Raw genomic sequence first — 42,318 nt, 5'->3', positions numbered from 1 at the left:
GGATCAAACTCTCCATAAAAATTATGATGTTTGATTAGCTCATAAATACTAAATAATGTTTGTAACTTATAGTTACGTTTTTTGGAATTAACGTTGACATATTGTCATTCAGTTTTCAATGTTCATTAATGTTCAATCTCTTTTATTCTACTTCATTTATTTCTTGAAGTCAATAACTTTTTGAACGATTACTTTATTTATTCTATATTGTTTTTATAGTTATTTCAATGGTAAGTTTTACACTTTTGAAATTCTTCTTTAAAAACAACTGCGTCGTTTTTGACGACTTTATCATATTATCAACTTTGGAATTTAAAGTCAATAACTTTTTTAAAACTTTTTGTGTTCACAACCCGCTTCTTTTTCAACGCGTTTATTGCTTAACACAAGAACTTATTTTACCAGCATTCCAAAACAAATCAACATAAAAACGTACAAAATAAAAGTAATTTTGTACGTTTAGCATATATTATACCTATTTATTTGTAGCAGCTATAACTTTTTGTGCAATCGAGCTATAAATTTTACCTAGACGATCATCTGATTGATATATTGACGGTGCAAAATCTTTTGGATTCCAAGATGGTTGCTCTAAAGGTAATTCCCCAAGTAATTGAGTATTAAGTTCATCAGCTAACTTAGTACCGCCACCTTTGCCAAAGACATATTCTTTATTACCCGTCTCTTTACTTTCAAAATAACTCATGTTTTCAATTACGCCAAGAATAGAATGATCCGTATGTTTTGCCATCGCACCTGCGCGAGCTGCAACAAATGCTGCTGTAGGATGAGGTGTCGTTACAATAATTTCCTTACTTGAAGGTAACATCGTATGAACATCTAAAGCTACATCTCCTGTTCCAGGTGGAAGATCGAGTATTAAATATTCAATGTCTCCCCATTTAACTTCTGTAAAGAAATTCGTCAACATTTTACCTAACATTGGCCCTCTCCATATAACTGGCGCATTTTCTTCCACAAAAAAGGCCATTGATATAACTTTAACGCCATGACGTTCAACTGGAATTACTTCCTTCCCTTTAATTCCAGGCTTTTCATCAATACCCATCATATCTGGTACACTAAATCCATATATATCGGCATCTACTAATCCGACTTTTTTCCCTTCACGAGCTAAGGCAACGGCTAAATTTACTGCAACAGTAGATTTACCGACACCACCTTTACCGGAGGCTATTGCAATAAATTCGACTGGATTATTTTGAGATAATAGGCCTTCTATCGTTTTAGGTTTATTTTCTTCTTTTGGTTTAAATTGATTTACTTTTTCTTCCGGCAATGTTTCAAATCGTATACCGACCGTTTTCGCACCGTTTTCTTTTAATGCATTAACAACAGCCATCTGTAAATCTAATTGCGGTGCACCACCTAATTGTGCCATTGCTAATTTAACACTCACATGTTCTTTTTCTTCCTTAATAGAAACTTCAACAATACCTTCTGTTTCTTTTAAAGGCACATCTATAATAGGATCTTTAATTTCTCCTACCAATTCTTTCACTTGATCTACCGTTAACAAAGCAAATCCCCCTTAATCATTTTAAGACATCTACATCATAGCAAATAACAATTTTTGCTTAGTCTATCACTAAAAGTATAAAACTTTTTATTAAATAAAAAAAGCAGTTAGCCTATTATTTTAAATAGACCAACTACTATAATTATTTTAAAATTTCCTTCTATTACTTTCTATTTCTTTAGGTTCTCTTATAAAAAGTGCTATCACATAAGCTGCCATAACAAGCACAGCTACAAAAGCAAATGAGATATCCACCCCTATAGCAATGGATTGCTGTTTAATTTCAGTTGCAGTTAAATGCGATGGCGATGTAGATAAAAATATTTTTGCACCAAAACTCATTAATGTAACCATTAAAGCTGTGCCTAGTGAACCAGCCATTACACGACCAAAGTTCATAATAGCCGTGCCATGTGAGATTTCTTCATTTCTCAAAGAATTAATTCCTGTAGTATTTATCGGCATCATGAGTAAAGAAACTGAAAACATTCTAATTGCATATACGACTATTAAATACGTATAAGATGTGTCTGTATGCAAGAAACACAACATAATTGTAGTAATTGTTAAAATTGTAAAACCAGTATAAATCAATGGTCTAGGACCATACTTATCATAAAATTTACCTGTAAAAACTGACATAATACCATTTATTATTGCACCAGGCATGATAACAAGTCCTGATAACAAGGCAGATAAAGATAAACTGTTTTGAACATATAGCGGTATAAGCAGCGCAGGTCCAACCATTGACATCATTATAATCATTGAACTAATCGTACATAATGCAAATGTTCTATTTTTAAAAACCCTTAAATTTAAAAGTGCATTAGTAATATTAAATTGTCTACGTATAAATAAATAGATAATAACCATACTTATTATCAACGCACCTATTACTATTGGACTTGTAAATCCTAAATCTCCTGCACTACTAAATGCGTATAGCATTAACCCGAATCCAATAGTTGAATACATTACTGAGCGCTTATCTAATTTCGTATATTTCACTTCATTGTAACTTGAGATTGAAACTAAGCCGAAAACAAAGGCAACTAAAGCAATTCCTACAATTATAATAAATGGTACTCGCCAACTCGCTTGATCAATAATTAATCCTGTAACTGTAGGGCCTATTGCTGGTGCAAATTGAATTACTAAACCTGCTAGTCCCATTGCAAAACCTCGATGTTCTTTACTGAACAATGTAAATAACGTAAATTGCATTAAGGGCATAAGTACGCCTGCACCCATCGCTTGAATTACACGTGCTAACATTAAAACTCCAAAATTCGGAGCTAAGGCTGCAACAATAGAACCTAATAAAAATGTCCCCATCGCCGCTAAGTATAAAGGTCTAGTTTTAATTCTATCCATTAGATATGCCGTCAAAGGTATCATGACGCCATTAACAAGCATAAACCCAGTAACTAGCCATTGCGATGTACTTTCATTAATATTTAATTCTCTCATTATACTAGGTAACGCTGTATTTAATAATGTTTGATTTAAAATAGCTACAAACGCACTAATCAACATAACAGCAACTATGAAGTTTCGTCTCCGGGTTGTTAATTCAACTTTAGCCATCATAATTCCTCCTTTTTAAAACAGATATACACTTGTCCCTTTAATACATATAGCCATTAACATAATGGGAGTAGTACTCAAATGATAAAGAAGCACTACATAATAAATCATTATTGGTTCTTACACATTAGGCACAGCTAATGTGTACTTAAAAAACTAACAATATAACATTGTAGGGCCTAATAATTTATTTTATTTCTCAGACTCATACAATGGTTATTTAACTTATTTACCACAAATTGAGCACTAAGACTCACTATTATCGATTCTTCTATTGAACAAAAAGAAGTTGGAACACATATGTGCCCTCAACTTCAGATATCTATTTTCTATTATTTAAATTTTTACTTTCAGGGTAAAATTGAAGCTTACAAACATATAAGAACCCTATAATAACCATGATGACCCAAAAATCGATATTGATATACACATAGTTCAGATGAATAATAAAATAAAATAACGTTGTTGCAACTGTGTAAGAAATCAAATGAAAAGTCGCGCCTCTAAAATATGCATTTTCAGGCAACATTTTTCTAAAATAATCCATTAAATGCTCGACTGCAAATATGATGAAGTACCCAAAGATTATATAACTGCCATAATATAATAGGTTATCGTACATACTTCTATTATATGTAAAGTCACCCAACCTAAAATAAATAAGTATTCTACTTAATCCATATAAACCAAACCCTAGAAATGTTAAAAAAATCGCACCAGAAAGTACAAAAATAAAGAGAACAACCATTGTAGTTAACAAGTTATAAAACTTATGTTTAAGATAATTCACAATCATTGGCCTCCTTATTAATAAAATATTGAACGATTTATCTAGTATCTAGGAAATTTATTATTTCTTACTTTAATTACACTACATCAATTTTAATCATAATTCTATTCTTTTGATTGAGATGACTGTTCTTTAAAAAATACGACCCATAAAACAATAAGCCCAATGCTAATTACAGCAACAGCACTTAACACATTATGTAAGTTTGGACCAAAGATTCCTGATTGTATCGCATAAAGATATCCCATTATTGTTGAACCTATTGATGCCCCAAGATTTTTAGTTAATCCATAAAATGACATCATTTTCTTCATTTGTAATGGGCTAGTTTCCTCTTGGACAATTACACTATCTTTCGTATAAATATATCCAAAACTTAATCCTGCCAAAATCAACACAAATGCTATAAGTACCGGCAATTTAATACCAAATGAAATGATAATACTACTTACTAGTAGCAATGTAAATGATAGTAAGTAAATAACTTTCCTTGATAGTTTTGCTTCAATTCGATGTAAATTAAAATTCAATGTAATCCAAGCTAAAGATAAAGGAAAAATAACCAATCCACTTTGCAATGGAGATAATCCTAGTTGTTCTTGAAGGTAGACTGGAATATATAAATTGAATCCCATTAAACAAATAGCTGTTAGAAGGTCAGTTATAAAAACTAAAGTAATCGAACGATTAAATTCAACCACAGGTAAAAATGGTGAAGAAACATGTTTTTCTACTTTAAATAAACACATTGCCACAACGATAGCTAAGATAAAACTCAAGAAATTTAAAAGTAACAGCTGTTGGTTTAATAAAGCAAACATAATCAATCCAATAAATACATAAAATAGCGTGAGCCCTTTAGTATCAAATTTTGATTTAGCAACTGTTTCTTCCTCTGGAAAATGAAATGTCCATATAACTAATATAATGGCAATGATCGCAATCGGTATATTTATGTAGAATAACCAATGCCATGTTGCAAATTCTAATATACCACCACCTAGAAGTGGCCCAATGATACTCGAAATACCCCAAACACTGCCAACTATGCCCATAATTTTATATCGTAACGGAATTTCAAATGCTAACTTTGGAACAATTTGCGATAATGACATCAATACACCTGATCCAAAACCTTGTATCACGCGTGATATAATTAGCATAGTAAAATTAGTACTTAAACCACACATAAAACTACCTATACTAAATAAAAGTAATCCTGCAATTGCCACATAAATAATTTTAAATCTCGAAAGTAATTCGCCCACTATAGGATTGGCAATTACTAATGCGATAAAATACGCTGTGAAAATTAATGAAATTAAATTTCCTGCATTTAAATCTTGTTTAATTGTAGGTAATGCAAGCGAAATAATAGATGATTCAATCGCTGACATAAACATAATTAATATTAAAGCTATAACAGTTATGATTGACTTTAATCGCATGAAATACCTCCTTCTATATATTTATTTATAAGATTTTATTTACAAATAATTGGTTTTCATATGTATAAACACTTTTGACTTTCAAATCTTAACGATAATTCTATTACAATACAATCCCCTATTAGAATGATTTATGTAATAAAAAAAGCGGAGTTTCCCCCAGCTTTTCTAAACGACTACATAAAATATAAGATTGCAATTAAATGCAATAGTGATGCTATTACAATAAAAATATGCCAAATCATATGAAAATATGGTCTATTCTTTTGTGCATAAAACCATGCACCAATTGTATAAGACACACCACCTAAGAAAATGAATAATATGAATATCCATGATGTGCGAATAAAAATAATTGGTAACAAGATAATACCTACCCAGCCCATCACTAAATAGACAATTAAGCTTAACTTTTGGTTAACTTTGACAGCTATGGATTTATATAAAATACCCCAAAGTGTCGTTCCCCATAATAAAATAAATACTGTCCAACCTATCCAACCACCTACAACTGTTAACAAAATAGGCGTATATGTACCAGAAATTGCTACGTAAATCATACTGTGGTCGATAATCCTTAAAATATATTTATGAGGTGTTTCATTTTGCATAGAATGATAAATAGTAGATGAAATAAACATCATAAAGATAGAAATAACATAAATAGACATACTCACAGACGCAAGCGTACCATGTGCAATATAACTGTGCACAGCCGCATAGGGTAACACTAATAATGTTAACAAAGCTGCAACACCATGAGATGCCGCATTACCAATTTCTTCTCCAAATGATAAAGGGATGATATCCTTAAATGTTTCTACGATTGTGTCATTACTTTTTTTAGTTGATTTGGACATCATAGTCACCGCCTATCATTAAATTAAACCCATTCTACGTAAATCTTCTGTTGCAGTTGCAACACTATCTTTACCTTCTTTATTTTTAAGAGGTGAAAATTCTTCTTCTCTAGGAACTTGTAACGTGACAAAACTAGTTCCATAAGTAAATATGTCAAAATAGAACAATTCGAATTTTAAAGTTGGTTGTTCAATAACCCCAAAGTTCTCATCTAATTGTTTCAAATTCTTAATAGCTAAATGATAAGGTAACTCACGATTTACAGCGTTTAAAATAAAACCAAGTTTAAATGCATGAATACCGATATTAGCATTGTTAAATTGATTTGCAACTTCTGGATCTAATTCTGAATACTCCAGTACTGTATCTTTACAATCGACATTAACTAAACGTCCAACACTTTCAACTGGTTTTGGTTGAATCGTTTTAGAAGTAATATCGTAATCATGTTCTACCGTAAATCCTGCAAATAGTGGATCCAACACTTTTACTAAAACATTGTCGATATTATTCAAGAAAATATACTTAACGCCATTATTAGACATTTCTTCTAAGTATCCTGCCTTGTCTAAAGATTTAAACACGCCACCATTACCATTCGGCGTTTCCATAATACGACCCTGTTGATTTAAAATTAACTTCCCTTCTTCACTAAGCGCCACAATATTATCTTGTTTAAAGAAATGGATTGCTTCTTGATCATATCCAAAATAACTATGTGCTTCGAAATAAGCTAAAGTTTCTTCATGATTGATATCACTTGTCATAATATACCATTGAATCGTATGTCCAGATTGATGATTCAATGTTTTTAATTGGTTAGCTTGAAGTTCAAATAAACTTACACCTTCAATTTCAAACGAACCTTTAGGGCCCTTGTAACCAAGTCTTGTTCCTTGACCACCTGCCATCAAAAGTACTGCAAATTGTCCTTCTTTAATAGCTTGAAGTCCTTGTTCCTCTAAACGCTTAATCTCATCATCACTCATTTGTGATTTAATATCATATTTCACTTCAGAAACTGCAGATACATCATCTATTGTTTTCTTATTGATGTATAAATCGTTATATAATTTGGCAATAAAATCTAAATCTAATGACGCTACCTTCTCTTCAAGTGCTTCTTTTTCATTGTTACTCATTATTTTTTCATATTCACACAAATGATCTTGTTTATATTTAGCTAATTGATTTTTATCTAGCATTTTATGCCTCCTGCTGAGTTTGTAACCTTTAATAATTTATTTTCTATAAAAACTTAGTATTCCAGTTGCTTATTATATCATTGATGAAAGGCTGAAATAAAACATAAACTGTTCCGACCATTAACGCTGTAGCTAAAGATAAGTCTACAAGTCCACCTGTTTTAAATTGAATCGGTGTCTTCACATTAAACGGTAACGGATAAAATAATTTCACGCCTCTTGGTGTTATCATATCTAGTATAACATGTGACACTAACCCAATTATAATTGCTGCCATATAATAATTAGGCGTCTGAATAATTTGCAATAAAAATGCTATGATTGCGATAAATAATATTGAATGCGTAAAGGTTCGATGTCCAAAGATCAATCTCACAAAAAAACTAATTACCTTAAACCTTCTGCCAATCTTACTTTGAGTGTGACATATATCGGGTAATAAGCTAGCTAGAGTTGCTAGAATGATAACCGTAACCGACGAAAAAATATCCGTTTGAAAATATTGTGTTGTTAGCGCTCCAACGAGCATGCCGCATGAAGCATGTGTTTTACCTGTCATATTTGTTCTCCTTTAATACTCACATTTTACCACATCCCTAACAAAAACACGAACATATTTTCGGGTTAAAATTCATTAGTATGACACAATTTAAAAAAGTATCACATAACTCTTGAAAACGATTACAAAATCGTTTATGATGTATTTACAAAATATTTAAAGGATGTGTTTGAATAATGGCAATGACAGTAAAGAAAGATAATAATGAAGTGCGTATTCAATGGAGAGTTGCTGATATCAAAATTCCTACAAGTGAAATTAAAAATATTACACAAGACCAAGATATTCATGCAGTTCCTAAATTAGACAGCAAAGATGTATCTAGAATCGGCTCAACGTTTGGTAAAACGAATCGCGTTATTATCGATACTGAAGACCACGAATACATTATTTATACTCAAAATGATCAAAAAGTTTACAATGAATTAACTAAATAAATTGTATAAAAAAATCATTCATGGTGAGGGCTTCATGAATGATTTTTTTAATTGATTCAACACCCAGCAAAAACAAATACAAAAGGACAACTGTTCTCATAATTTTAACAGTTGTCCTTTTTTCACATATATTTATAACAAAAGATGTGCCATCAAAGAAATAATTGGTAGTGTAATGATTGTTCTAATCAAGAAAATCATAAACAATTTGCCGATGCTTACAGGAATCTTCGAACCAAGTATGACGCCACCTACTTCAGACAAGTATATTAACTGCGATATACTAAGTGCCCCAATAACAAAACGAGTTATATCATTTTGTACACCTTCAATTAAAATAGAAGGTAAAAACATATCGGCAAAACCGATAATAATCGTTTGAGAAGCCTGTGCCGCTTCAGGTATTTGCATTAACTCTAAAAATGGAACAAAAGGTTTACCCAATATGACAAAAAAGGGCGTGTAGTTCGCAATAATGGTAGCAATAGTACCAATACTCATCACTACAGGCAAAATAACAAACCACATATCAATGACTGTTTTTAATCCTGACTTAAAAAAGTCAATAACGCCCGGTGCTTTAATACCAACTTCTGTTGCAGTATCAAAGCCATGTCTCAATGCCGTCTTTCCTTCTGGCAATGCCTCAGTACGCGCACTTTCAGGTACCTCCTTAGCATACTCATCAGGAATTTTATTTAAAGGCCAAATTCTTGGCATAATGACTGCTGCAACGAGGCAGGATACTATCACTGATAAATAGAAAGCAAAAAATTGATTTTGCATGTGCACTGTTTCAGCAACTACAATTGCAAAGGTGATAGAAACTACACTAAATGTCGTTGAAATAACTGTTGCCTCACGACGAGAATAATATCCTTCACCATATTGTCTACTTGTAATTAAGACCCCAACAGTTCCGTCTCCAATAAATGATGCTAAATTATCTACCGTCGAACGTCCTGGCAATGTAAATAAAGGTCTCATAACCGGTCTAAAAATAGGACCCAACATCTCTAACAAACCGTATTCCATCAATAGCGGTAAAAATAGAGCTGCAAATAAGAATACTGCCACTAATGTTGGCAATAAACTTGAGAACAATAATCCACCCGTTTCATCTGAGTAAATAACCTTTGAACCAATTCGTAAAAATGTCATCCATGCAAAAACAACTGCTAATATTCGTAAAATTAACCAACCAATTCTAACGTTAAAAGCATTGTTCATTAGCCCGTCAGGTTTCAATTTATCTTTTAAAATAGTTGAACAAATCAGAGTTATGATACCCGATAAAGTAATTATCGTCACAATTAAAAATGGCATTACGCCACCTAATACATCTTTAAGCACGCCTGCTAAAAATGCCACGGGCAACGTTGTTTGCTTCTGTCCATCTTGTTCGACTGGAATTGGTACTAAAAATAATAAGATACCAATTAAAGACATCGTAATAAACTTAAGTCTCCCAATAACTATCTCTTTCCTTGAAAAGCTATCCATAAAATCAATCCATTTCTCTATGTATTCGTTTTAAGTATATACAGAATTCTATTCAGTTAACAAACATATTCCTTATCATTCTATCTTTTAAAATGTTTATGTATGCAAAATAATGAATAATTACAGTTATTAAATATACGCTATTTCTTGTAATTTTTCAAGATGAATTCAAAAAAGGTTAAGTACAATTACTGATTTCGTACTTAACCTTTTTTAAACTCTAATCATATGTTAGTTATTTCATTCTTCGTAATAATATTAAGAAGTATGGTGCACCGATAATTGCAATGATAACCCCTACAGGAATATCCAGTGGCGGATGAATGCCACGGGCTAAACCATCTCCAAATGTTAACAATATAGCACCAATTAACCCCGACATAATAATAACGTGTAATGTTTTATTTCCTATTAATTGTCTCGCAATATGAGGTGCAATTAATCCTAAAAAGCTAATACCACCGACAACTGAAATTGCGGATCCTGCTAATATTACTGCTAAAATTAGCAATAGCATTTTAATAGTTTTAACTTTTAAACCGAGTGCGGTTGCAACAGCATCACCTAGATTCAATACATCTAATTGATAACTCAATAAAATGATGATTGGTATCGTTATTAAAAACCAAGGTAATATAGTATAAATATTCGACATATCATGTCCATATAGACTACCTGTCAACCAAACAAGCGCTTTGTTTGCTTCCAGTGGATTTCTGATTAATAAGAACTGCACAATCGCCGTACATATTGCGCCTATTGCTAAACCAATTAAGGCAAGCTTTGAACCTTTAACATCATATTTTGAAATTAAAAATGATAAAAATAAACTTACTGCAAAGGCACCTAAGAATGAACCTATAGGTAATACAAACAATGGTGCTGTTGGAAAGGTCATAATAATAATCACAGCAGCTAAACTGGCACCTTTAGAAATACCTATAACATCAGGTGAGGCTAACGGGTTTCTTATTACAGCTTGTATAATTGCACCTGAAATAGCCAAGCTACTGCCGATAATAATACCAAGTAATGTTCTAGGTATACGATACTCATTTAAAATAAAATCATCTTGTGTAAAGATTCCCTTAATAGCATCAATCGGATGAATCATGACAGACCCTACACATAAACTTATGAATATACTCACAATTAAAAGGATTGTGATTAAACTATAACGACGTATAATTTTCGTTGTCATCATATTCTTTTCACCCCTTTAATCGTTATAAATAAGAAGTAAAGTGCACCTACGAATGATGTAACAATCCCTACTGGTGATTCATAAGGATATGTAATTAAACGACTTAATACATCTGATAGTAGTAACAAATCTGCACCTATAATAAATGTTAATGGAATCATGACTAAATAATTCTTACTCACATAGCGTTTGACTATATGCGGTACGATTAAGCCAACAAATCCAATTGGTCCTGCCACTGACACCGACATACCTGTAAGAATAATGACTAATAGTCCAATGATAATTCTAACTTTATTTATATTTTGACCCAATCCCTTAGCAATGTCATCGCCTAGTTCCATTATCGTTAGTTGACGTCCAATAAAAATCGTTACAATTAAAGCACCAATAATCCATGGTAGAATGGTTAAAATCTCATCCCACTTCATACTGGATAATGAACCGACAAGCCAAAACATCACTTGTTCGTTTGAATTCTCATTCAAAATAATAATACCTTCGGTCATACTACTAAAAAACAAATGGATGGCCATACCAGCCAATGCTAATTTAATGGGTGTCATACCTTTCGTAGCACCTGAAAGCGTATAAACAGTTAAACCACCTATAAATGCACCTATCACACCTAAATATAATGCATAATACTCTAATGATGGAATGATAATCGTCACAAATACAATGAAAAACGATGCACCAGAACTGACACCAAAAATTTTAGGTGATGCTAGCGGATTGCGTGTCATTGCTTGCATTAACAAACCAGATACCGCTAATGCACCGCCAATAAATAATCCTGCAATCATCCTTGGCATACGTACATTATGCAATAAAAACGTTGCTTTCGTATCTGTATGACCAGTAACATAGTGAACGATATCGCTAAAATTAATTTTCGAAGAACCAATCGCCATATTTAAATATATACAAATAAAAAGAAAGCACAAACTCACTATATACGTGAGTGTTGTGCGTCTTTTTCTTTTATGATCTATGGCAGATTGGCTAATTATTTCTTTTATAGCCATTTACTTCCACCTTACTTTTGTTCTTTTTTTGATAATTCAACAAGTTCTTTAGCCATTTCTTCAGAAGAAATTAAGCCACGAGATCTTGCCCAAACGTCACGGTCAACAATATCCACGCGATTATTTTTAACTGCATTCAACTTTTTCCATGTTGCATCTTCTTGTAACTTCTTGAATTCAGCAGAATCTTTTTTAGCATGATCTGTCATAATGATCATACGCTCTGGATTTAAATCAGCTAAATGTTCAGTGTCTAATTGTAAGTAAGGTCCTTTCAAATATTTACTTAAACCTTTTGTTACATCGTCACTTAATGCATTTTTAAATCCTAGTTCGTTTAAAAATTGTCCAACATATGAATAGTTTGGATGTGCTAATAAACCAGCTTTAGCAACTACTGCTGGAAGCACTTTTTGATTTCTATCAAATTTAATTTCATCTTTATACTTATTGATTAATTTATCATGCTCAGCAAGACGTTTTTCGCCTTCTTTTTCTTTATTTAAAGCTTTAGCAATTGTTTTGAACGAATTAATATTTTGTTTGTAGTCTCCATCAAAACTCTTTAATGATAATGTTGGTGCAATTTTGTTTAATTCTTTATTAATACCTTTATGTCTACTGCTATCAGCGATAATTAAATCCGGTTTTAATTTACTAATTTCCTCTAAGTTTGGCTGTTTACGTGTACCTACAGAAGTATAATCCCCAATTTTTTCTCTAACTGGTTTAATGATACGTTTTTTCTTACCATCATCAGCAATACCAACTGGATTAACGTCTAATGCTGCTAATGCATCTGCAAATGAGTACTCTAATACAACGATACGTTTTGCATCTTTAGGTACTTTTACTGTACCATTTTCATCTTTTACCGAAATAGTATCTTTAGTTGATGATTCTTTTTTACTTGAATTATCCGTATTACCACAAGCTGCAACTAAAAGTAAGGCAACTATTAATCCCAATATACTAAAAGTTTTTAGACCTCTCATCGTTCCACTCCTTAATATGTATAACTTCATTTATTATTTTATTGATAACAATTATCATTGTCAAGTAGCGTTCAATCTTTTTTATATTACTAAAATGTATGACTATATATTTCCTCTAGTAATTATGACTACAATTAGCACATTTCCTTAGAAAAAATATTGATAATGTATCATTGCTATATCATCTTTGCATTAATACAATTGACACCATTTAGTATGACCGTTATCCCTGTAATTTAGCTGATATTATCTGTTGCAATTTTATGTGACGAACTGTTGCACTTAATTTGATAAATCAACAAATACAAAAAATCTAAGTTGAACAATTATGATACAACCGTGCAAACGATATGTAGTATAACTTGTCAACTTAGACTTATTGATAAATATATTAATATTGGTTTACCATAGCGGGAGATTTTACATCAAAATTTTGAAGTAGCGTATCAATCTTTGAATCATCAATATATACCTTATGTAAATTTTTCATATACATCGAATGAGAAAGTGCTTCATAATTTAATGAAAAAGATATATGATCTCCAACTTGATAGTGTCCTTGACCATTTAAATTAAGCATTAAATGATCACTCGAAGCGCCTAAAATATTGATATGCTGATCCATAGGTGAAATATTATCGACTTTTGTATCTAAATAACCAATATCTACAATAGCTTGTAAGAATGATTCATGCGTTTGTGTATTAACTCGAGGTTTAATTTCTAAAATCTCAGCCTCCAATGTAATCGCATCTTGATATAACATAGCTATCGCTTGATTTGTCGTTGTATCAACACCTCTAAACAACGTTTCACCTATTCGCAATTCATTTATTTTACCCAAATCATTATATAAAAGTTGTGGTAACATACTCGAATTACCACCTGAAATAATTTTCAATCGATATCCTATTTCTCTTTCAACAGCTGAGACGAATCGATTAATCATAAAGATATCATCATCACTTGGCGCATCAGATTTAAAACACATAAAATTGAATGCTAAACCTACAAAATGGATATTTTTCAAGTGAATAATCTCTTTAATATAATCTAAAACATCATAAGTCAGAACACCTTCACGGCCATCTTTCCAATCTACCATTAATAAAATCTTATGTTTTTTTCCTAAAACTTCTGCTACTTCATTTATTTGATGTATGGTAGATAATTCTGTTTGGATACTCATATCAACTTTTTCTATCATATCTGAAATCTCTTTTTTGGCAGGCGTACGCAATAACGTATATGTTAAATCCTGATCTGCAATACTAATTATGTTATCCAATCTGGATTCTGCAACATGATTGATACCTAACGCTTTTAAGCTTTCTACAATTGTACGGTCACCAGCTATGCACTTAATTACTGGTGTGAATTGCATATTTTTACTTTGAAAAACTGTTTGAAGTACTTTGGCGTTATATTTAATCTTCGATATATTTATGTTAACGTGTGCCATGTAGTACTACACCTCTTTTTTTATCGGATTATCTAACTCAATATTTAAATATTGCTTTACTTTATTTTCCATTCTCATATTTAACAACGCTTTGACAGTAATTGTTGGTCCAAACAAAATATCTTTTAACTCATTTGCATGTGGTAGTGTTGGGTTAATGGCATGCGCTACTACTTGCTGTACTATGTTAAATAATTCGGTTTCTTCAACACAATCATACTGATTAAAATGATGAATTAATTCTGCCATTTGATTTTGAATAACAGCATGTTGGAATTTTGCAATCACTGCATCTATAGAATCAGCTATTAAACTATCATTTGTAATTTTAATATCTGATACACGATGTTGTAATGTTTCTAAATCAATTCTAGAACCACCTAAATCTCTCACTAAAAATTGAATGTCAAAATGTGGCCCCAAGTTCACTACTGTATTTTGCATGTGTGCTTCTAAAGCAATTCCATAATTTTGAATAAAAGCAATTAAAGGCGGGATTAATGCTTGAGCGTATCGTTCAATAAATGTCGTAATACTTTCTTTAGTAATTCCTTGATTTAACCACTCTAAGTAACTATCCACGATAACTTTTTGATCTATTGGATTTTTATTAACTAGACTTGCACTAACTACTGTTGCACCTTTTCCATCAATTTCAGGCTTTTGTCTTATAATACAAGCAAGCTGACGTGCCCTATCTTTATCAACATTTGCATATTCACCGAACGGTTCCATAGCAACTTTAAATCCTGGATATTGATTCAACATGTTTTGTAAAGCATAACTTAACTTTGGTCCATCTACAGTAGTCACAGTTGAGACTGTTCTAACGGCACTTGTTGCTTGTGCATCGACGGGCAACTTAACATGGTATGGTTTATCAATTAAAGACATCGTCCTAAATGATAAAGTTGCTTTTGAAAGTATTGTAAACGGCGTTGGAATTAATATTTTTTTAGCAATCCATGCTTCAAAATATTTCCCTATCGTATGATCATATTGCCAAGGATGTACTAAAATCGCTCTATAGTCTTCACTTTTCAAACCTAAACTCTTTAAAAACACACGAATCTGATTGTAGTATTCGGGAATTATTTCATCAATAATAAATTGATCATTACCATCCATAGCTGTGCACACAACATGATCTTTTTCAATCATCATAATTTGCAAAGGGATTTCTTTTTCAAACTCAGGTGCATATGCTCGTACTTCTTCCATAGTTAAGGGCAATTTCGTTTTGGTTAAAGGGTGTGTTGGATGCCCCTCTGGTACCAAGCTCTCAGAATAAGTTAAATCATCTGTCTTATCACTATCTTTTACATGTTGTAACCATGAAAAAAAGTTAATATCTTGTGGTAATCTTGAAAATTTAAAACTTTGACTTATTAATGTTTGTCTGTGAGACATTTGCTTATATGTTTCAACTAAACTATCTCGACTGTGTATTAACTCTTCGCGTAGTCGCTCTGAAATAGGGATATCAAAGTCATGATTCAACACATCTAACAAACCTTCTAAAGTTATAATTAATGACGTTTCACATTTATTTAAATAAGCAATATCACCTGTAAACTCATAGCGTTCTAATGCACTTTTTCTAACAACTTCAATAGTCAACACATGCATATGATACTGAATTTCAATTAAAGATCCTTTTTGCGAAATAAATGTTTGCTCGGGGTAAATACGTTCTTTAATAATGGCCTTAATTACACGATATTGAATATTTCTATCTGCCTTTGCCCATTCAAGATATACCATGATTACTTTCCTCCAACTTTAACTTCAACTTTCTATTTATAAAATAGAATACCATTGTAATGCATATAGTACTTATTCCCATTATTGAAAAAGTTCTAACAATGCCAAACACATCTGCACATATACTCATTAATAGACTTCCCAATGGAATCATACCTCTATCCATCATAATAATACTCAGTACTTTACCACGTTCATAATCTTTAACATTATTTTGAAAATAAACGCGATTTGTCGTACGTGCCCATTGACTAAATAACCCAATCAATGTAATACAAATGAACATGATGACAATATTGTGAAATACCACACCTAACAAAGCAATGCCAAATAAAAATGAACTTAAATAATACATATTTACCATACCAATATATTTAAGTACTTTAGGTAAAACTAGCGTTGCAATAATACCACCAATGGCACACATCGTCATAGCGATACCAAATATTTCAGATTTCCCCGGAAATACTTTGTTTGTCAAAACTGGTAAAAGTGTCGTATATGAAAAACCTGTCGCCATAATCAATAATGATGTTATAAATATTTGTCGACCTTCCATATGTAATTTGAAGTAATCTATAATAACTTTTAACGGCATGAATCTTGTTGCATCTTCAGGTATTTTAGTTACTTTAAAATGTAATGGTAAGCATAATAAAACTGCGATAAAATAACAAATTGCCTGTGCAAGAAATGTTGTTGGCGCATGATAGACTGCTAATATGACACCAGCAATGGCAGGCCCTATTGAACGACAAATATTAATGATGAATGAATGAAATGATACAGCTTGTGTAGTAGATATTTTATCTGATAAATCTGGTAAGATTGCTTGTCTTAAAGGTGTTTCAACCGCACTTAAAATCCCTCTTAATGTCGCATATATAATAATGACGCTAATTGGAATTGCAGTGAAACTATACGTGAGCGCACATAAAATTGCAGTTACTAAAAATGATGATGAAATTGTAATTCTCAGCAATCGCCCTTTATCATACTTATCGGCAATTGCCCCTGCCCACACACTTAGTAATAATATTGGTACAAGTCTGCAAAAATTGACAATCCCCAGATAAACTGCGTTATGATAAGTGGTAAGCACAAACCAATTTAGCCCTATTTGTCCAATCCAATTACCTAGAAATAGTAGAAAAGAACTGCTAAAAAAATATTTTGTCATAAAACTTACACCCGCATTCTGTTGATAATAAGAATCATTATCATTAATATGGATTATACAAATCTATCTTGCTTTTGTAAAATATTTCATAGAGGTGAATTATGAACTTGAACTTAATTTTTAAAGAACAGACATTAAAATTTAACAAAGAAGAACAAGAAACATATTTATTTTTACAACAACATAATAGCGATTGGGCTAATGTTTTTAAAGAGATGATTTTACAAGGAAGAGATAAAGTCACTCAGAGATTGGTCACATCAATGCATCGCGAAAACTTAGTTAAAGCGCGCACTCAAAGTAAGAAAATATTGAGTCGTGATTTGATTATGTTAGATATCTCAACGACTCATATACTAGAAATCCAGTTCCCACAAGCTAAGCAAACATTATATGCTCCTATCACTGGAGAACACGCCTTTGATCGAATTGATGTTGAAGGCCCTTTCTACATTAAAGATGACATTACAAATACGATTACACGAGTACAACATCCAAATGAAATTCTTGAGTGTATTTTAATTGAAGCACCAGATTTAAAAAATGCTGCTAGTGATCAATTTCAGCAAGATTTAATAAACAGTGCAACTAATATGACATTTGCAATTAGCTATCAAGCACTGTCAATGCAACATGATTCTGCACCTTTATTTAATATTATCGAAAATAGCGAAGATAGTTACTTGCGTTCAGAGCAAGCCGTTATTGAAGGTCATCCGCTACATCCTGGGGCTAAATTACGTAAAGGTTTAAATGCATTACAAACATTCCTATATTCTTCAGAATTCAATCAACCTATTAAGTTGAAAATAGTACTGATTCACAGTAAATTAGGCCGGACTATGTCACTGTCTAAAGATTATGATACAACTGTTCATCAACTATTTCCGGACTTAATTAAACAATTAGAAAATGAATTTACGCCAAAGTTTAACTTTAATGATTATCACATTATGATTGTTCATCCATGGCAATTAGATGACGTATTACATTCTGATTATCAAGCAGAAGTAGATAAAGAATTAATCATTGAAGCAAAACATACGTTGGATTATTATGCTGGTTTATCTTTCAGAACATTAGTTCCTAAATACCCAGCTATGTCGCCACACATCAAATTGTCGACAAACGTTCATATTACAGGTGAAATTCGTACATTATCAGAACAAACGACGCACAATGGTCCACTAATGACACGTATTTTAAATGATATTTTGGAGAAAGATGTCATATTTAAGTCCTATGCATCAACAATTATTGATGAAGTTGCTGGTATTCATTTTTATAATGTGCAAGACGAAGCAGACTATCAAACTGAACGAAGTGAACAATTAGGTACATTATTTAGAAAAAACATATACCAAATGATTCCACAAGAAGTCACACCAATGATTCCTTCAAGCTTAGTTGCAACCTACCCATTTAACAATGAATCACCTATCGTGACATTGATTAAACGTTATCAATTAGCTGCATCATTGTCTGATTTTGAATCATCGGCGAAATCGTGGATTGAAACTTATAGTAAAGCATTGCTTGGTCTCGTAATCCCACTAGTTACTAAATATGGCATTGCATTAGAGGCTCACTTGCAAAATGCTATTGCAACATTTCGGAAAGATGGTCTATTGGACACGATGTATATTAGAGACTTTGAAGGTTTAAGAATTGATAAAGCACAACTAAATGAAATGGGATACAGTACATCTCATTTCCATGAAAAATCAAGAATTCTTACTGATTCAAAAACGTCTGTGTTTAACAAAGCCTTTTATTCTACCGTTCAAAACCATTTAGGCGAATTAATTCTTACAATCTCTAAAGCATCAAATGATTCAAACTTAGAAAGACATATGTGGTATATCGTTCGTGATGTACTAGATAACATTTTTGATCAACTTGTACTTTCGACACACAAATCTAATCAAGTAAATGAGAATCGCATAAATGAAATTAAAGATACCATGTTCGCGCCATTTATAGATTATAAGTGTGTTACAACAATGCGTCTTGAAGATGAGGCACATCATTATACTTATATTAAAGTTAATAACCCTTTGTATCGAGAAAATAATTAAGGTTATAGAATTTTATTAATCGTGAGCTCAAGGATTACATTAACTTATTAAATACAATCTATACAAATGAGAGAATAATACATTTTCCATATTCAAATTATTAAAAATCACAAAAAAGCTCGGCACTTAAATTGAGTGCCGAGCTTTTTTATCGAATAACTTATTGTAAACCTTGTCTTTCTTGGTTATTGTTTTCGTTATTTTTTTCGTGTTTTTGTTTCCACTCTTTTTGAGTCATTACATCGTCAACTTGCATGTTAACTTCAACTACATCTAAACCAGTAATATATTTAACTTGTTCTTTAACTAATTCAGTTACTTTACGGAAGATTTTTGGTGCTGATTCACCATATTCTAAGATTACTTTTAAGTCTACAGCAGCTTGTTTTTCACCAACTTCAACAGATACACCTTGAGTAACGTTGTTGCCACTTGAGAATGCATTAGTGAATGTATCAGTTAAGCCACCTTTCATATCTAAGATACCTTTAACTTCACGTGCAGCGATACCAGCAATTTTTTCAACAACTTCATCAGAGAATGTTAATTTGTTTTTGAATTGAGGCTCCTGATTTTGTTCTTGTTGTTTTTGACGCTCTTCTCTTTCTTTTTCGTTAACACCAGTTTGATTGTCGTATGCTTGTTTTGCTTTATTGTTATCTACAGTCATAATAGATTCTCCTTTTACTTGTTAATTTTTATATTTTTTTAATTAAATTCTAAATTGATGAATTAACTCCATCGATTTAAAAAATTCATAAAATCTTGCTTACGGTCTTTCATATACCCAATACCTACACCAATTAAACATAAAACGATGATAAGTACTGTTTTCCAAAAACCTAACGTTAAGAATAATATCGCGATTAATAGAAACGCTAGGAAACCAACGATTCTCCATTTAAATACTTTTAAAAAATTAATCACTTGTTGTGTAGAGTCTTGTCCGTTTTGGTTATGATTGTTAGCCATGATATACCTCCCTTACAACACTCGTGGACCAGAAGTTTTCTGATCTCTCACATTAACTTCTAACTTACGTACTGGCATTTCTGTGAAATATTCTACATTCTTTTTAATATCCGAACGAATTGCTTCAGTTAAAGATTGAACTTGAACATTATTTGGTACGAAAAAGTCAGTTTTAATGTCGATATAAGATTTATTTTTTTTGTTATATAGTTTCGCAACTACATTTGGTTGTCTTACTTGATCATATTTTGCAACCGTATCGAATGCCGTCTTTTCAACAGCTTTACGAGATACGTAAACATGACCATCATCGAAGTCTTTGTATAATCCAGGTTTTCGATGCGTAGGTTTGAAGATACTAAATACTAATATAAGACCTATTAATATCAATAGTGCAGCAAGTGAAATAAGTAATGGTTGGAACCATTCAAATTGAAGGAAGTAGTCTTGATATTCAGTTATACGTCCATCTTGGATATACATGAATAACAGGAACCCCACGATTACTACTATTAATAAGCCAAGGATAAAGTTTTTAAGTCGTTTCACCCCTAACGACACCTCCTTAGTTAAAGTTAATTTAAAAACATATTAAATATGTACCCATCAGTTTTTTTCTTAAACATAATAAATTAATAACTTTAAATTTATTTTTAATATATAAGATGAAGTACCATTTAGTGATATATTCCCTAGTTTTTGTAAATAAAACCTCATTATTAATTAATTTTCGTCAATATGTTTTGAAGAACGATATTCTAAAATATCTGGGTCACGATGTTTAATTAAAACCTTATTACTATTTCTCGGTTTCTCCTCACTCAAAGATTTTAAAAGCGACCATATCATCGCTATAATGACCACGGAAAATGGTAACGCAGCAATGATTAATAAATTTTGTATCGCTTGCGTACCACCTGTGTAGATCATGATAATTGCAAATAATGCCATAATGATACCCCAACTCACTTTGACAAATGACTTCGGATTAATATCACCTCTTGAACTCAACATACCTAAAACATAAGTTGCCGAATCCGCTGATGTAACAAAGAAAATCATAATAACAAGTAAAGTAATTAAGCTTAATACAAAACCTAGTGGGTAATGTTGTAGCGTTGCAAAAGTTGCTGTTTCTGTCGCTGCTTTAGCAATATCGGCAATATGATTATCTTGTAAGTAAATTGCTGACGCGCCGAATACCGCAAAGAATATAAAGCAAACTAATGCCGGGACAAAAAGTACACCTAGAATAAATTCTTTAATCGTACGTCCTTTTGACACACGTGCAATAAATATACCTACAAATGGTGCCCAAGATATCCACCATGCCCAGTAAAAGATTGTCCAATTTTGTAACCATTGGAATTTTTGACCGCCTGACGGAATGCGTAAACTCATACTAAAGAAATTTGCAATATAATTACCTAGACCATTCGTAAATGTATTTAAAATGTATAGCGTTGGCCCAACAATAAAAAGACCAATAAGTACTACAAAAGCAAGTAACATGTTGATATTACTCAACGTTTTGATACCTTTATCTATACCTGACCATGCTGACCAAGTAAATAATATGGTTGCAATGACAATCAAGATTACTTGCATCGTGAAATTACTCGGTACATTAAATAAAAAATGTAAACCTTCGTTTATTTGCAATGCACCGAAACCTAATGTTGCAGCAACGCCTGTTACTGTAGCTATGACTGCCAATACATCAATGGCACCACCTAAAGGTCCACGCATTGCCTTTTCACCTAATAAAGGCGTCAATGTAGCGCTGACTAAGCCAGGATATCCTTTATGAAAGCTAAAATATGCAAACACAAGCGCGACAATACCATAGACTGCCCATGCATGAATCCCCCAATGGAAAAATGAAAACTGCATTGCATCATTAATTGCAGATTGCGTGCCAGCTTTATGAATAGGCGTTAATTTGAAGGCATGACTGATTGGTTCTGCCGTTGTCCAGAACACAAGTCCTATTCCCATACCAGCACTAAATAACATAGCAAACCAAGACGGCAATGAGAATTCAGGATCTTCGCCTTCTTCACCTAATGTAATGTTTGCGTATCTCGAAAATAAAATATACACACAGACAAATAAAATAACTAAAACGAGCAATAAATAATACCAAGAAAAATGTAGCGCAATAAATGTAGTAATGTTTTGCGTGAGTTTTTCTAACTGTTTCGGAAATATTGCTCCAAAAGCAACAAATATCGTACATATCACTAAAGATACCCAAAACACTAGACTTACTGATTTATTTTTCATAAATACAAACCCTTTCTGTGTAATGGTAAGTTCATACCCATAACTGCAACATTTTAATCATTTATAATTTTATATAGACACAATTAATAATGCCTCATCTTTTAAAAATGATATATAAAACACACTCAAATTATTTATCATTGAGCAACAAAGTATTTTATTGTATTTAAGTAATGCCTTTCTAATGCATTATTGAATTGATACCTGCAAAGTTGCCATATTTCCATTTAGAATCAATAGTCGCTAGACACAAAAAATAAGTCGCCCTATACAGTATTTTCTGCATAAGGCGACTTTACTTACTAAACTATATATTAATTACTAATTTTCCAATCATTGATTGTTTTTCCAACAATTGATGTGCTTGATATAAGTTTTCAGGTGATAAACCTTCAAAAACTTGTGTCGTTGTTGGTTGGTAATGCCCTGATTCTATATTTTTCGTAATATCTTCTAAATACTCATGTTGTTTAATCATATCAGGCGTTCGATGAATTGGACGCGCAAACATAAATTCATGTGTAAATGTTATACTTTTTAATTTTAGTGCATTTAAATCTTGATCTTCATTAAAAGCTACGATAGTTGTAATATGCCCTAATGGTTTTATCAGTTCAATCATAGTATTGTAATACAAGTCTGTATTATAGGTGCAAAATATATAATCTACTAATGGAATTTCTTTTTCTTTAAATTGACGCACTAAATCCTCTTTATGATTCAATACGATATCTGCGCCCATCTTTTCACACCACTCTGTTGTTTCTTGTCGTGATGCTGTTGTAATGACAGTTAAACCATACCGTTTAGCAATTTGAGTGGCTATACTGCCTACACCACCGGCACCATTAATGATTAAGACAGACTTCCCTTCGTTTTCAGCAGGATTATGTGAAATTTTAAATGTATCAAAAAACGTTTCATATGCCGTAATACCAGTTAGCGGTAGACTAACCGCTTCATTAGCACTTATGTTGTGTGGTGCTTTTGCAACTATAGCTTCTGACACCAATTGATATGTCGCATTTGATCCTTGTCTATTTGGCGATCCAGCATAAAATACAACGTCACCCGGACTAAATAATGTAACGTCTGGTCCGATAGCTTCAACAGTACCAATAGCATCAAACCCAAGTACACGAGGTGCTTGAGTGACTTCCATTTGTCGTTGCTTTGTATCTACAGGATTTACACTAATGCTATTTACTTTGACTAAGATATCATCATTTTCTGGCGTTGGCTTTCTTTGTTCGTATACTTTAAATAAATTTCCTTCTTCCAATTTAAAGGGCTTTTCAAATCCTATCATTTTCATATCGTTTCACCTCATTTATGAACTTATTTCTTATTATACAAAATAGAAGCCATGTGTGCTTATATCGCAGCATCATGACTCCTTTTTCATTTGAATATATAAATAATTACAGACGACTTTCGTATTACATTTTAGACTTATTTCTACCATGTTACTGAACAAATTTGCTTTAGATAAAAAATTATTAAATTTTAGTCAATTAACAAAGTTAGTTTGTTAAAACGTATACTTTATTATTCCGTTACTTTAATAACTTGTTTACCAAAGTTATCGCCAGTAAATAAATTTTTAAATGCATGTGGCGCATTTTCAAAACCATCTTCAATGGTTACTTGTGACTGAATTTTACCTTCTTGAACCCATGTTGCAAGCTGTTCACTAGCTTCTTTAAAAGCATTAGCGAATTCACTTACCAAGAAGCCTCTCATCATTACTTGCTTCTTAATAAGCGTACCTTGAATACGTGGTCCGATATCTGCTTCAGGATGATTATATGACGAAATTGCGCCACATACTGGTACACGTGCAAAACGATTTAAATGCTTAAATACTTCATCGCCAACTGTTCCACCAACATTTTCAAAATAAACATCAATACCATCTGGTACTGCTTGTGCTAACGCTTCTGCAAAATCCTCTTTCTTATAATCAATACCAGCGTCAAAGCCCAGTGTCCCTGTTAAATAATTTACTTTTTTGTCGCCACCCGCAATACCTACTACACGGCAACCTTTAATCTTAGCAATTTGACCTACAACTGAACCTACAGCACCAGATGCAGCTGAAACCACAACAGTATCACCGGCTTTAGGTTGTCCAATATCAAGCAGACCATGATATGCTGTTTGTCCTGGCATTCCTAAAACACTTAAATATAAATCAAGTGGTACATCTGTCGTTGGAACTTTAGTAATTTGATCCGCTTGGACATGATTAATGATTCGCCAAGGCAACATACCTACAACGACATCTCCTTTTTTATAATCTGCGAGTGTCGAATCAATTACTTTTGCAACGACATGGCTAACAATCGGTTTACCAATTTCAAAAGGCTGTACATACGAATCTGCCTTAGTCATACGTCCTCTCATATATGGATCCACTGAAATATACAGCGTTTGTACAAGTACGCCATCGCTCTCAAGTTTAGGCGTGTCAGTCTCTTCAATTTTGAATGTATCCTCTTGAGGCATGCCTTCTGGTATTTTGTTAAAAAGAATTTGTTTATTTTGCATCATTAATCACCTTTCTTTATTTGAAACTTTTACTTATTTGTTACTTAAACGTTAAGTTTGAATTGTGTCTTCGTGATGTCTGTATGCAAATACATTCTTAGTTGTTATATTTTGACTTAAGCACTGATTCATTCATGTAACTTCAACCACATTATATTTGCTATAATCATAAATTTAAAATGTTACGACTTAGACATTTTATGGAAACTCTCAAACAATAGATAATTTTTGAAAAGCTCTAATATTACAAGCTTTTTTGCCCCCGAAAAACTAGCAGTTGCTTTATTTTTTCCATAAGAAGTCGATTAACTCATTAGCAACATTTTCATTCTCATGAAGCTGACTATGTTGTGCAGGCTCACCTTCATATTTAGATTCTCGATAACTTTTCGGACTATTTCCCAGTAAATATTTTAATGATTTCGAAGAACTATTAGACACTCTGCCGTCTGAATGTGTACCATCTTTCAAATCTCCATAAATATTTAGCACTTCGATACCTTTACCTTTATAAATATCTTTTAGCACGCGTAATTGCTGATAAGGTTGATTCATTCGACTTGGTTTACCATCTTTATCAACTGTAATTTCATTGACATCTTCATTCATATTTAAAACACCATTAAATGTCCCTGCAATATTCACTTGTTTGTTTAACTGTGGCAGTGACTTGTCGTTACCATATGTCATCATATATTGTGCAAATGTTAAGTTCCCCATTGAGTGACCGACAAAGTTGAATTTATCGAAATTGTATTCAGATTGTAACTTAGTCAGTACATTTTTAAACCACGCAGCATTCTTATCCAAATAGCCTTGTCTGTTATTTTCAAGTTCAATTTTCACAATAGGATTCACTGCATCTTTTCTTAGTTTCCCTTTAAATGTCACTGCACCATCCTTTGAAACGTAAGCAGTGATGATATCTTTAGTTACCCCTCTTTTTTCTGCTTGCTTCACCATAAACTTTTCAGAATTGGCACTACCACCAAATCCATGTAAGAACAATGTTGGAATTGGCTTTTTAACAAATTGCTGTTGTTGTATTTTAAATGTTTGTGCCTGTCGTTGACTAAACACCACCGTAATAATAGAGCCTATAATAATAGCGACCGCTAACAATGTCGTAATAATTACAAAAATTTTCTTCACACTTTTAACTCCCATTCATGTCTTTTATATAAGTATAAAGGATGTGATTAAAAATGTCCTTTAGTTGATTTTGAATACATCATTAACTTTTAAGATGACTTTGGAAAGTTGTCCGTTAACATTTGTTAATTGATTGCTTCTTTAGCTTTCAATGGTGTGTCACCCATTGATTAATATATAAATATGTATATGCATGTTTAATTTATCTCTTTTTATAAATAAAGACCTACCAGCACTCGACTGATAGGCCTTTTAATATCTATAATTATTTAATTTCTTTTGTTTCGGCTAACTCTTTGTACCAATAAGCACTTTTCTTAGGATAACGTTCTTGAGTCTCAAAATCGACATAGAATAAACCATATCGTTTTTCATAACCATTTGACCAAGAGAACACATCCATTAATGACCAAATAAAGTAACCTTTAACATTTGCACCATCTTTAATAGCATCTGCAATAACGTTCAAATGTTGTCTTACATAATCAATACGTGCATCATCATGAACTGTTTTTTCAGATTCAATAAATTCATCTTTATATCCTAAACCATTTTCAGTGATATAAATCTTGTGATAGTTAGGATAATCTTTAACAACACGCATGATTTGATCATATAAACCTTGAGGATAGATCATCCAGTCCCAGTCTGTGCGAGGTACGTCGACATCAAATTCACGTTGTCCGACACCTTTAAGTTGGTATTTAGAACCGCCTTTATCACCTGTCGCATTATGCGTGATTTCAGATTCTCCATCGTAACCTCTCATCCAGTCACTCATGTAGTAATTGATACCTAAGAAGTCGTTTAAATCTTTGGCTGCATCTAAAATGGCATAATCTTCATCTGTAATATTTAATTTACCGCCATTAACAGATAAGATATGTTGCACACCTTCCATCGTTTCACGAGAATACTTACCTAAATATGTTGCATCTAAGATGAATTTATTATGGATGATATCTTCTAATTCTGCTGCACGAACATCTTCAGGATTTGATGGATCGAACGGATATTTTGTTGGCAATGCGTGTACAACACCAATTTCTCCTTGATAGCCGCCATCCTTGAATAATTTCACTGCTCTTGCATGAGCAACCATCATATTATGATGAGATTGGAAAACTTTTTCAAAATCATATTTAATACCTGGAGGGAATTTACCTACTAAATATTGGCCATCACCAATTGGTCCAATTTCATTGAATGTAGTCCAATATTTTACTTCTGGGAATTCTTTAAAACAATATTCAGCATAATCTACAAAGTAGTCAATCGTTTTACGATTTAGAAAATCGCCATCTTTGTGTAACACTTCTGGTGTATCAAAATGATGCAATGTTACAAATGGTTCAACATGACGTTTATGACACTCTGCAAATAACTTATGGTAATACTCAACACCTTTAGGGTTAACTTCGCCATATCCATTTGGGAAGATACGTGACCATGCAATTGAAATACGGATACCATTAACACCGAATTTTTCACTTAATTCTAAATCCACTGGATATCTGTTATAAAAATCATTCGCTGGTTCTGCAGTGTACCAATAGTTTTCTTCCAAATACGTATCCCATGCTACACGACCTTTACCATCCGTATTTGTCGCACCTTCTGCTTGATATGCTGCTGTTGCTCCACCAAAAATAAAATCTTCAGGTAATGTTTTAGTCATATGAAAAACTCCTATTCTTAATTTTCAAATTGTTGTTGAACGAAATCAAGGGCTGCTTGGCCGTCTCGTGTCAATTTGATATATTCGGCACCTTGAGTCTTCGCTAATTTAATACCTAATCTATCTGTATCTTGCTTAATATCTTCATAGTTAGACGCAACTTGTGGCGCTAAAATGATTAATTGGTACTCTTTCATAATGTCCATATGTGCGCCATATCCGCCAGCTGCCGCTTTCACTGGCACATGATATTCTTCAGCTGCTTTATTAAGTGCATTGGCTAATAATCCACTTGTACCACCACCGGCACAAAGTACTAAGACATTTGTTTGTTCTGTGATATTTGAAGCTTTAGCTGCATCGTCTGATACACCACTTGCCGCTAAAATTGAATCAGCTTTTTTCGTATCAAAGTTTGCTGCAACTTTTTCTTTTAAATCTGAATTACTTTCTTTACGTCCTTCTTCTTCATCAAGAATTTCACTATCATAAACTTTTAGGAATGGGTAGTAAATAATAATATCTACAACAATCAAAGTAATAGCTAGAACGAATGACCATAAACCAAAACCTGTACCCATGATAATGCCCAATGGACCTGGTGTTGTCCAAGGTAAATTCACACTAAAACTATTCATTCCTAACACTTCAACGAAAAGTTTGAAAATCCATACGTTAACAATTGGTGCTAATACAAATGGAATAAAGAACACAGGATTCAATACTAGTGGTGCACCAAATAAAATTGGTTCGTTTACACCAAAGAATGTTGGTACAACTGATGCACGTCCAATCGCTTTGTTTCGTTTAGATTTCGTCATCCACATAAACATGAACGGGACGACCAATGTTGCACCCGTACCTCCAAAAGTAACGATAAACATTTGTGTACCTGATGTAATAATTTTATCTGCGTGTTCTCCAGCTTGAAGCAACTTGAAGTTCGCTTCGATATTCGCATATGTAATGGCTGCAATTGCTGGCTCTACTATTGATGGACCATGAATTCCTACAAACCAGAATAATGCAAAGGCACCAAAGATAATTGTGACACCAATCCATCCATCTGCTGCTGTAAATAATGGTTCGAATAATTTTAAAATACCTTCCGCTACATTTGATTTAAAGCTGTTGCGAATGACTAAATCTAATGCATAAAGAATGATGATTACCGCTGAAAATGGAATTAAGTCCTTAAATACTTGTGAAATATTCGGCGGTACTTCTTTCGGCATTTTAATTGTAATATTGCGCTTCACACAGAAGTTATAAACAATAACAGTTACAAATGCTGATAAAAATGCTGTTAATAAACCTTTAGTTCCCATAAATGCACTTAAGAATCCACCATCTTTGGCTGGATCAGAAGCTAAGAACAAGAATCCACACATCGCTGCTAGCATTGTAGAAATAAAGTTAATTTGATTTGTACTTTCTAGCTTACGGTTAAATGAATCTGTTAAAGATTTCGCTGTCGTTCCTGCTACTAAAAATGCTACAAGCCCCATCGTATAGTTATATGGTTTCATTAAAATGGCTTCCATGCCTTTATCCCATTTAAAACCAAATATATTTGGCACGTATGCAATTAATAGAAAGATACTTGAGAATAAGATGACAGGCATTGCAGAAATAAATCCATCACGGATGGCTCTTAAATATATGTTACGTGATAATTTCTCGAAAAATGGCTTCCCTTTTTCAATTTGTGCGATCAATTTTTGCATCATTGTCATCACCCTCTTTTATAAAATTCTAATAAATGCTTCATTAAATCTTTCAGTAAAATTGTTGTCATTAAATGATCTTGACCATGCATCATCGTTACACTGTATGCAATATCATCACCTTGCGCTTCTTTAGCCAACAGGCTTGTTTGTGCTCTATGCGCTTCCGCAATGCAATTGTTTCCTTCTTCAATCAGTGCATCTGCTTTTGCAAAATCTCCAGCTTGAGCTGCTGTTAATGCTTCTAAAAACTTAGAACGTGCATCCCCTGCAAATGCAACAATTTCAAAACCTAATAATTGGACTTCTTCTCTATTCATAGCATTAATCCCCTTTTAAACTTATTTTCTTTGTTTCCAAGATGTCGCAGTATCTTTTAATACTTTATTTAAGTCATCAATATTTTTGAAACCAGTTGTACGTAACCATTCACGAGCAGCATCTTCACCTTGTTCAATGTATACTTGAACAGCACCAGACCATGTAGCACGGCCACAAAGTACCCCGTTGAATTTAGCACCAGCTTCGTGAGCAAATTTTAAAGTTTCTTGGAATAATTCCGCAGAAACACCAGCACTTAAGTAAATGTATGGTAAATGAGTTGCTGCATCTTGATCTTTAAAGTGTTGTGCCGCTTCCTCTTTTGTATAAACCACTTCACCTTCAGCAAAGCCTTCTACATATTTCATGTTTACTGGTACTTCAACTTTCAATACATCAACGTTAAAGCGTGGTTCTGAGAATAATTTCATTGCTTCGTTAACCTTTCTAGGCTTAACTTTTGCGAATTCAACACTACCGTTATCAGGAATGTTGTCATCGTATGTTAATACTTCTAAAAAGAATGGAATATCTTCTGCAACACATTCTGAACCGATTCTTTCAATGTATGCTTTCTTTTGAATGTTAATTTCTTCAGCATCATCAACATCATAGTAAAGTAAGAATTTAACAGCATTTGCGCCTTGTTCTTTTAAACGTTTTGCAGACCACTCTACTAAACAGTCAGGTAAACGACCTTTAGCGTTTACGTCATATCCAGTTTTTTCATAAGCAAGTAATAATCCACAATCTTTGTTACGTGCATCTGAAGCTGGTAAACCATATTCTGGATCTAATAAAATTGAAGACGCATATTGTGTTAATTCTTCCGCAACCAATACTTTTAATTGTTCAATTTGAGCGACAGTTGGCTCTTCCGTTTGATGTTTAGCCATCATTCGTTTTAAAGCACCACGTTGGTCAAATGCTAATGCAGAAATGATACCTTCGTTATTACTTAATTGTTCAATTGATGCGATTTTTTGATTAGATTTTGACATTATTTACACCTCTAAAACTTCAATTTGATTGAATAATTCATCATAATTATTTAAATTGACATATCCTGTTTGTGCTTCTTGCGCATTCAGCATGCCTAAAGTATTAGCTTTTTTTAGTAAATCGTGGTCGTTTTCATGATTGAGAATTGCTGAAGTAATTCCAGCAACTGTAGAATCACCTGAACCAACCGGATTTAATACGCTTATTGTCGGAATATTCACTCTATAGAATGTATGATTGTGCTTAGCGAATGCACCTTGTGCACCTAAAGACACAATAATCCACTCAATTCCTTCGAATAAGGGTTGTGACACTGCCTGTTTCAAACTTTCTAAACTTTCATCAAGTGGCTGGTTAAGCAATTGATATAGTTCAGAAATGTTTGGTTTAATGACTGTTGGTTTGTATGGATTTTCCAAAACTGTTTGCAAAGTTGCACCCGAGCAGTCCAATATCACAGGCACACCTTTGTTTTGGCATCGTTCAATAATTTGTGCATAATAATCTTGATTTAATCCTTTAGGTAAGCTACCTGAAATAGCAACTGCTTCAACTTTTTCTAATAATTGTTCAAAATGTTTAATAAATCCTGCAGCCTCTTGATTATCAATCTCCGGTCCCTGCTCTAAAATTTCTGTTTGTTGCCCTTCATGTAAAATTGCAATGCAGTTTCGTGTTTCACCCTTAATGTTATAAAATGCATGCTTGATGTCGGCATGATCTAATTTTTTAGCAATAAATTGACCTAATTCACCGCCAATAAAACCACTCGCAAGGACTGGCTCGCCTACTTGCGCAAGTACTCTTGTTACATTTAAACCTTTACCACCAGCTGTTTTACTTACTTCTTGAACACGATTAACATCATCTAATTTCAATGCTGTTAATGGATATGAAATATCAACGGATGGATTTAATGTTAAAGTTAAAATCATATGTGTCGTCCCTTAATCGTGGTATTCGCCTCTGTCCCATTTTTCTAAGAATTCATCAAAGAAATGTGGATCAGCTTGATCTGCATTGCTTGTTTCTAAATGTTTAATTTTAGCGATTAATTTTTTGTTCTCTTCAGTTGGTTTATATTCAGCATTAATAAATGCATCGATAATATCGCACATTAATAACTCACCAATAATACGTCCACCAAAGCCAATAACGTTCGCATTTAATTCTTCTTTAGCATATAACGCTGATGTCATATCACGTACTAGTGCAGAACGAACGCCAGGTACTTTATTTACAGCATTGTTAATACCAACACCTGTTCCACAAATACAAACACCTAAGTCTGCATTACCGCTAACAACTTGTTCGCCAACTTTTTTACCAAAAATTGGATAATGTGTTCTTGTGAAATCGTATGTTCCTACGTCAATGACTTCATGTCCTTTTGATTTTAAAAATTCAGATACACGCATTTTTGTATCTGTAACAATATGGTCGCATCCTAATGCAATCTTCATAGTAATTTTTCCTCCTTAGCACATTTTATTAAGCATATCTACGCGGATTTGGTGTCTACCACCATCGTATTTACCTTCAACAAAACCTTTAACGACATTTTTCGCTAATGTGTCTCCAACAATTTCAGATCCCATAGTGATCATTCTTGAATTGTTATGGCCTCTAGTCATATATCCAGAGCGTTCATCTGATAATTCAGCAGCAATCATGCCTTTGATTTTTGTAGCAACCATAAAGCTACCTGCACCAAATGCATCGATAACAATACCTAAGTTACCTTCTTGACTTTGAACATCTTTTGCTACAGCCAAAGTTGCATCAACAAAGTCAACTTCCTGCCCTTCTGTTACGTCAACAACGTCATATTTATTGTCTAATAAGTATGATTTGATGACTTCTTTTAATCGTTTGCCAGCTTCATCTGAACCAATAATAATCGCCATAATAAGACTCCTTTTTACTTTAATTTTGAAATACCTTTCTTAAAATATGACATGTTTATTTGTAGGTTATGAAAATCTTGAGAAAAGGCTTTCAATTTGATTACGTTTAAATTATAAACATAAACAAACAATAAATCAACATAATATGTTTATAATCTGTTTGTTTATGACGTATTTTCAAACAATAAGTGAACATTCATATTGTGGTGTTGTTTTAATTAGGTATTCGTCTGAAATTGTAGTAAAACTTTGTCGAGGTTCCCGTTGACATAAATTTGCAAAAAAATAACCCATAAATGAATGGAAATTCACATTCACTTATGAGCATATAGACACATATTTTAACAATGCAGTTATATTTTTAATTTAGTCGACTACTTCAATATATGTTTTAATCGTTTCTACCTTTTCTTCATCTTCATAATCCATGACCACTGCAGTCAATTCGTTTAACTGACAAAATGATGTAAAATCTTCTTTGCCAACTTTCGTATGATCGATTAACAAGTATTTTTCAATTGAATTACTTAGTGCCAATTGTTGCGTATAGGCTTCATCTAATGTAGATGTCATCACAGCACCTTTATTTACTGCGTTACTACTAAAGAACATCTTGCTAAATCTTAGTTTTTCCAACATGGCATTCGCCATTTCACCTACAAACGCTTCTGTAATATGGCGCATTTCACCACCAATTAAATAGACACGAAAATGTGCTGTTTGTTTTTCCAACAAAATTTTATACACTGGCAAACAATTCGTAATAATTGTGAGCGTATGATGATTGACTTCTTCCGCTAATAGTTCCACTGTTGTTCCCGATCCGAAAAACAAAGTATCCCCATCTTCAATTAATGATGCAGCTTTTTTAGCTATAAATCGTTTTTCTGCAATTTGACGGGTATGTTTTTCTTTATGCGATATTTCTTTATACTGAAATGTTGAATTACTGCGTGCACCACCATGAATCTTCGTTAAAATCCCTTTATTTTCCAACTCAATTAAATCTCTTCGAACTGTCATATCAGACACATTTAAACCTTCGACGATTTCATTCGTTCTTATCGTGCCCTTTTTATTCACTAGTTTAGCAATTTCGTCCAAACGTTCATGTTTATTCAATGTAAAATTGCCTCCTTTATTTAGGCGATGGGTCATTATCCTTTATGTTTAGACATCAATTTTAATATACATGCTTATTCTATAATAAAAATTGCGTAAAAACTAATATAATTTAACTGTTCGATTATATGTATAATTCATTTTTAAAAAGAACTGTTTAAACTGCGCTTTTGATAATCGTAAAATGAATATACTATAATAAAAGCAAAAGACGTTATAAATCATTCATTATTTTGATGGGGTGTTTATTTTGAGAAATGATTTAGAGACATTAAAACATATTATAGATAGTTCGAATCGTATTACATTTTTCACAGGTGCTGGTGTATCTGTCGCAAGTGGCGTTCCAGATTTCCGTTCAATGGGTGGCTTATTTGATGAAATTTCAAAAGATGGACTTTCGCCAGAATACTTGTTAAGCCGTGATTATTTAGAAGATGATCCTGAAGGTTTTATCAATTTCTGCCATAAGCGTTTACTATTTGTCGATACGAAGCCTAATATCGTTCATGATTGGATTGCAAAATTAGAACGTAATCAACAATCTTTAGGTGTCATCACGCAAAATATCGATGGTTTGCACTCAGACGCTGGAAGTCAACATGTTGATGAATTACATGGCACGTTAAATCGTTTTTATTGTAATGCATGTCATAAATCTTATACGAAGTCAGATGTTATTGATAGAACTTTGAAACATTGTGATAATTGTGGTGGTGCCATTCGACCGGACATCGTATTATACGGTGAAATGTTAGATCAACCTACCATCATAAGGGCATTAAATAAAATTGAACATGCTGACACCCTTGTTGTACTAGGTTCATCACTCGTTGTACAACCTGCCGCAGGATTAATATCAAATTTTAAAGGCGACAATTTAATTATTATCAATAAAGATCGAACACCTTATGATAGCGACGCTACTTTGGTCATACATGACGACATGGTTTCCGTTGTAAAATCATTAATGACAGAGTAATCAGTACGTAAAAAGCATTTCCCGATTAACAGGGAAATGCTTTTTATTTTGGAGTTGCGTTTTTGGAATTCGAAGTTTGGTTTTTGGAATTCGACATTTGGAATTCCAAATTAAAATGAGTGGAAAATTTTAATTATTGCGTGTTTAATGACTTGGTTTTGTAGCGATTTTTATTTGAATAGGATGTTACTTTATAACATTTTCAATCGCTAAAGGCCCATTCGTAAAAAATTAACTGTAAATCTTATGCTTACAACTCATTTTATTGTTTATTTTTATTGCGATTTTTCTTACTAAAGATATTTGTTTCATCAATAGATTTTTTATTACTAAAATAGACTGTAAAAATAATCGCCATTCCTGCAAATATTGGTACTTTATGATATCCAAATGGTACAAAGTACATTGCCGTGAGCATTACGATGCCTATAATTAAAGTAATAATGGCAAAATGTTTATATTTCATGTTATTATCCCCTATACAATTTATTCTACATTCATTATATACTTCATTTTATAAAATTATCAATACTATAATTATTATCTTAGGTAAGTTATTGCATAATATAAAAATATATAATAACTTATTTGCTTGCTCCTTTCACTTTTTAAGAGTAAAAAATAACCTGAAACAAAGACTTAAACATCCAAGTTTCAGGTTAGTGTAATGTAAATTATTTACTTTGTTATATTATGATTAAACATCTAATTCTCTGCTTGTAAGTGCTTTAATCATCTCTGGATCAGCATGTGAGAAAAATTGGCTATTACTTTCTTCTAATGTCGCAATTTGTTGTTTATCTTCTTCTGTAAGTTCAAAATCAAATATATCTAAGTTTTGAGCCATACGTTCTGGATTCACTGATTTTGCGAGTACAACGATGTCACGTTCTACTAACCAGCGTAAAATAACTTGTGCAATTGATTTGTTATATTTATCTGCAATGGCCTGCAACAATTGATTTTGGAATAATTGATTTTTACCTTCTGCAAATGGTGCCCAAGCTTCTACCACAACATTTTCTTGTTGAAGTGCTGCAACTTGTTCTTCTTGTTGATGGAATGGATTAATTTCTATTTGGTTCACTTGTGGTTGAATTTGATTGTGAATACCTAAATCTACAATTCGATCAACGCCGAAGTTAGATACACCGATTGCTTTAATTTTACCATTTTCTTTTAACTCTTCTAATGCACGCCATGAGCCATATACATCATTATAAGGTTGGTGAATAAGCACTAGATCAAGATAGTCCAAATTTAATCGTTGTAATGATCGTTCGATTGATTTGATAGTATCTTCATAGTTAACATTTTCAATCCATACTTTAGTCGTAATGAATAGTTCACTTCTATCAATACCTGAAGCTTCAATACCTTGACCTACTTCAGTTTCATTTAAATAACTTTGTGCTGTATCAATATGTCTATAACCCGCTTTAATTGCTTCTTTAACCGCTTCTGCTGTTTGTTCTTGAGGAATTTGAAATACTCCGAAACCTAATACTGGTATCTTTACATCTTTAGTTATTTCAATATGATTCATAAAATGAACCTCCTTTATCTTGTAAGTCCACTATAAACCATGGAGCAAACTCTATAGCAAGCCATAGGTTTACTTTCTCTCCCAAAGACGTTCAACATTGGCATCATGATTATCACTAGCATTGATTTTAGCAATATGATTATCATAATTATCAATTTTATATTGTAGTAAATCTCTCGCATCATGAATTGTCTTTAAGTTTTCATTTAATTCTTCGAGTTGCTTATTTAAAATTTGCTTTTGCTGTGCTTGAATATTTTCATTTTTAGGAAGCTGCGCTAACCTACAAAATTCGATAAGCGATTCAATACTGACGCCTGCATTTCGCAAATTTTTCACTAAATAAATCCAATTTAAATCACTATCATTATATATTCTATATCCATTTTCATCTCGATTAACAGGTGGAATCACACCAACCTTTTCATAATATCTTAAAGTGTCTTGAGATATATTCATGAGCGCTACGACTTCTTTAGTTTTCATTGCGACTATCCTTTCAGTTATGTTTGGTCGTCTAAAGTAATGTTGCTTTATATATTGCCACCTTTGTTTGAATACTTCTTATTTTATTACTCAAATTTAAATTTGTCTCTTTTTTAACATTTTACTTTTCATCGTTTTTAATTACTTTAAAAATTGTATAACTTAAATATTTAAAATGATATAATTACTAAGATTGATAATATTTAATTTTTTAAAAATTATTTTCGTTGCAATTTTTGGGTGATGCGGAAAATTTGGGTGATCGATTGTTTATATGCATCAACATTCTTTGTGGATTGTTTGACAGTAGACAGTCATTTGTATACGTTAACGAATTTTGAAAAATTGAATCATTATTTAATCATAATATTCATTGCGCACGCGCAACACAAAAAGGAGACATGTCAATGACATATAGAATAAAGAAATGGCAAAATTTATCCACCATTACGTTATTAATGGCTGGTGTGATTACTTTGAATGGTGGTGAATTCAGAAGTATTGATAAATATCAAATCGCTGTGGCTGATACGAATGTTCAAACGCCAAATTATGAAAAGTTGAGGAACACATGGCTGGACGTTAACTATGGTTATGATAAGTATGATGAGAAGAATGACGCAATGAAGAAGAAGTTTGAGGCTACGGAGAATGAGGCAAAGAAATTACTTAGTGAGATGAAAACTGAAAGTGATAGGAAATACTTGTGGGAAAACTCAAAAGATTTAGATACAAAGTCTGCGGATATGACTCGTACCTATCGTAATATTGAGAAAATCGCAGAAGCGATGAGGCATAAAGATACTAAATTAAAAACAGATGAAAACAAGAAGAAAGTGAAAGATGCACTTGAGTGGCTGCATAAAAATGCATATGGAAAAGAACCAGATAAAAAAGTTGCTGATCTAAAAACTAATTTCTCAAAATCAGCACCTCAAAAGAATACCAACTTAAATTGGTGGGATTATGAAATTGGAACACCTAAATCATTAACAAATACGCTTATATTGCTGAATGATCAATTTTCAAATGAAGAGAAGAAAAAATTCACTGCCCCTATTAAAACTTTCGCCCCAGATAGTGACAAAATATTATCTTCTGTAGGAAAAGCTGAACCTGCTAAAGGCGGAAATTTAGTAGACATTTCTAAGGTGAAACTTTTAGAAAGTATTATCGAAGAAGATAAAGATATGACGAAAAATTCAATAGATTCATTTAATAAAGTCTTCACTTACGTTCAAAGTAATGCAACTGGTAAAGAACGTAATGGATTCTATAAAGACGGTTCTTATATTGATCATCAAGACGTCCCATACACTGGTGCTTATGGCGTTGTACTCTTAGAGGGGATTTCTCAAATGATGCCGATGATAAAAGAAACACCTTTTAAAGATAGTAATCAAAATGATACAACATTAAAGTCGTGGATTGATGAAGGATTTATGCCACTCATTTATAAAGGTGAAATGATGGATTTATCACGTGGTAGAGCCATTAGCCGTGAAAATGAAACGAGTCACTCAGCATCTGCAACTGTAATGAAATCATTGTTGAGATTAAGTGATGCCATGGATGAGTCAACAAAAGCTAAATATAAAAAGATTGTCAAATCTTCAGTAGAGTCAGATTCAAGTTATAAACAAAATGATTATTTAAATTCATATTCAGACATAGATAAAATGAAGTCTTTAATGGATGATAGCACTATTTCTACTAACGGTTTAACACAGCAACTTAAAATATATAATGACATGGATCGTGTCACCTATCATAACAAAGACTTAGACTTTGCATTTGGTTTGAGTATGACGTCGAAAAACGTCGCACGTTACGAAAGTATCAATAATGAAAATCTAAAAGGTTGGCATACTGGTGCAGGAATGTCTTATTTATACAATAGCGATGTCAAACACTATCGTGATAACTTCTGGACGACAGCCGATATGAAACGATTAGCAGGTACTACAACTTTAGAAAATGAAGTATTAAAAGATACGGATGATAAAAAGTCTAGTAAAACTTTTGTAGGCGGAACAAAATTCGATGACCAACATGCTAGTATCGGAATGGATTTTGAAAATCAGGACAAAACTTTAACTGCCAAAAAATCATATTTCATATTAAACGATAAAATTGTCTTCTTAGGAACTGGCATTAAAAGTACTGATTCATCAAAGAATCCAGTGACAACGATTGAAAATCGCAAAGCGAATGGGTATACGTTATATACAGACGATAAACAAACAACCGCTTCCGATAATCAGGGAACCAATTCCGTCTTTTTAGAGTCAACCAATAAACCTAAAAACAATATAGGCTATCATTTTTTAAACAAATCTAAAATCTCCATAAAAAAAGAAACTCATACTGGAAATTGGAAAGAAATAAATAAAAGCCAAAAGGATACACGAAAAACTGATGAGTATTATGAAGTAACTCAAAAGCATTCTAATTCTGACAATAAATATGGATATGTGTTGTATCCAGGCTTATCTAAAGATGACTTTAAGACAAAAAAAGATGAAGTAACTGTCGTTAAGCAAGAAGATGACTTCCACGTTGTGAAAGATAATGAATCGGTTTGGGCTGGGGTTAATTATAGTGATAGCACTCAAACTTTTATCATTAACAACACTAAAGTCGAAGTTAAAGCAAAAGGTATGTTTATACTTAAAAAGAAAGATGATAAAACTTACGAATGTAGCTTCTATAATCCCGAATCTACAAATTCCGCTTCAGATATTGAATCTAAAATTTCAATGACCGGTTACTCTATTACAAACAAAAATACATCAACTTATAATGAATCCGGCGTACACTTTGAATTAACTAAATAAGCAAGAAAATCTCGACACTATACCATTTTTATAGTGTCGAGATTTTATAAGTATCGCCATCATTCATCTTGTAATCCGCAGACCACATCCCCTTTGATAAGTTCTAGATTATTTAAAAATCGAATTTTCAAAGACGTACATGCTTCAATATTCTTATCATTCATTACTTGAAAATGTATATGAGGTTCAGTAGAATTGCCAGAATTCCCAACCTTCCCAAGGAAGTCACCATATTTAACATTTTGCCCCTCATTCACAATGATTGAATATTGTTGTAAATGAGCTATTAAGCTATACTCATTTTCTGCGTGCTTAATTACAATATAATTTCCTAAAAACTGTGATTCATTCGTACTTCCAATACTGTTGTCTTGAACCCCATTCACTACTTTTTCAACTGTACCATTTGCTGGCGCAATGATATCTTTTCCAAAACAAAAATAATCAGTATTTACTTTTCCTTGATTCTTATATGTTTTATGATTTTCTTTAATAACTAAATCAATAGCATACCTTTGATGTGGGTATAAATAGTGATAATTATATAATTCATTATCTCCACCCCAAAAAACCTCATAGCAATCTGTTGTCGGCACTGCGTATTTTAAAGTCGTTTCATTCTTAATAGCATCATAATTGATTAACGGACGCATAACAAATCCGATAATACTATTATCTTTCCAAGTCACTGCCACTCCAAATTGATTTGCTTTATCTATCCATATTTGCTCCATAGTATCATCATTTTGAGTACACACTTTTAACTCATGTACATCAGACTGCCTTGTATAAGATTTGAAAAGTTTCCTAAACTGCCAATAACTAAACTCTCGCTTCAAATTTTGATCAAAAATCTTATATATTTTCCTGCTCTTACTTTTATTTAAATAATCCCCAAAGTTTGTTTTATTCATATATACTTAACCTCTTATGTTTATTTTGGTATCAATTCTATACTAATAATATGTTCATAATTTTGATTAGGACATTTTACATATAAAATAGGAGTTTCTCTCACTTATAATTCATTATCCAATTATATTTTAATATATACTTGATGCAATTCAATATTATTCTCATGATTTTTACTGTAATGATTTATTATTTATAAGATTTAAAAAAATCCCTCCCTGACAAATAGTGGGGGATTTCATGCATTACTATTAAATAAACATCGATTGAAGTAAGCCTTTTTTCTGTTGTTGAAGTATTTCTATTTTTTGTTTTTCTAATTCAATTTGTCGGTCAAATCTATCTAAGAATTTTGCTATTTTTTGCTGTTCTAATTTATTGGGCAAAACTAAAGGTAATTTTGCATATTCTTCACTATTAATACCCGGTTGACCAGATCTTACAGACATGACCTTCACCCATTTGTTAAATTTTGATGTTAGTGTAAATTGGTAAATGAACAAAGGACTATTTTGTTCGTTTATTTTAAATTTTATTAAAAATCCAGCGAAATAGTAATTATAAATATCCTTTTCTTCTTTGTGAATATAACTTTTGCCCGTACTAGCACCAGTTCGTGCAAAAAGAATATCATTTCTTTTCAGCTTGTACTTATTATTAAGTTCATCAGGTGTAGTTAAGTTTTGATAATTTAATTTCCTTGATTTTTCATCAATATCAGTAATTCTTATATATATATTTTTCGAATCAAACCTTGTTGCAGATGCACCTATACCATACATAGATTGTTCTGTAATATCCCCTAACTTCTTCTCTTTCCAATCTGGATAATCTTCACCATTCTCATCTTTGAATCGCAATTCTTGCGAGAAGATTTTCTGCATATAGCCTTTTTTCTGTTGTTGAAGTAATTCAAGTTTTTGTTCTTCTAATTCAATTTGTCGGTCAAGTTTGCTGAAGAATTTACCTATTTTTTGCTGTTCTCTAAGCAGCGGATAAGAAGAACTAATACTATAAAAATCACTATGGTTTAAATCTGGTATCGTCGAAGATCCTGCTAAAGATAATATTTTATTTTGTATCTTAGATGAATTTAAAACCTCTACTAAAAACAATCTATCATACAGATTTTTATCAAATTTAATTTTAAAAAAATTATTATGAAACGCTCCAAATACATTAGTTACTACTTTT

The 42,318-nt window shown here is 32.4% G+C and carries 39 protein-coding genes and 3 pseudogenes; 7 read left to right on the top strand and 35 right to left on the bottom strand.

The window, feature by feature from the left end; all coding sequences use genetic code 11:
* Positions 1-202: 202 nt before the first annotated feature.
* The 8 genes and pseudogenes from IDG64_RS10155 to IDG64_RS10120 all read right to left on the bottom strand — a co-directional run bounded on the left by IDG64_RS10155 (position 203) and on the right by IDG64_RS10120 (position 7,993).
* Positions 203-387 (bottom strand): annotated as a pseudogene (locus tag IDG64_RS10155) (hypothetical protein).
* Between the two features lie 88 nt (positions 388-475).
* Positions 476-1,540, bottom strand: a complete 1,065-nt coding sequence (locus IDG64_RS10150; RefSeq protein WP_000958531.1) for an Mrp/NBP35 family ATP-binding protein — start codon at positions 1,538-1,540, stop codon at positions 476-478.
* Positions 1,541-1,687: 147 nt separating this feature from the next.
* Complete coding sequence (gene lmrS, locus IDG64_RS10145; RefSeq protein WP_001141006.1) at positions 1,688-3,130, bottom strand: multidrug efflux MFS transporter LmrS; 1,443 nt, start codon at positions 3,128-3,130, stop codon at positions 1,688-1,690.
* Between the two features lie 322 nt (positions 3,131-3,452).
* Positions 3,453-3,926, bottom strand: a complete 474-nt coding sequence (gene sepA, locus IDG64_RS10140) for a multidrug efflux transporter SepA (RefSeq protein ID WP_001793373.1) — start codon at positions 3,924-3,926, stop codon at positions 3,453-3,455.
* 98 nt (positions 3,927-4,024) lie between these two features.
* Complete coding sequence (gene sdrM, locus IDG64_RS10135) at positions 4,025-5,368, bottom strand: multidrug efflux MFS transporter SdrM (RefSeq protein WP_001237503.1); 1,344 nt, start codon at positions 5,366-5,368, stop codon at positions 4,025-4,027.
* A gap of 176 nt (positions 5,369-5,544) precedes the next feature.
* On the bottom strand, positions 5,545-6,228 hold the full coding sequence (trhA, locus tag IDG64_RS10130; protein WP_000047255.1) for a PAQR family membrane homeostasis protein TrhA: 684 nt from the start codon (positions 6,226-6,228) through the stop codon (positions 5,545-5,547).
* A gap of 18 nt (positions 6,229-6,246) precedes the next feature.
* Positions 6,247-7,434 carry a UTP--glucose-1-phosphate uridylyltransferase gene (locus tag IDG64_RS10125; RefSeq protein WP_000884737.1) on the bottom strand — a complete coding sequence of 396 codons (1,188 nt, stop codon included), beginning with the start codon at positions 7,432-7,434 and terminating at the stop codon, positions 6,247-6,249.
* Positions 7,435-7,477: 43 nt separating this feature from the next.
* Entirely contained in the window at positions 7,478-7,993 is a 516-nt protein-coding gene (locus IDG64_RS10120; RefSeq protein WP_000147095.1) for a metal-dependent hydrolase, read from the bottom strand.
* Positions 7,994-8,169: 176 nt separating this feature from the next.
* Between IDG64_RS10120 and IDG64_RS10115 the strand changes: the two genes are divergently transcribed.
* Positions 8,170-8,430 carry a SunI/YnzG family protein gene (locus IDG64_RS10115; protein WP_001251935.1) on the top strand — a complete coding sequence of 87 codons (261 nt, stop codon included), beginning with the start codon at positions 8,170-8,172 and terminating at the stop codon, positions 8,428-8,430.
* Between the two features lie 132 nt (positions 8,431-8,562).
* On the opposite strand, the gene IDG64_RS10110 is transcribed toward IDG64_RS10115, so the two are convergent.
* From IDG64_RS10110 to IDG64_RS10095, 4 genes are all read right to left on the bottom strand, one after another.
* Positions 8,563-9,933: a YjiH family protein gene (locus IDG64_RS10110; protein ID WP_001549577.1), complete on the bottom strand. Its 1,371-nt coding sequence runs from the start codon at positions 9,931-9,933 to the stop codon at positions 8,563-8,565.
* Between the two features lie 235 nt (positions 9,934-10,168).
* A complete protein-coding gene (locus IDG64_RS10105; RefSeq protein WP_000989091.1) occupies positions 10,169-11,137 on the bottom strand; it encodes a FecCD family ABC transporter permease in 969 nt (322 codons plus the stop codon).
* A complete protein-coding gene (locus tag IDG64_RS10100) occupies positions 11,134-12,165 on the bottom strand; it encodes a FecCD family ABC transporter permease (protein WP_000974904.1) in 1,032 nt (343 codons plus the stop codon). The genes IDG64_RS10105 and IDG64_RS10100 overlap by 4 nt, the downstream gene beginning before the upstream one ends.
* Positions 12,166-12,176: 11 nt before the next feature.
* Positions 12,177-13,160 carry an ABC transporter substrate-binding protein gene (locus tag IDG64_RS10095; protein ID WP_001214662.1) on the bottom strand — a complete coding sequence of 328 codons (984 nt, stop codon included), beginning with the start codon at positions 13,158-13,160 and terminating at the stop codon, positions 12,177-12,179.
* 165 nt (positions 13,161-13,325) lie between these two features.
* On the opposite strand from IDG64_RS10095, the pseudogene IDG64_RS15190 reads away from it, so the two are divergent.
* A pseudogene (locus IDG64_RS15190) lies at positions 13,326-13,397 on the top strand (hypothetical protein); the annotation flags it as partial.
* Between the two features lie 154 nt (positions 13,398-13,551).
* Here IDG64_RS15190 and sfaC read toward each other — a convergent pair.
* From sfaC to sfaA, 3 genes are read right to left on the bottom strand one after another with little or no spacing between them, the layout of a single operon-like run.
* Positions 13,552-14,622, bottom strand: coding sequence for a staphyloferrin A biosynthesis protein SfaC (gene sfaC, locus IDG64_RS10090; protein ID WP_000951638.1), 1,071 nt, complete (start codon positions 14,620-14,622; stop codon positions 13,552-13,554).
* A gap of 6 nt (positions 14,623-14,628) precedes the next feature.
* A complete protein-coding gene (gene sfaB / locus IDG64_RS10085; RefSeq protein ID WP_000262623.1) occupies positions 14,629-16,386 on the bottom strand; it encodes a staphyloferrin A synthetase SfaB in 1,758 nt (585 codons plus the stop codon).
* On the bottom strand, positions 16,373-17,566 hold the full coding sequence (gene sfaA / locus IDG64_RS10080; RefSeq protein WP_000170397.1) for a staphyloferrin A export MFS transporter: 1,194 nt from the start codon (positions 17,564-17,566) through the stop codon (positions 16,373-16,375). The genes sfaB and sfaA overlap by 14 nt, the downstream gene beginning before the upstream one ends.
* Positions 17,567-17,667: 101 nt before the next feature.
* Here sfaA and sfaD point away from each other — a divergent pair, with 101 nt between their 5' ends.
* Positions 17,668-19,644, top strand: a complete 1,977-nt coding sequence (sfaD, locus tag IDG64_RS10075; RefSeq protein ID WP_001052580.1) for a D-ornithine--citrate ligase SfaD — start codon at positions 17,668-17,670, stop codon at positions 19,642-19,644.
* A 160-nt stretch (positions 19,645-19,804) separates the two neighbouring features.
* Here the strand turns inward: sfaD and IDG64_RS10070 are convergent, their stop codons facing one another.
* The 15 genes from IDG64_RS10070 to IDG64_RS10000 all read right to left on the bottom strand — a co-directional run bounded on the left by IDG64_RS10070 (position 19,805) and on the right by IDG64_RS10000 (position 34,361).
* Positions 19,805-20,314, bottom strand: a complete 510-nt coding sequence (locus tag IDG64_RS10070) for an Asp23/Gls24 family envelope stress response protein (RefSeq protein WP_000215236.1) — start codon at positions 20,312-20,314, stop codon at positions 19,805-19,807.
* A gap of 62 nt (positions 20,315-20,376) precedes the next feature.
* Positions 20,377-20,616 (bottom strand): DUF2273 domain-containing protein, encoded by a 240-nt coding sequence (locus tag IDG64_RS10065; protein ID WP_000002683.1) that lies wholly within the window; start codon positions 20,614-20,616, stop codon positions 20,377-20,379.
* A 12-nt stretch (positions 20,617-20,628) separates the two neighbouring features.
* Positions 20,629-21,165, bottom strand: coding sequence for an alkaline shock response membrane anchor protein AmaP (amaP, locus tag IDG64_RS10060; RefSeq protein WP_000825819.1), 537 nt, complete (start codon positions 21,163-21,165; stop codon positions 20,629-20,631).
* Between the two features lie 174 nt (positions 21,166-21,339).
* Positions 21,340-22,902: a BCCT family transporter gene (locus IDG64_RS10055; RefSeq protein ID WP_000792342.1), complete on the bottom strand. Its 1,563-nt coding sequence runs from the start codon at positions 22,900-22,902 to the stop codon at positions 21,340-21,342.
* Positions 22,903-23,209: 307 nt separating this feature from the next.
* Complete coding sequence (locus IDG64_RS10050; RefSeq protein ID WP_000781934.1) at positions 23,210-24,217, bottom strand: zinc-binding alcohol dehydrogenase family protein; 1,008 nt, start codon at positions 24,215-24,217, stop codon at positions 23,210-23,212.
* Between the two features lie 233 nt (positions 24,218-24,450).
* Positions 24,451-25,452 carry an NADP-dependent oxidoreductase gene (locus tag IDG64_RS10045; RefSeq protein WP_001180228.1) on the bottom strand — a complete coding sequence of 334 codons (1,002 nt, stop codon included), beginning with the start codon at positions 25,450-25,452 and terminating at the stop codon, positions 24,451-24,453.
* A 282-nt stretch (positions 25,453-25,734) separates the two neighbouring features.
* Positions 25,735-26,604 (bottom strand): alpha/beta hydrolase, encoded by an 870-nt coding sequence (locus tag IDG64_RS10040; RefSeq protein ID WP_000719329.1) that lies wholly within the window; start codon positions 26,602-26,604, stop codon positions 25,735-25,737.
* A 265-nt stretch (positions 26,605-26,869) separates the two neighbouring features.
* A complete protein-coding gene (lacG, locus tag IDG64_RS10035; protein WP_200626294.1) occupies positions 26,870-28,282 on the bottom strand; it encodes a 6-phospho-beta-galactosidase in 1,413 nt (470 codons plus the stop codon).
* Between the two features lie 17 nt (positions 28,283-28,299).
* Positions 28,300-30,012 (bottom strand): lactose-specific PTS transporter subunit EIIC, encoded by a 1,713-nt coding sequence (locus IDG64_RS10030; RefSeq protein WP_000983330.1) that lies wholly within the window; start codon positions 30,010-30,012, stop codon positions 28,300-28,302.
* Positions 30,013-30,017: 5 nt separating this feature from the next.
* Positions 30,018-30,329 (bottom strand): PTS lactose/cellobiose transporter subunit IIA, encoded by a 312-nt coding sequence (locus IDG64_RS10025; protein ID WP_001078309.1) that lies wholly within the window; start codon positions 30,327-30,329, stop codon positions 30,018-30,020.
* A 21-nt stretch (positions 30,330-30,350) separates the two neighbouring features.
* On the bottom strand, positions 30,351-31,331 hold the full coding sequence (lacD, locus tag IDG64_RS10020; RefSeq protein ID WP_000047009.1) for a tagatose-bisphosphate aldolase: 981 nt from the start codon (positions 31,329-31,331) through the stop codon (positions 30,351-30,353).
* Between the two features lie 3 nt (positions 31,332-31,334).
* Complete coding sequence (lacC, locus tag IDG64_RS10015) at positions 31,335-32,267, bottom strand: tagatose-6-phosphate kinase (protein ID WP_000604136.1); 933 nt, start codon at positions 32,265-32,267, stop codon at positions 31,335-31,337.
* A 12-nt stretch (positions 32,268-32,279) separates the two neighbouring features.
* Positions 32,280-32,795 (bottom strand): galactose-6-phosphate isomerase subunit LacB, encoded by a 516-nt coding sequence (gene lacB, locus IDG64_RS10010; protein ID WP_000684746.1) that lies wholly within the window; start codon positions 32,793-32,795, stop codon positions 32,280-32,282.
* Between the two features lie 15 nt (positions 32,796-32,810).
* The gene (lacA, locus tag IDG64_RS10005) at positions 32,811-33,239 is read right to left on the bottom strand and encodes a galactose-6-phosphate isomerase subunit LacA (protein ID WP_000974607.1); all 429 of its coding nucleotides are present in this window, start codon (positions 33,237-33,239) and stop codon (positions 32,811-32,813) included.
* Positions 33,240-33,605: 366 nt separating this feature from the next.
* The gene (locus IDG64_RS10000) at positions 33,606-34,361 is read right to left on the bottom strand and encodes a DeoR/GlpR family DNA-binding transcription regulator (RefSeq protein ID WP_001032741.1); all 756 of its coding nucleotides are present in this window, start codon (positions 34,359-34,361) and stop codon (positions 33,606-33,608) included.
* 241 nt (positions 34,362-34,602) lie between these two features.
* Between IDG64_RS10000 and IDG64_RS09995 the strand changes: the two genes are divergently transcribed.
* The gene (locus IDG64_RS09995; protein ID WP_024937048.1) at positions 34,603-35,343 is read left to right on the top strand and encodes an NAD-dependent protein deacylase; all 741 of its coding nucleotides are present in this window, start codon (positions 34,603-34,605) and stop codon (positions 35,341-35,343) included.
* A 36-nt stretch (positions 35,344-35,379) separates the two neighbouring features.
* Positions 35,380-35,578 (top strand): annotated as a pseudogene (locus IDG64_RS09990) (hypothetical protein).
* Between the two features lie 27 nt (positions 35,579-35,605).
* Here the strand turns inward: IDG64_RS09990 and IDG64_RS09985 are convergent.
* The 3 genes from IDG64_RS09985 to IDG64_RS09975 form a co-directional block, all read right to left on the bottom strand.
* Positions 35,606-35,809 (bottom strand): hypothetical protein, encoded by a 204-nt coding sequence (locus tag IDG64_RS09985; protein WP_000875472.1) that lies wholly within the window; start codon positions 35,807-35,809, stop codon positions 35,606-35,608.
* Positions 35,810-36,040: 231 nt separating this feature from the next.
* Entirely contained in the window at positions 36,041-36,889 is an 849-nt protein-coding gene (locus IDG64_RS09980; protein WP_001015512.1) for an aldo/keto reductase, read from the bottom strand.
* A 69-nt stretch (positions 36,890-36,958) separates the two neighbouring features.
* Positions 36,959-37,375, bottom strand: a complete 417-nt coding sequence (locus IDG64_RS09975) for a MerR family transcriptional regulator (RefSeq protein WP_000850007.1) — start codon at positions 37,373-37,375, stop codon at positions 36,959-36,961.
* Positions 37,376-37,618: 243 nt separating this feature from the next.
* On the opposite strand from IDG64_RS09975, the gene IDG64_RS09970 reads away from it, so the two are divergent.
* Together IDG64_RS09970 and IDG64_RS09965 are read left to right on the top strand one after the other, a co-directional pair.
* The gene (locus IDG64_RS09970) at positions 37,619-37,786 is read left to right on the top strand and encodes a hypothetical protein (protein WP_001790107.1); all 168 of its coding nucleotides are present in this window, start codon (positions 37,619-37,621) and stop codon (positions 37,784-37,786) included.
* On the top strand, positions 37,783-40,212 hold the full coding sequence (locus IDG64_RS09965) for a polysaccharide lyase 8 family protein (RefSeq protein WP_000222243.1): 2,430 nt from the start codon (positions 37,783-37,785) through the stop codon (positions 40,210-40,212). The genes IDG64_RS09970 and IDG64_RS09965 overlap by 4 nt, the downstream gene beginning before the upstream one ends.
* A 59-nt stretch (positions 40,213-40,271) precedes the next feature.
* Here IDG64_RS09965 and IDG64_RS09960 read toward each other — a convergent pair whose 3' ends face one another.
* Positions 40,272-41,126, bottom strand: a complete 855-nt coding sequence (locus IDG64_RS09960; protein ID WP_001044444.1) for a M23 family metallopeptidase — start codon at positions 41,124-41,126, stop codon at positions 40,272-40,274.
* A 249-nt stretch (positions 41,127-41,375) separates the two neighbouring features.
* Positions 41,376-42,318: restriction endonuclease subunit S (locus IDG64_RS09955; RefSeq protein WP_206171315.1), on the bottom strand; the 943-nt coding region annotated here is incomplete at its 5' end.

The sequence above is a fragment of the Staphylococcus sp. EG-SA-15 genome (assembly GCF_017151895.1).
In the GTDB taxonomy this organism is placed as follows: Bacteria; Bacillota; Bacilli; order Staphylococcales; family Staphylococcaceae; genus Staphylococcus; species Staphylococcus aureus.
The sequence above is the reverse complement of the archived record's forward strand: the minus strand, read 5'-3'. Positions and strand labels throughout refer to the sequence as shown.

Coding starts and splice junctions, on each gene's coding strand:
- lmrS (WP_001141006.1), bottom strand. CDS start 3,130: ATGGCTAAAGTTGAATTAACAACCCGGAGACGAAACTTCATAGTTGCT.
- sepA (WP_001793373.1), bottom strand. CDS start 3,926: ATGATTGTGAATTATCTTAAACATAAGTTTTATAACTTGTTAACTACA.
- sdrM (WP_001237503.1), bottom strand. CDS start 5,368: ATGCGATTAAAGTCAATCATAACTGTTATAGCTTTAATATTAATTATG.
- trhA (WP_000047255.1), bottom strand. CDS start 6,228: ATGTCCAAATCAACTAAAAAAAGTAATGACACAATCGTAGAAACATTT.
- IDG64_RS10125 (WP_000884737.1), bottom strand. CDS start 7,434: ATGCTAGATAAAAATCAATTAGCTAAATATAAACAAGATCATTTGTGT.
- IDG64_RS10120 (WP_000147095.1), bottom strand. CDS start 7,993: ATGACAGGTAAAACACATGCTTCATGCGGCATGCTCGTTGGAGCGCTA.
- IDG64_RS10115 (WP_001251935.1), top strand. CDS start 8,170: ATGGCAATGACAGTAAAGAAAGATAATAATGAAGTGCGTATTCAATGG.
- IDG64_RS10110 (WP_001549577.1), bottom strand. CDS start 9,933: ATGGATAGCTTTTCAAGGAAAGAGATAGTTATTGGGAGACTTAAGTTT.
- IDG64_RS10105 (WP_000989091.1), bottom strand. CDS start 11,137: ATGATGACAACGAAAATTATACGTCGTTATAGTTTAATCACAATCCTT.
- IDG64_RS10100 (WP_000974904.1), bottom strand. CDS start 12,165: ATGGCTATAAAAGAAATAATTAGCCAATCTGCCATAGATCATAAAAGA.
- IDG64_RS10095 (WP_001214662.1), bottom strand. CDS start 13,160: ATGAGAGGTCTAAAAACTTTTAGTATATTGGGATTAATAGTTGCCTTA.
- sfaC (WP_000951638.1), bottom strand. CDS start 14,622: ATGGCACACGTTAACATAAATATATCGAAGATTAAATATAACGCCAAA.
- sfaB (WP_000262623.1), bottom strand. CDS start 16,386: ATGGTATATCTTGAATGGGCAAAGGCAGATAGAAATATTCAATATCGT.
- sfaA (WP_000170397.1), bottom strand. CDS start 17,566: ATGACAAAATATTTTTTTAGCAGTTCTTTTCTACTATTTCTAGGTAAT.
- sfaD (WP_001052580.1), top strand. CDS start 17,668: ATGAACTTGAACTTAATTTTTAAAGAACAGACATTAAAATTTAACAAA.
- IDG64_RS10070 (WP_000215236.1), bottom strand. CDS start 20,314: ATGACTGTAGATAACAATAAAGCAAAACAAGCATACGACAATCAAACT.
- IDG64_RS10065 (WP_000002683.1), bottom strand. CDS start 20,616: ATGGCTAACAATCATAACCAAAACGGACAAGACTCTACACAACAAGTG.
- IDG64_RS10055 (WP_000792342.1), bottom strand. CDS start 22,902: ATGAAAAATAAATCAGTAAGTCTAGTGTTTTGGGTATCTTTAGTGATA.
- IDG64_RS10050 (WP_000781934.1), bottom strand. CDS start 24,217: ATGAAAATGATAGGATTTGAAAAGCCCTTTAAATTGGAAGAAGGAAAT.
- IDG64_RS10045 (WP_001180228.1), bottom strand. CDS start 25,452: ATGCAAAATAAACAAATTCTTTTTAACAAAATACCAGAAGGCATGCCT.
- lacG (WP_200626294.1), bottom strand. CDS start 28,282: ATGACTAAAACATTACCTGAAGATTTTATTTTTGGTGGAGCAACAGCA.
- IDG64_RS10030 (WP_000983330.1), bottom strand. CDS start 30,012: ATGATGCAAAAATTGATCGCACAAATTGAAAAAGGGAAGCCATTTTTC.
- IDG64_RS10025 (WP_001078309.1), bottom strand. CDS start 30,329: ATGAATAGAGAAGAAGTCCAATTATTAGGTTTTGAAATTGTTGCATTT.
- lacD (WP_000047009.1), bottom strand. CDS start 31,331: ATGTCAAAATCTAATCAAAAAATCGCATCAATTGAACAATTAAGTAAT.
- lacC (WP_000604136.1), bottom strand. CDS start 32,267: ATGATTTTAACTTTAACATTAAATCCATCCGTTGATATTTCATATCCA.
- lacB (WP_000684746.1), bottom strand. CDS start 32,795: ATGAAGATTGCATTAGGATGCGACCATATTGTTACAGATACAAAAATG.
- lacA (WP_000974607.1), bottom strand. CDS start 33,239: ATGGCGATTATTATTGGTTCAGATGAAGCTGGCAAACGATTAAAAGAA.
- IDG64_RS09985 (WP_000875472.1), bottom strand. CDS start 35,809: ATGAAATATAAACATTTTGCCATTATTACTTTAATTATAGGCATCGTA.
- IDG64_RS09980 (WP_001015512.1), bottom strand. CDS start 36,889: ATGAATCATATTGAAATAACTAAAGATGTAAAGATACCAGTATTAGGT.
- IDG64_RS09975 (WP_000850007.1), bottom strand. CDS start 37,375: ATGAAAACTAAAGAAGTCGTAGCGCTCATGAATATATCTCAAGACACT.
- IDG64_RS09970 (WP_001790107.1), top strand. CDS start 37,619: ATGCGGAAAATTTGGGTGATCGATTGTTTATATGCATCAACATTCTTT.
- IDG64_RS09965 (WP_000222243.1), top strand. CDS start 37,783: ATGACATATAGAATAAAGAAATGGCAAAATTTATCCACCATTACGTTA.
- IDG64_RS09960 (WP_001044444.1), bottom strand. CDS start 41,126: ATGAATAAAACAAACTTTGGGGATTATTTAAATAAAAGTAAGAGCAGG.